Raw genomic sequence first — 57,671 nt, 5'->3', positions numbered from 1 at the left:
AACTCAGCGCCCACGTGCCCGGTGGCATCTACCAGTTCAAGATGGAATTCGACGGGCGCTTCAGCGTGATCTATGCCAGCGACGGCATTCGCGATATCTACGAGCTGGAACCCGACGTACTGCTGCTCAATGCCGAAGCGATCTTCACCCGGATCCACCCCCAGGACACTACCCGTGTCCGCGCCTCGATCCGTGCTTCGGCCGAAACCCTCAGCCCCTGGCGCGAGGAGTACCGCGTGCAACTGCCGCTACGGGGGGTGCGTTGGGTTCGCGGCGAAGCCACTCCGGAGGAGCTGCCCGGTGGCGGTGTGCTCTGGCACGGCTACATCTCGGACATTTCCGATATGAAACGGGTGGAAGAAGAATTGCGCGCGTTGTCGGTTACCGACTCGCTGACCGGCATCCATAACCGGCGTTATTTCCAGGAGCGCCTGACCACCGAAATGGCCCGGGTGGAGCGGGGCGGTGGGGATTTGTCGGTGATCATGCTCGACATCGACCATTTCAAGCGCATCAATGACCTGCATGGCCACGCCATCGGTGACCGGGTGTTGCAGGCCGTGTGCGAACGGATCGGCCACCGGCTGCGTCGCACCGATGTGTTCTGCCGCCTGGGCGGCGAGGAGTTCATGGTGCTGTGCCCGGATATCGGCGGCGAACATGCTTTTGTGCTGGCCCAGCAATTGTGGCACAGCCTGCGCAGTTCACCCATTGAAGGCGTCGGTACGGTCACCGCCAGTTTCGGGATTGCCAGTTGGCGCGCCGGGGAGGGCGCCGATGCCTTGCTGTTGCGCGCGGATTCGGGGGTTTATGCGGCGAAGCAGGCAGGGCGAGACCGGGTAGAAGAGGAGATGAATTAACCCGGGTTAACGCTGCCCCTGTAGGAGCGAGCTTGCTCGCGATGGTCGATAACGATAACGCGGACATACTGAATGTACGCGGCGCTCTCGAATCCATCGCGAGCAAGCTCGCTCCTACAGGGGGCAGAGCTTTGCCTTACAACACCGAAGCCGTCTGCGGCGCTTTCGGTTGGCGGTACAGGTCGAGCAGCACCTGATCGAGCACCGACGAGGCGCCGAAGGGGGCCTTGTCGTTGAGGATCGCCACCACCGCCCAGGTGTTGCCGTTGACGTCGCGACTGAAACCGGCTATCGCCCGTACGGTGTTCAGCGTGCCGGTCTTGACGTGGGCTTCACCGCGCATCGCCGTGGTCTTCAGGCGCTTGCGCATGGTGCCGTCGGTGCCGGCAATCGGCATCGAACTGATGTACTCGGCGGCATACGGGCTGTGCCACGCCGCTTCGAGCATCGAGGCCAATTCCCGGGCGCTGACGCGCTCGGAGCGGGACAGGCCGGAGCCGTTCTCCATCACCAGATGCGGCGCGGTGATGCCCTTTTTCGCCAGCCACTGACGCACGACACGCTGGGCAGCCTTGGCGTCATCACCATCGGCATCGGTGCGGAAACGTTGGCCCAGGCTCAGGAACAACTGCTGGGCCATGGTGTTGTTACTGTATTTGTTGATGTCGCGGATGATTTCCGCCAGGTCCGGCGAGAACGCCCGGGCCAGCACCTTGGCGTCTTTAGGGGTTGGCGCCAGCACATCCCTGCCCTGGATGCTGCCACCCAGTTCCTTCCAGATCGCGCGGACGGCGCCAGCGGTGTAGGTCGCGTGGTCGAGCAGCGACAGGTAGGTCTGCGAGCTGCAGCCTTCACCCAGTTGACCGCCGACGGTAACGGTCACGGTGCCATCGGCTTGCGCCGCCGGGTTGTAACGCACGCCACCGGTGCATTGCCTGGAGTTGAGGGCCTTGACCTGGTTGTCGATGCGGATGCTCGCAATCGGCGGCTCCACCGAGACCAGTACCTTGCCCGAGTCATTGCGCGCAACGAAGCGCAGCGCCTTGAGGTTGACCAGCAGCGAATCGGGTTTGACCAGGAACGGCTTGTTGTCATCGTTGCCGTCGTCATTGAACTCCGGCAGTTGCGGTTGCACGAAGAAGGTTTTATCCAGCACCAGGTCGCCGGTGACCTGGGTGACACCGTTGGCACGCAGGTCGCGCATCAGCAGCCAGAGTTTTTCCATGTTCAGCTTCGGATCGCCGCCACCCTTGAGGTAGAGGTTGCCGTTGAGGATGCCGCCACTGAGGGTGCCGTCGGTGTAGAACTCGGTTTTCCACTGGTGGTTCGGGCCGAGCATTTCCAGGGCTGCGTAGGTGGTGACCAGTTTCATGGTCGACGCCGGGTTGACCGACACGTCGGCGTTGAACACCGTCGGGGTGCCGGGGCCGGTGAGCGGGATCATCACCAGCGACAGGGCGTTGTCCTGCAACTTGCTGGCTTTCAGGGCTTTTTCAACGTTGGGCGACAGCGCAGTATTGACCGGAGCTGCAGAAACGGGGAGGGCCAGGGGGAGAAGAAAACCGGCCAACAGCAATGGACGCAAAGACTTGATCATCTGAAATAAAACCCTACAGCCGAGGGGAAAAAAGATGAGGGCATGAAGATAAATTCCCTCAATGGTCATGAAAGTGTCGGCATTATGCCCCAAGGTGCCACGACTTGTGCCGTGCGAGGGCTGTCCGATCGGCTATTTTTTTACCGACGGTAGGCGAGGTGGCCCAGAGAGTCAGGCAATCGGCGGCTTAAACTGCTAAAGTGCCGCCCGTTATTACTTAAGAGGATTGTTCCAATGGCGACTAACCGTTCCCAGCGTCTGCGCAAAAAACTGTGCGTCGATGAATTTCAAGAGCTGGGTTTCGAACTGAACCTGGATTTCAAAGAAGATTTGGCTGATGAAGCCATTGATGCTTTCCTCGACGCGTTCCTCAAAGAAGCCATGGAAGCCAACGGCCTGGGTTATGTTGGCGGCGACGACTACGGTCTGGTTTGCCTGCAGAAGCGTGGCTCGGTCAGCGCCGAACAGCGCGCTGCCGTTGAAGCCTGGCTCAAAGGCCGCACCGAGCTGACCAGCGTTGAAGTCAGCCCGCTGCTGGACGTCTGGTACCCGGAAAAGCCGATCAATCAGGCTTAAAAGCAGTTGCAAGCTTCAAGTTGCAAGCTTCAAGCTGCAAGCTGCACAGGCTTGCAGCTTGCAGCTTGCAGCTTAACGCTTGAAGCTGCTGTTCAAAATCAGCAGCGTCACCACCCCCGCGACAATCCCCCAGAACGCCGAACCGATGGAAAACAGCGTCAGCCCCGATGCCGTGACCATGAAGGTGATGAGCGCCGCTTCACGTTCCTTCACTTCGCTCATGGCGATGCTCAAACCGTTGATGATCGAGCCGAACAGCGCCAGTGCGGCAATCGACAGCACCAGTTCCTTGGGCAGCGCGGCAAACAATGCCGCGAGCGTCGCGCCGAACACGCCGGCGATCCCGTAGAAAATCCCGCACCAGACGGCGGCGGTGTAGCGTTTGTTGCGATCTTCATGGGCGTGCGGACCGGTGCAGATCGCCGCGCTGATCGCCGCCAGGTTGATCCCGTGAGAACCGAACGGTGCCAGCAGCAAACTGGCGATGCCGGTGGTGGTGATCAGCGGCGAGGCTGGCACGGTGTAGCCATCGGCACGCAATACGGCGATGCCGGGCATGTTTTGTGAAGTCATGGCGACGACAAACAGCGGAATGCCGATGCTGATGGTCGCAGCCAGGGAGAACTGCGGTGTGGTCCAGACCGGCGTGGCGACCTCCAGGTGAAAACCGCTGAAGTCCAGCAGCCCCATGAAGCCTGACAATGCCGTGCCGATCAGCAAGGCCGCCAGCACCGCATAGCGCGGCGACAGGCGCTTGACCAGCAGATAAGTGACGAACATCCCCAGTACCAAGGCCGTGCGGTGTTGCGCGGCGACGAAAATCTCGCTGCCGATCTTGAACAGGATCCCTGCCAGCAGGGCGGCGGCCAGGGACGCCGGAATCTTTTTCACCAGTCGTTCGAAGCTGCCGGTCAGCCCGCAAATCGTCACCAGCACCGCGCAGGTCATATAGGCGCCAATGGCTTCGCCGTAGCTCACGCCGCCCAGGCTGGTGATCAGCAGCGCGGCACCGGGGGTCGACCAGGCAATGGTGATCGGCGTGCGATAGCGCAGGGACAGGCCGATGGAGCACACCGCCATGCCGATGGAGATCGCCCAGATCCACGAAGAAATCTGCCCGCTGCTCAGGCCCGCCGCTTGCCCAGCCTGGAACATCAGCACCAGGGAACTGGTGTAGCCGGTCATCATGGCGATGAACCCGGCGACGATGGCCGAGGGCGAGGTGTCGGCCAGCGGGCGGATTTGCGTGTGGGTGGCGTCGTTCATGACGGTGGTGTTCCTTATACAAATGAAGATGTCCGCAGCAACACTGAACCTTGTGGGAGCGGGCTTGCTCGCGAAGGGGGCGTGTCAGTCGACATTGATATGGCAAACAGACCGCATTCGCGAGCAAGCCCGCTCCCACAGGGATCGTGCCAAAAAGGCGGATTCTGCGAACAAGCCTAAACTCAAAAGTAATCAGGTGTTGCGATACAGCCGAGGCAACATTCAGCCGTACAGTCGTGTTGCCACCATCCATTGTGTACAATCGCAGTGTTTTTTACGCGATACTTGCCAGCGACCCACTGTGCCGTATTACAGTCACGGTCAATTCGCCGCAGTTCTTCCGACTCGAGTGCCCATGAACGAACAGTTGCAACCCCTAAAGAAACAACCGCGAGCAGGCAAAGCCGGCCGCAGCGGTACCCAGGACGATATTGTCTACGCGCATATCTTCGAGGCCATCCTCGAGCAGCGTCTGGCGCCCGGCACCAAGTTGAGCGAAGAAGCGCTGGGGGAAATTTTCGGGGTCAGCCGCACCATCATTCGCCGCGCCCTGTCGCGCCTGGCCCATGAAGGCGTGGTGCTGTTGCGTCCGAATCGCGGCGCTGTGGTTGCCAGCCCGAGTGTCGAAGAGGCGCGCCAGGTGTTCATGGCCCGGCGTCTGGTCGAGCGCGCGATCACCGAGCTGGCGGTGCAGCACGCCACCGCCGAGCAGATCGCCGAATTGCGCCAGATGGTCAACGACGAACGCGACAGCTTCTCCCGTGGCGACCGGGGTGCCGGCATCCGCCTGTCGGGCGAATTCCACCTGAAACTGGCTGAAGCGGCGAAAAACGCCCCGCTGATCAGTTTCCAGCGCAGCCTGGTGTCCCAGACGTCGCTGATTATCGCCCAGTACGAAAGCGGCAACCGCTCCCACTGTTCCTACGACGAGCACACCCAGCTGATCGACGCCATCGAGAAGCGCGACGCTGAACTGGCGGTGAACCTGATGATGCATCACATGGATCACATCGACAGCAAGCTCAACCTCGACGAGGAAAGTGCTTCGGATGACCTGCATGCGGTGTTCTCGCATTTGCTGCAGACCAAGAAGCCGGGTCGATCGACCGCCAAGCTCTGATTATTGTAGGAGCGAGCTTGCTCGCGATGGTCGTGAACGATAACGCGGAAAACCTGACACCCCGTGGCGCTCTCTAATTCATCGCGAGCAAGCTCGCTCCTACAAAGGGCATAAAAATCCCCCGGAATCTGACGATTGCGGGGGATTTTTTTATGCCCGGAAAACCTTACCGCTGATGCACCAGATTGCCCGCCGCATACGTCTGCAGCACCGTCCGGTCATCCCCCAGCGTCATCAACACAAACAACGTCTCGGCGATGTTATTGGCCTGCTTCAGGCGATAGCCCAGCAGCGGCGTGGCGTTGTAGTCCAGTACCAGGAAGTCGGCGTCGGTGCCCGGTTGCAGGGTGCCGATCCTGTCTTCCAGACGCAGCGCACGGGCGCCGCCGAGGGTGGCCAGGTACAGCGACTTGAACGGGCTCAGGCGCGCACCTTGCAGCTGCATCACCTTGTACGCCTCGTTGAGCGTTTGCAGCAGCGAGAAACTGGTGCCGCCGCCGACATCGGTGCCGATGCCGACATTGAGCTTGTGCTTCTCGGCCATCGGCAGGTTGAACAGGCCGCTGCCGAGGAAGAAGTTCGAGGTCGGGCAGAACGAGATGGCCGAACCGGTTTCTGCCAGGCGCGCGCACTCGTCATCGCACAGGTGCACGCCGTGGGCGAACACCGAGCGCTCGCCGAGCAACTGGTAGTGGTCGTAGACGTCCAGGTAGCCTTTGCGCTCGGGGAACAGCGCCTTGACCCACTCGATTTCCTTGAGGTTTTCACTGATGTGGGTCTGCATGTACAGATCCGGGTATTCGGTCAGCAACTGGCCGGCCAGGGTCAACTGTTCCGGGGTGCTGGTCGGTGCGAAGCGTGGGGTGACGGCGTAGTGCAGGCGACCCTTGCCGTGCCAGCGTTCGATCAGTGCCTTGCTGTCGACGTAGCTGGACTCGGCGGTATCGGTCAGGTAGTCCGGGGCGTTGCGGTCCATCATCACCTTGCCGGCGATCATCCGCAGGTCGAGCTGTTGGGCCGCTTCGAAGAACGAGTTCACCGATTGCGGGTGCACGCTGCCGAACACCAGCGCGGTGGTGGTGCCGTTGCGCAGCAGTTCCTTGATGAAAATGTCCGCGACCTGGTCGGCGTGGGCCTTGTCGGCGAACTGGCTTTCGCACGGGAAGGTGTAGGTGTTGAGCCAGTCCAGCAATTGTTCGCCGTAGGCGCCGACCATGCCGGTTTGCGGCAGATGAATATGGGTGTCGATGAAGCCGGGGGTGATCAGTGCGTCCTGGTAGTGGGTGATCTCGATATCCGCCGGCAGGGTCGGCAGCAATTCGCTGGCGTGGCCCAGGGCGCTGATCTGGCCGTTATCCACAACCAGCAAGCCGTCTTCGAAATACTCGTAGGAGGCTTCGATACCGACTTCGGCTGGGTCGGCGATGCTGTGCAGGATGGCGGCGCGGTAAGCTTTGCGAGTCAGAGGCATGAGATTCTCAGTTCGAGGCTTTCAAGTTTGCGGTTTGGCTGCGGCGTGACGCGGGCAGCAGTTTGGCAATCGGTTCGGCGCTGGAGGTCTGCTGGCCGAAGTTCGCGTTATAGGTGGCGATGATTTCGCCGGCGATGGAGATGGCGATTTCCACAGGCAACTTGCCTTTGACTTCGCCGATGCCCATCGGGCAGCGCATGCGTTGCACGACGCTAGTGTCGAAACCGCGGTCGCGCAGGCGATGTTCGAACTTCACGCGTTTGGTTTTCGAGCCGATCAGGCCGAAGTAGGCGAAGTCGTTGCGCTTGAGGATCGCAGCGGTCAGTTCGAGGTCGAGCTGGTGGTTGTGGGTCATCACGATGCAATAGCTGCCGGCGGGCAGGTCATCGATTTCATCCACCGGTTCTTCGCTGACGATCTTGCGCACGCCGTGGGGGATCTGCTCGGGGAATTCCTCTTCCCGCGAATCGATCCAGCGTACCCGGCAAGGCAGACTGGCCAGCAGCGGCACCAGGGCGCGGCCGACGTGGCCGGCACCGAACACGGCGATCTGTGCCTGCACCTGGCCCATCGGTTCGAACAGCAGAACGGTGGCACCGCCGCAGCACTGGCCGAGGCTGGCGCCGAGGCTGAAACGCTCCAGATGGGTGTCCTGCTTGCCGCTGGCGAGCATCTCGCGGGCGATCTTCATGGCCTTGTATTCCAGGTGCCCGCCACCAATGGTGTCGAAGGCCTGGTTCGCGCTGATGACCATCTTCGAGCCAGCGTTGCGCGGCGTGGAGCCGAGCTCTTCGATGATGGTCACCAGCACGCAGGGCTCACCCCGGTTTTGCAGGTCGGCGAGGGCGTCGATCCAGTTGTACATGTTTCACCTCAACATCTCTGTTGTCTGTACCGGCCTCTTCGCGAGCAAGCCCGCTCCCACATTTGGAATGCATTTCAATGTGGGAGCGGGCTTGCTCGCGAAGGCCGCACCTCGGTCTTAGAGCGAAGCCAACTCGGTTTCAGCCTCGACAGCCTTCGCCGCCTTCAACTGGCGCATCTGCTCACAGCCCCACAACACCCGCTCCGGAGTCGCCGGTGCGTCGATTTTCGGTTGATGCCTGTAATCACCCAGGCTCGCCACGGCGTCCTTGATCGCACACCACGAAGCGATGCCGAGCATGAACGGCGGCTCGCCCACGGCCTTGGAATGGAACACCGTGTCTTCCGGGTTCTTGCGGTTTTCCACCAGCTTCACCCGCAGGTCCAGCGGCATGTCCGCCACGGCCGGGATCTTGTAGCTGGCCGGGCCGTTGGTCATCAGCTTGCCCTTGTTGTTCCACACCAGCTCTTCCATGGTCAGCCAACCCATGCCCTGGATGAACCCGCCCTCGACCTGACCGATGTCGATGGCCGGGTTCAACGAGGCGCCGACGTCGTGGAGGATGTCGGTGCGCAGCATCTTGTATTCGCCGGTCAGGGTATCGACCAGCACTTCGCAGCACGCCGCGCCAAAGGCGAAGTAGTAGAACGGCCGGCCACGGGCCTGGCTGCGGTCGTAGTAGATTTTCGGGGTCTTGTAGAACCCGGTGCTCGACAGCGAGACCTGGGCGAAGTACGCCTGCTGGATCAGTGCTTCGAAGGTCAGGATGTGATCGCGGACCCGCACGTGGCCGTTGTGAAACTCCACGTCTTCTTCGCTGACCTTGTACTGGCGCGCGGCGAATTCCACCAGACGCTGCTTGATGGTTTCGGCGGCGTTCTGCGCGGCCTTGCCGTTCAGGTCGGCACCGCTGGATGCGGCGGTCGGCGAGGTGTTCGGCACCTTGTCGGTGTTGGTCGCGGTGATCTGCACGCGGTCCATTTCCACCTGGAACACTTCGGCCACGACCTGCGCGACCTTGGTGTTCAGGCCCTGGCCCATTTCGGTGCCGCCGTGGTTGAGGTGGATGCTGCCGTCGGTGTAGACGTGCACCAGGGCGCCGGCCTGGTTGAGGAAGCTGGCGGTGAAGGAAATACCGAATTTCACCGGGGTCAGCGCCAGGCCTTTTTTCAGGATCGGGCTGTTGGCGTTGTAGCGACGGATCGCTTCGCGGCGCTCGGCGTACTGGCTGCTTTCTTCCAGTTCGGCGGTCATCTCCTCGAGCATGTTGTGCTCGACGGTCTGGTAGTAGTGGGTGACGTTACGCTCGGTCTTGCCGTAGTAGTTGGCCTTGCGCACAGCCAGCGGATCAAGGGCCAGATGGCGGGAGATGGCGTCCATCACTTCTTCGATGGCGACCATGCCTTGCGGGCCGCCGAAGCCACGATAAGCGGTGTTCGACGCGGTGTTGGTCTTGCAGCGGTGACCGTTGATGGTCGCATCGCCTAGATAGTACGAGTTGTCCGAGTGGAACATCGCGCGGTCGACGATCGACGCCGACAGGTCAGGCGAGCAACCGCAGTTGCCGGCCAGTTCCAGGTTGATGCCGTGCAGGCGGCCGGTGCTGTCGAAGCCGACGTCGTACTCGACATAGAAGGGGTGACGCTTGCCGGTCATCAGCATGTCTTCGACCCGCGGCAGACGCATCTTGGTCGGCTGGCCGGTGAGGTGGGCGATCACCGCGCACAGGCACGCGGGGCTCGCCGCCTGGGTTTCCTTGCCGCCGAAACCGCCGCCCATGCGGCGCATGTCGACGACGATCTTGTTCATCGACACGTCCAGTACTTCGGCCACCAGCTTCTGCACTTCGGTGGGGTTCTGCGTGGAGCAGTAGACGATCATGCCGCCGTCTTCGGTCGGCATCACCGAAGAGATCTGGGTTTCCAGGTAGAAGTGTTCCTGGCCGCCGATGTGCAGGGTGCCCTGGATGCGGTGCTCGGCAGTGGCCAGCGCCGTGGCCGAATCGCCGCGCTTGTGGGTGTGGCTGTCGAGTACGAAGTGGCGCTTGCGCAGGGCTTCGACCACGTCCAGCACAGGTTCCAGATCTTCATATTCGATGATCGCGGCCATGGCCGCCTTGCGCGCGGTTTCCAGGTCTTTCGCGGCAACGGCGACTACCGGTTGACCGACGAACTGCACGGTGTCGATCGCCAGCAGCGGATCGCCCGGCAGCAACGGACCGATGTCCTTCAGGCCCGGCACGTCTTCGTGGGTGATGGCGATGCGCACGCCTTCGAAGGCGTAGCAGGGCGAGGTGTCGATGCTGATGATACGGGCGTGGGCACGGTCCGACATACGCGCATAAACGTGCAACTGGTTGGGGAATTCCAGGCGATCGTCGATGTACTGCGCTTCACCGGCCACATGCTTGGCGGCGCTGTCGTGCTTGACGGCGCGGCCGACACCGGTGGTCAGGTCCTTGGCGAACAGTTCAGCCAATTCGGCTTGGGTCTTCTCTACGGCGTGATGATTAGACATAAGCGGTCACCCGAGTCTCGATGTGCGGTGTTTGCAGTTCGATGAAGTATTTGCGCAGCAGGTTCTGCGCGCTGAGCAGGCGATATTCCTTGCTGGCGCGGAAGTCCGAGAGCGGCGTGAAGTCTTCGCCCAGGGCCGCGCAGGCGCGTTCAACGGTGGCGTTATTGAATGGCGAGCCGAGCAACGCGGCTTCGCAGGCGGCAGCGCGTTTCGGGATCGCGGCCATGCCGCCAAAGGCGACGCGGGCTTCAGCGACCACGCCGTTTTCCAGGCGAATGTTGAAGGCCGCACAAACTGCCGAGATGTCATCGTCCAGGCGCTTGGAAACCTTGTAGGCGCGGAACAGTTTTTCGACGCTGGCGCGCGGCACGATGATCTTTTCGATGAACTCGCTTTCCTGGCGTGCCGTGACGCGGTAATCGATGAAGTAATCTTCCAGCGCCAGGGTGCGGCGGGTTTCGCCTTTGCACAGCACGATTTGCGCGCCGAGGGCGATCAGCAGGGGCGGCGAGTCACCAATCGGCGAGGCGTTGCCGATGTTGCCGCCCAGGGTGCCCTGGTTGCGGATCTGCAGGGACGCAAAGCGGTGCAGCAATTCACCGAAGTCCGGGTATTCGGCGTTCAGGGCTTCGTAGCAATCGGAAAGGGCGGTGGCGGCGCCGATTTCCAGGCGATCGTCAAAGCGCTCGATGCGTTTCATCTCGGCGACGTTGCCGACGTAGATCATCACCGGCAGTGTGCGGTGGAACTGCGTGACTTCCAGCGCCAGGTCGGTGCCGCCAGCCAGCAGGCGGGCCTGTGGATAAGCGTCGTAGAGGTCGGCCAGGTCGGCCACGGTCAGCGGCACCAGGCAGCGTTTGTCGCCGCTGTTGAGTTCGCCGATATCGGTTGGGGCAATGGCTTTGAGGCGCGCGATGGTGTCGGCCTCGCGGGCGTCGAACTGGTCCGGCTGCTTGCCGCAGCAGGACTGCTCGGCGGCTTCCAGGATCGGCCGGTAACCGGTGCAGCGGCAAAGATTGCCGGCCAGTGCTTCGTGGGCCTTGGCATGATCCGGTGCATCGCTGTTCTTTTGCAGGGCAAACAGCGACATCACGAAGCCGGGGGTGCAGAAGCCGCATTGCGAGCCGTGGCACTCGACCATGGCTTTCTGCACGCTGTGCAGTTCACCTTTGTGCTTGAGGTCTTCAACGCTGATCAGTTGTTTGCCGTGCAGGGACGATACGAATGTCAGGCATGAGTTGAGGCTGCGATAGCGAATGTGTTCGCGGCCTTCGTCATCGGTCTGCAATTCGCCGACGACCACGGTGCAGGCGCCGCAGTCACCGCTGGCGCAGCCTTCTTTGGTGCCGGGTTTGCCCACATGGTCGCGCAGATAATTGAGCACGGTCAGGTTCGGGTCCAGGGCGTGCTCGCTACGGAGTTCCTGGTTTAGTAAAAACTGGATCACGGAAGGCCTCGCAGACTCATTATTGTTGTTAACCGATAGGAACCGAATTTAGCAGGTCTGACTTTTCGGTCAATGATTTTCTGACTTAAAGGTCAGGAAATTGCATTTTGTCGATCAACCCCTTGTTCCTTAATTATTGTCGTTGGTTCGATAGCCTGCTTTTTTGCTTGAATCGTGCCAAAAACCTCCGGGCGGGCACTCTAATGCTGTTCAGTTAAGCGAATGTGGTCCTCTGTAGGAGCGAGCTTGCTCGCGATGGTCGTTAACGATAACGCGTATTTACTGGCTAAACGCGGCGCGCTTGAGTCCATCGTCGGAACGCCGCCCGGAGCAAGCTCGCTCCCACAAAGAATCACTTCGCTTAAGTGAACAACATTACGGGCGGGCACTCCGCCCTGACGCAGCAATTGCGCTACACTGCGCCGCTTGTACAGATCAAAGAGTTTGAAGGACAACCATGACGTTCAAGGCGCCGGACAGCCTCGCCGAGCAAATCGCTCACCACCTCGCCGAACGCATCATTCGCGGCGAAATGAAGCCCGGGGAGCGCATCCAGGAACAGAAGGTCACGCTGGCCCTCAATGTCAGCCGCGGTTCGGTCCGCGAGGCCTTGCTGATCCTCGAGCGTCGCCACCTGATCGCGATCCTGCCGCGACGTGGCGCCCACGTCACCGAGCTCACGCCGCACAAGGTGCAGAGCCTGTGCACGCTGATGAGCGAGATGTACATCCTGCTGGCCAACGCCGTGGCCAGCGGCTGGAAAGTCCAGGCCGACCTGGCGCCGTTCGTGCAGATCCAGCAGCGCCTGACCGCCAGCTACGAGCGCCAGGACATCCACACCTTCGTCGACGACAGTTTCAGCGTGATGCGCGCCACGTACGGGTTTGCCAACAACCCGTACCTGCAGGAAACCGTCGAGAATCTGCAGCCGGCCATGAGCCGTGCCTATTTCCTTGCCCTGGACCAGCGCAAGGCGTCGATGAGCGAATACCTGGAACTGTTCGAACGCCTGCTCGCGGCCGTGATCGCCCGTGACTTTGCGCAGATCCGCACCGTGCTGACCGCCTATGGCCAGCGCAGTTGCGATCTGGTGATCTCCGCCCTGACGGACGCCTGAGCGTGCGGCTCAAATGCATCAAGCTGGCGGGGTTCAAGTCCTTCGTCGACCCGACCACGGTGAACTTCCCGAGCAACATGGCGGCGGTGGTCGGGCCCAATGGCTGCGGCAAATCGAACATCATCGACGCCGTTCGCTGGGTAATGGGTGAGAGTTCGGCGAAGAACCTCCGTGGCGAATCGATGACCGACGTCATCTTCAACGGCTCCACCAGTCGCAAGCCGGTGAGCCAGGCGAGCATCGAACTGGTGTTCGATAACTCTGACGGCACTTTGCTCGGCGAATACGCCGCCTACGCGGAAATCTCCATTCGCCGCAAAGTGACGCGCGACAGCCAGACCACCTATTACCTCAACGGCACCAAGTGCCGGCGTCGTGACATCACCGACATCTTCCTCGGCACCGGCCTTGGCCCGCGCAGCTACTCGATCATCGAGCAGGGGATGATCTCCAAGCTGATCGAGTCCAAGCCCGAAGACCTGCGCAACTTCATCGAAGAAGCGGCGGGCATCTCCAAGTACAAGGAACGCCGGCGCGAGACCGAGAACCGCATTCGTCGTACCCACGAGAACCTGGAGCGCCTGACCGACCTGCGCGAGGAGTTGACGCGTCAGCTCGAGCGCTTGCATCGCCAGGCCGAGGCCGCCAAGAAGTACCAGGAATACAAGGGCGAGGAGCGCCAACTCAAGGCGCAACTGTCGGCCCTGCGCTGGCAGGCGTTGAACGATCAGGTCGGCCAGCGTGAAGCAATCATCGGCAACCAGGAAGTTTCCTTCGAGGCCCTGGTGGCCGAACAGCGCAATGCCGACGCGAGCATCGAGCGCCTGCGTGACGGGCACCACGACCTGTCGGAACGCTTCAATCTGGTGCAAGGGCGCTTCTACTCGGTCGGCGGTGACATTGCCCGGGTCGAGCAGAGCATCCAGCATGGCCAGCAACGCTTGCGGCAATTGCAGGACGACCTCAAGGAAGCCGAGCGCGCACGCCTGGAAACCGAATCCCACCTTGGCCATGACCGCACGCTGCTGCTGACCTTGGGCGAAGAGCTGGACATGCTGACCCCGGAACAGGAAGTCACCAGCGCTGCCGCCGAAGAGGCCGCCGCCGCGCTGGAAGACTCCGAAACCACCATGCATGGCTGGCAGGAACAGTGGGATACGTTCAACCTCACCGCCGCCGAACCGCGCCGTCAGGCTGAAGTACAGCAATCGCGGATCCAGCAGCTGGAAACCAGCCTGGAGCGTCTGGCCGATCGCCAGAAGCGTCTGGGCGAAGAGCGCGCCTTGCTCTCGGCGGACCCGGAAGACGCGGCGATCATGGAGCTCAGCGAGCAACTCGCCGAGTCCGAGGCGACCCTCGAAGATTTACAGACCAGTGAAGAGGCTCAGGTCGAAAAGCTCGAGCAACTGCGCCAGCAATTACAGCAAACGCTGACGGCGCAACAACAGGCCCAGGGCGATTTGCAGCGGCTCAACGGTCGACTGGCTTCGCTCGAAGCCTTGCAGCAGGCCGCGCTCGATCCGGGCACCGGCACCGCCGAATGGCTGCGCGAACAGCACCTGGCGGATCGCCCGCGCCTGGCCGAAGGCCTGAAGGTCGAGGCCGGTTGGGAGCTGGCGGTGGAAACCGTGCTCGGAGCCGACCTGCAGGCGGTGCTGGTGGATGATTTCAACGATTTCGATTTGTCGGGCTTTGCCCAGGGCGATTTGCGTTTGCTCAGCCCGGCCGGCGATGGCGTACGGGTGCCGGGCAGCTTGCTGGACAAGGTCGAGGCGCAGATCGATTTGTCGCCATGGCTGGGGCAGGTCAAGCCGGTCGACAGCCTTGAGCAGGCACTGGCCTTGCGCGGGCAATTGGCGGCCGGGCAGAGCCTGATCAGCCGTGACGGTTACTGGGTCGGTCGGCATTTCCTGCGCGTGCGTCGGGCCAGTGAAGCGGAAAGCGGCGTGCTCGCCCGTGGTCAGGAAATCCAGCAACTGGGCCTTGAGCGCGAAGAGCGCGAAGTCGCGGTCGAAACCCTGGAAACCCAACTGCAGAATCTCCGGGCGCAGCAGCGTCAGCAGGAGAACGGCCGCGAGCATTTGCGCCGCTTGCTGCAAGACGAAGCCCGCCAGCAAGGAGAATTGAAAGCCCAGTTGTCGGCCGGAAAAGCCAAGGCCGAGCAATTGACCCTGCGCCGAACCCGCCTCGACGAAGAACTCACCGAGCTGGATGAACAGCGCGCGCTGGAGCACGAAAACATCGGTGAGGCGCGTCTGCAACTGCAGGAAGCCCTCGACAGCATGGCGCTGGACACCGAGCAGCGCGAGTTGCTGCTGGCCCAGCGCGACAGTTTGCGCGAGCGCCTGGATCGGGTGCGGCAGGAAGCGCGGCAGCACAAGGATCATGCCCATCAGTTGGCGGTGCGCCTGGGTTCGCTCAAGGCACAGCACGATTCGACTCGCCAGGCGCTGGAGCGTCTGGAGATGCAGTCCGAGCGCCTGACCGAAAAGCGCGAACAACTGAGCCTCAATCTGGAGGAGGGCGAAGCGCCACTGGAAGAGCTGCGCCTGAAACTCGAGGAATTGCTCGACAAGCGCATGACCGTCGACGAGGAACTCAAGACCGCGCAGATCGCCCTCGAAGACGCCGACCGCGAATTGCGCGACGCCGAGAAGCGCCGCAGCCAGGCCGAACAGCAATCCCAGTTGATTCGCAGCCAGCTCGAAACCCAGCGCATGGAATGGCAAGCCCTGACCGTACGCCGCAAGACCTTGCAGGACCAGTTGCTGGAAGACGGCTACGATCTCCACGGCGTACTCGCGACATTGACCGCCGAGGCCAGCGAGAAGGAAGCCGAGGAAGAACTTGAGCGCATCGCCGCGAGGATTCAGCGTCTGGGCGCGATCAACCTGGCGGCCATCGATGAGTACCAGCAACAATCAGAGCGTAAACGTTATCTGGATGCCCAGGACGCCGATCTGGTGGAAGCGCTTGAAACCCTTGAGAACGTGATTCGCAAGATCGACAAGGAAACCCGCAACCGCTTCAAGGATACCTTTGATCAGATCAATGGCGGTTTACAGGCGCTTTTCCCAAAAGTTTTCGGTGGAGGCCGCGCGTATTTGGAACTGACGGGCGAAGATCTACTCGATACAGGGGTGACAATCATGGCGCAGCCGCCTGGAAAGAAGAACAGCACCATCCATTTGCTCTCCGGTGGCGAAAAAGCCCTGACCGCATTGGCCCTGGTTTTTGCGATCTTCAAGTTGAATCCGGCGCCGTTCTGCATGCTCGATGAAGTTGACGCGCCACTGGATGACGCTAACGTTGGACGCTACGCAAATTTGGTTAAAGAGATGTCGCAGTCAGTGCAGTTCATCTATATCACCCACAACAAGATCGCCATGGAAATGGCCGATCAACTGATGGGTGTGACGATGCACGAACCCGGTTGTTCACGTCTGGTGGCAGTGGATGTCGAGGAGGCGATGGCGATGGTGGACGCCTGAGTCATGGTTGCAGGAAGGCGTGTTCATGAGTTGTAGGACTCTTTTCCTCGCTTCGACTTGCTGGCCAATCGACATATTCGCGCTAGCCAAGGTAGTAGACGGTGTAAAGTTGCCTTTGGTCGTGCTAGTTTAATGTCAATTTTTCGTATACGTGGGCAAAACGCCTGTCAGAACATAGAGTTGGCGCCACGTTTTAAAGCGGTTTGCAGGTTGTAAACCCCTTATTTTTCAGCATTTTTTATAGAGGCACGGGATTACATGGAAATCGGTCTGCGCGAGTGGCTGATCGTCATCGGCATTATTGTCATTGCCGGTATTCTTTTTGATGGCTGGCGCCGTATGCGCGGCGGCAAGGGAAAACTGAAATTCCGCCTTGACCGAAGTCTGTCCAACCTGCCGGACGAGGACAGCAGCGCCGAGCTGCTGGGCCCGCCGCGCGTGCTGGACACGCATAAAGAGCCGCAACTGGACGAGCAGGACCTGCCGTCGGTGAGCATGCCGGCCCGCGAGCCTCGTGAATCGGGCTCCAAGCGCGGCAAGCGTGGCCACAGCGAGCCTTCCCAGGGCGATATGAACCTCAGTCTGGATCTGGATGGCGGCCCGAGCTTCAGCAGCCGCGACGACGATTTCCCGGATGACACCAAGTCCTCGCCAGCGCATGGCGAAAAGGATCAGCCGCAAGCTGAAGAAGTGCTGGTGATCAGCGTGATCTGCCGCGACGCTGCCGGCTTCAAGGGCCCGGCGCTGTTGCAGAACATTCTGGAAAGCGGCCTGCGTTTCGGCGAGATGGATATTTTCCACCGTCACGAAAGCATGGCGGGCAACGGCGAGGTGCTGTTCTCCATGGCCAACGCCGTCAAGCCGGGCGTATTCGACCTGGACGACATCGACCACTTCAGCACCCCGGCGGTGAGCTTCTTCCTGGGCCTGCCAGGCCCTCGCCATCCGAAGCAAGCTTTCGACGTGATGGTGGCCGCGGCGCGTAAGTTGTCCCAGGAGCTCAACGGCGAACTGAAGGACGACCAGCGCAGCGTACTGACTGCCCAGACGATCGAGCACTACCGTCAGCGCATCGTCGAATTCGAACGCCGCGCCCTGACCCAGAAACGCTGATCTAATGGCTGGGCAGGCTTCTGTGGCATAGGGGCTTGTTGTGGCGAGGGAGCTTGCTCCCGCTGGGCTGCGAAGCGGCCCCAAAACCAGCCGCCCCGGTGTGCAGGATTTACGGCGGCTTCGCCACCGAACGGGAGCAAGCTCCCTCGCCACAATGTCCATAGCCTTGAGCTACTGTATTTAGAAAATTGAGCAGCCTCGGCTGCTCTTTTGCTTTACGAGAGAACACCCATGACCGCCGCCAAGAACCGTATTTTAGAGCTGCGCGCTGAGCTGGATCAGCACAACTATCGCTATCACGTGCTCGACGAGCCGAGCATTCCGGACGTCGAATACGACCGCTTGTTCAACGAGCTCAAGGCGCTGGAAGCGGCCCATCCCGAGCTGATCACCAGCGACTCGCCCACCCAGCGAGTGGGCAGCGCGGCGCTGTCGGCGTTCACCCAGGTGCGTCACGAAGTGCCGATGCTCAGCCTCGGCAACGCCTTCGAAGAAACCGACATGCGCGAGTTCGACCGCCGGGTGACCGAAGGCCTGGATTTGCCGGCGGGCGACCTGTTCGGTGGCGGCGCAACCGTCGAATACAGCTGTGAGCCCAAGCTCGATGGCCTGGCCGTCAGCCTGCTGTACCAGGATGGCGTCCTGGTGCGCGGCGCCACGCGCGGCGATGGCACGACCGGTGAAGACATCAGCGTCAACGTGCGCACCGTGCGCAACATTCCGCTCAAGCTGCACGGTACTGGCTGGCCGGCGACCCTGGAAGTGCGCGGCGAAGTGTTCATGTCCAAGGCCGGTTTCGAACGGCTCAACGCCACGCAACTGGAAGTCGGCGGCAAGACTTTCGCCAACCCGCGCAACGCAGCGGCGGGCAGCTTGCGCCAGCTGGATTCGAAGATCACCGCCAACCGTCCGCTGGAATTCTGCTGCTACGGCATCGGCCAGGTGTCGGCGGACATTGCCGATACGCATATCGGCAATTTACAGCAACTCAAGGCCTGGGGCATGCCGATCAGCCATGAGCTGAAACTGGCGCAGGGAATCGCTGAATGCCTGGATTACTACCGCGACATCGGTGAGCGGCGCAGCGCGCTGCCCTATGAAATCGACGGTGTGGTGTTCAAGGTCAACAGCATCGCCTCCCAGCGTGAACTGGGCTTTCGCGCCCGTGAGCCGCGCTGGGCCATCGCCCACAAATTCCCGGCGATGGAAGAGCTCACCGAACTGCTCGATGTGGAATTCCAGGTCGGCCGCACCGGTGCGGTGACGCCGGTGGCGCGTCTGAAGCCGGTCAAGGTCGCGGGCGTCACGGTGGCCAACGCCACGCTGCATAACATGGACGAAGTGGCGCGCCTGGGCCTGATGATCGGCGACACGGTGATCATTCGCCGTGCCGGTGACGTGATTCCGCAAGTGGTGCAGGTGGTCATGGAACGTCGTCCGGAAAACGCCCGGCCGGTGCAGATCCCGGAGAAATGCCCGGTGTGTGGCTCCCATGTCGAGCGCACACAATTGATCAAGCGCAGCAAGGGCCGCGAGACGGTCAGCGAAGGCGCGGTGTACCGCTGCGTCGGCCGCCTGGCCTGTGGCGCGCAACTCAAGCAGGCCATCATTCACTTCGTCTCCCGTCGTGCCATGGACATCGAAGGCCTGGGCGAGAAAAGCGTCGAGCAACTGGTCGACGAAGGCCTGGTGAGTTCGCCGGCCGATCTGTACGCCCTGACGTTCGAGCAGATCGTCGATCTGGAAGGCTTTGCCGAGTTGTCGAGCAAGAACCTGCTCGGCGCCATTGAAGACAGCAAGAAGCCGGGCCTGGCGCGGTTCATCTACGCCCTCGGGATTCCCGATGTCGGCGAAGAGACGGCCAAGGTGCTGGCACGTTCCCTGGGTTCGCTGGAGCGGGTGCAGCAGGCTTTGCCGCAGGTGCTGACGTACTTGCCGGATGTCGGGCTGGAAGTCGCGCACGAGATCCACAGCTTCTTTGAAGACGCACATAACCAGCAGGTGATCGCTGAACTGCTCAAGCATGGCTTGCAGATTCAGGACCAGGGCGAGTTGGGTGCCGAGTTTTCGGCGAGCACCACGCTGGGCGGTTTTCTCGACAAACTGCATATTCCATCGGTCGGTCCGGGCGGGGCGCAGAAGCTGGCGGACAAGTTCGGCTCGCTGCAGGCGGTGATCGGTGCTGACTGGCTGGATATGCGTCAGGCGCTGCCGGAGAAACAGGCCAATTCGGTGCGCGAGTTCTTCGCGCTCGAAGAGAATCGCCAATTGGCCGAGGCGGCCGAGAAGCAACTGGTCGAATTCGGCATGCACTGGCAGAGCGAGAAAAAGGTCGTCGAAGGCTTGCCGCTGGCCGGCCAGACCTGGGTGCTGACCGGCTCGCTGGAGCTGATGAGCCGCGATGTGGCCAAGGACAAACTCGAAAGCCTGGGGGCCAAGGTCGCCGGCTCCGTGTCGGCCAAGACCCATTGCGTGGTCGCAGGACCGGGCGCCGGTTCGAAGTTGACCAAGGCCAATGAGCTGGGGTTGAAGGTGCTGGATGAAGAGGCGTTTGTCGAGTTTCTGCGCGAGCACGATATTTCGGTGTGAAGCCATTCGCGAGCAAGCCCGCTCCCACATTTAACCGAGTTCTTCCTGTAAGAATCCGATCGAATGTGGGAGCGGGCTTGCTCGCGAAGGCGATTTCAGCACCCCGGCAGAAAGCGGGAACAATCAACTCTCGGAAATGATCTAGTCTTGGCAAGCCCCAGGGAGAGATCGCCATGCACCCTTTCTTCGAGCAGCTCAGCTCGCGCATCGCCGCACCGTTCGTGGCCGAAAGCTCGCGCAACAGCAAGGTCTGGTCCTGTCGTTGCGGGCAATCGCTGTTTTTCCGCAACAGCCAGTGCCTGGCGTGTTCGGCGGCCCTTGGGTATCAACCTGAGCAAAGCCGTTTATCTTCCCTGCAACCGGGCGAGCGCCCCGAGACCTGGTGGCTCGACGCCGATCCGCAGGCGGGCGCGTTCCGCCGCTGCGCCAACCTCGATTCACCGGCTGCGTGCAACTGGCTGCTGGCGGCCAATCACCACGAAACCTTGTGCATGGCCTGCAGCTTGAATCGCACGATTCCCGACCTGTCGATCACCGAAAATCACGAGCGCTGGCGCAAGGTGGAAACCGCCAAGCGGCGTCTGGTCGCGCAACTGGTCAGCCTGGGGTTGCAGGTGATTCCCAGGACAGTCGATGAAGAGACTGGCCTTGCCTTCGATTTCATCGGTGTCGACCTTGAAGGCAAGCCGCCGACCACGGGCCACGCCAACGGCCTGATCACCCTCGATATCAAGGAAGCCGACGACGCGCACCGCGAGCAGGTGCGGGTGCAAATGCACGAACCCTATCGCACGTTGCTCGGGCATTTTCGTCACGAAGTCGGGCATTACTACTGGGACCGATTGATCGCCCGCAGCCATTGGCTTGAGCCGTTTCGCGGCGTGTTCGGCGATGAACGCGCGAGCTACGCCGATGCCCTCGAACGGCATTATCAGCAGGGCGCACCGCTCGACTGGCAGCAGCACTGCGTCAGCGCCTACGCGACCATGCACCCGTGGGAAGACTGGGCGGAAACCTGGGCGCATTACCTGCACATGATGGACGCCGTGGACACCGCGCTGGGATTTGGCATGAGCGCCCGGGAAATGGACTTCGACTATCAGCCGTTTCCACCCCAAACCCTCTACGATCCGCAGCATCCCGGCGGCGCGGCTTTCCTGTCGTTCGTCAACGCCTGGATCGAACTGGCCGGCATGCTCAACGAGCTGTCACGCAGCATGGGGCAGCCGGATTTCTACCCCTTCGTCCTGCCGCCTGCTGTCGTTACCAGGCTGCACTTCATTCACCTGGTGATTCAGCAGGCGGGTGGCAGGGCGGATGCGGTGCTTGAGGCGCAATAGCAAGTGCTTGAAGCCCCTCATGTTTTTTATCCGAAACCAACGGTTGTAACTTCGCCTCAGATAGGTACAATGGCGCGGCTCGCCGACAGGTGAGCATCGTTATGGTGACCCTATCGGTCCCCCCGCAACGATCAGCCGTGAACCCGGTCAGGCCTGGAAGGGAGCAGCCGCAGCGGTGACATTGTGTGCCGGGGTGTGGCTGGTAGGGTTACCACCTTAACGCCACGCGAGTGTTCTCTCGCGTTCTCTTCTTGAATACAGACTTTCGCTAGCTGCCAGGATCTTCTCCGGGGCGGTTTTTCGTCGTTTGCGCTTTATCCACAGCCGCCGGCTCGCCACCGATATACAGCCGAACAATTTCATCGATCTCCCCGGACATCTTCATCCGCGCCAGGGTGCGCAGAATGCTCTGCACCGGGACCTGTGGGTCGTTGCGAACGTAGCAACCGAGACGGTTTTCCTGCAGCACTGCCACGTTTTGCAGTTGCTGCTCCGGCAGCAGGCGGTGATTGAACCAGTCCAGGCTCCATTGATTGCTGACGGCATAGCGATTGCGGCCGGCCAGGAGTTTTTCCAGCACTTGTTCCTGATTGCGTGCGTCGTCGCGCTGCAGTTGGCCGCTGTCGAACAGCGGTTGCAGGGTCGGGTAGCTGTAGCCCAGCACGGTGCCTATGGGTTGTTGCGGCAAGTCGGCGGGTTTGACTGCGTCGGGCGTTGCATCCCGGGTGATCAACACGTCAGGTTGAGTGAAGAGCGGGATGCTCCAGAGATAATCGCCAGGCTGTTCAGGCAGCCACGATTGTGCGGCATAACAGCGGACATCGACCTCGCCTTGCTCCATGGCGCCTTGTATGCGCCGGCGGGGCAATACGTGGAATTCGGCTGGTACGCCGACCTGGGTCGCGAGGCTGAGCATCATGTCATAGAGGATGCCCTGTGTCGGTTTGCCCCGCTCAAGCTGCACCATGGGCATGCTCCAGCTGTCGGTTATCACGAAACGCAGCGGTGCTGGCGCCGCCGCGCCGTCCAGGCTGATCAACAGCAATGCCCCCAAGGCCAACCGCATAAACACTCCGTTAAATGCCTGTGATGTGCAGCTTAGCCACAATACACGAGCGCACCGGATGCAATTTGTGCCTTGCTCCGCTAGCATTAGCCGCTTCTGCTTCCTTCGCTGCGACGGTTTTCGATGAGTTATCAGGTTCTTGCACGTAAATGGCGTCCGCGCTCGTTCCGCGAAATGGTCGGCCAGACCCATGTGCTCAAGGCTCTGATCAATGCCTTGGACAGCCAGCGGCTGCACCACGCCTACCTCTTCACCGGTACCCGTGGGGTCGGCAAGACCACCATCGCGCGGATCATTGCCAAATGCCTTAACTGTGAGACAGGTATCACATCGACCCCCTGTGGCGAGTGTTCGGTGTGTCGCGAAATCGACGAGGGCCGCTTTGTCGACCTGATCGAGATCGACGCCGCGAGCCGCACCAAGGTCGAAGATACCCGCGAATTGCTCGACAACGTGCAGTACGCCCCGAGCCGCGGGCGCTTCAAGGTCTACCTGATCGACGAAGTGCACATGCTCTCCAGCCATTCCTTCAACGCGCTGCTCAAAACCCTCGAGGAGCCGCCACCCTACGTCAAGTTCATCCTGGCGACCACTGATCCGCAGAAACTTCCGGCAACGATTCTGTCGCGGTGCCTGCAGTTCTCCCTGAAGAACATGACGCCGGAACGGGTTGTCGAGCACTTGACCCACGTGCTGGGTGTCGAGAACGTGCCGTTCGAAGACGATGCACTGTGGTTGCTGGGCCGTGCTGCCGACGGTTCGATGCGTGATGCCATGAGCCTGACCGACCAGGCGATTGCCTTCGGTGAAGGCAAGGTCCTGGCCGCCGATGTGCGGGCGATGCTCGGGACCCTCGATCACGGGCAGGTCTACGACGTCCTGCATGCGCTGATCGAAGGCGATGCCAAGGCGTTGCTCGAAGCCGTCCGCCACCTGGCCGAACAAGGCCCGGACTGGAATGGCGTGCTCTCGGAGATTCTCAATGTGCTGCACCGCGTTGCCATTGCCCAGGCCTTGCCGGAAGGTGTCGATAACGGTCACGGCGACCGTGATCGCGTGCTGGCACTGGCCCAGGCCTTGCCGGCCGAAGACGTGCAGTTCTACTACCAGATGGGCCTGATCGGCCGCCGCGACTTGCCGCTGGCGCCGGATCCCCGGGGCGGTTTTGAAATGGTGTTGCTGCGGATGCTGGCGTTCCGGCCCGCAGACACCGCGGATGCCCCGAGGCAACCGCTAAAGCCAGTGGGGATCAGCCAGGCCACAGTTGATTCCGCAAACTCAGTGGCTGCCGCGCAGGTCGTTGCGCCGGTAGCCGCTGCGGCCGTTGCACCGATAGCGGCTGCGCCAGTGGCAGCTCCTGCGCCAGCACCGGAACCGGTCGTTGTGCCAGAACCTGCGCCTGTGCCTGTGGTTGAAGCGGTCGTGGTCGAAGAGGTGGTCGACCTGCCGTGGAATGACCCGGTCGAGCCTGCCCCTGTTCAGCAACCGGCGGTGGAGCCGGTGCTGGAAACCGCCAGCGAACAACCCGAATTACCGCCGATGCCGTTGCCGACGCCGGACAGCGTGGTGCCGGACGCCCCGGAGTGGGCCGCCGCGCCAATCCCGGAGCCTTCGGTGGCGGACGTCGATGCCGCAACGCCGGGCATGGACCTGGATGACGAGCCGCCGCTGGACGAGGATTACATCGAGCCGGACATGGATTCGGCCTACAGTTACCTCGACGAACTGGCCAGCGAGCATGCCGCTGACCCGGCGCCGGAGCCCGAGCCTGAGCCCGCGGCAATGCCGGCCACTGGCCTCGCCCTGCAATGGCTGGAGCTGTTCCCGAAATTGCCGATTTCCGGCATGACCGGCAGCATCGCCGCCAACTGCACGCTGATCGCGGTGGATGGCGACAATTGGCTGATGCACCTGGACCCGGCCCACAGTGCCTTGTTCAATGCCACTCAGCAGCGTCGCCTCAACGATGCGCTGAACCAGTATCACCAGCGCACGCTGACCCTGAGCATCGAGCTGATCAAGCCCGAGCAGGAAACCCCGGCACAAGCGGCTTCGCGCCGCCGCGCCAACCGTCAGCGCGAGGCGGAGGAATCGATCCACGGCGATCCGTTCATCCAGCAAATGATGCAGCAGTTCGGTGCGGTGGTCCGTAACGATACTATTGAACCTGTCGACGCCCTGGTCACTCAGGGCTAATAACTGAAGGCGCTCGGCTACATTCCGCCGGGCGCTGTTTTGATCCAAGTACTTTTGAGGTGATTACCATGATGAAAGGTGGCATGGCCGGCCTGATGAAGCAGGCGCAGCAGATGCAGGAAAAAATGGCCAAGATGCAGGAAGAACTGGCCAACGCCGAAGTCACCGGTAAGGCCGGTGGCGATATGGTCACCGTGGTGATGACCGGGCGTCATGACGTCAAGAGCGTGACCATCGACCCGAGCCTGGTCGAAGGCATGAGCGAAGACGACAAGGAAATGCTGGAAGCGGTCATCGCCTCCGCGGTCAACGATGCCGTACGCAAGATCGAAGCCAACAGCCAGGACAAGATGGGCAGCATGACTGCCGGCATGCAACTGCCGCCGGGCATGAAACTGCCATTCTGATTCGCCTTCAGGCGGCAGATGAGCTACAAAAAATGCCAGGCATTGCGCTTGGCATTTTTGTTTTTGTCTGTTGGATATGTGTCGTCCGTGATGGCGCCTTCGCGAGCAAGCCGGCTCCCACAGGGGGATGTACACAAATCCAGTGTGGGAGCGGGCTTGCTCGCGAAGAATTCACCCCGGTGCAACTGAAAACACATCGAACCCCATACCGCCACAAAGGTCTGCTCCCTATATCTCCCAACCCCATCGATCACAGGAGACGCTGCCATGTCCGACCCCATGACCCTCAATCAACGCATTGTCCTGGCTTCACGCCCGGTCGGCGCGCCAACACCGGAAAACTTCCGCATGGAGCGGGTGGCGTTGCCGGAGCTCGCCGACGGTCAGGTGCTGCTCAAGACCGTTTTCCTGTCGCTGGATCCCTACATGCGCGGGCGCATGAGCGACGCTCCGTCCTACGCCGCACCGGTGGAAATCGGCGAAGTCATGACCGGGGGCGCGGTCAGTCGGGTCGAGCGTTCGCTCAATCCGAAGTTTCAGGAAGGTGACCTGGTGGTTGGTGCCACCGGTTGGCAAAGCCACAGCATCAATGACGGGCGCAGCATCGTCCCGGTGCCGTCGGGATTGCCCAGTGCATCGATGGCCCTTGGGGTGCTGGGAATGCCGGGCATGACCGCGTACATGGGCCTGATGGACATCGGCCAGCCCCAGGCCGGCGAAACCCTGGTGGTTGCAGCGGCCTCAGGCGCTGTGGGTTCGGTGGTCGGCCAGGTGGCGAAGATCAAGGGGCTGCGTGTGGTCGGCGTGGCCGGCGGGGCGGACAAGTGCCGTTATGTGGTCGACGAGTTGGGCTTCGACGCCTGCATCGACCACAAGAGCCCGGACTTTGCCGATGAGCTGGCCAAGGCCTGCGGCAAGGGCATCGACATCTACTACGAAAACGTCGGCGGCAAGGTCTTCGACGCCGTGGTGCCGTTGCTCAATCCCAAGGCGCGGATTCCACTGTGCGGCCTGATTGCCTCCTATAACGCCCATGAAGCGCCGAGCGGGCCGGATCGCCTGCCCCTGTTGCAACGCACCCTGTTGACCAAGCGGGTGCGCATCCAGGGCTTCATCGTGTTCGATGACTATGGTGATCGTCAGCCGGAATTCCTCAGTGCCATGGCGCCCTGGGTACGTGATGGCAAGGTGAAGTTCCGCGAAGACGTGGTCGATGGTCTGGAGCAGGCTCCCGACGCGTTCATCGGCATGCTGGAGGGGCGCAACTTCGGCAAACTGGTGGTTCGGGTTTCCCGGGACTGAGTAATCGACGCTGCAATTTGACGCTCAACCGAGGCGCGGGTATAAACCGCGTCTCGTTGTTTTGTCGGACTTTTCCACCATGAGCTTCAGCCCTTTGATTCGCCAACTGATCGACGCCCTGCGAATTCTGCCTGGCGTGGGTCAGAAAACCGCCCAGCGCATGGCGTTGCAGTTGCTCGAGCGTGACCGCAGCGGCGGCTCGCGCCTGGCGCTGGCCTTGAGCCAGGCCATGGAAGGGGTCGGTCATTGCCGCTTGTGCCGTACGCTGACCGAAGATGATCTGTGCCCGCAATGCGCCGATACCCGTCGCGACGACACCTTGCTCTGCGTGGTGGAAGGCCCGATGGATGTCTATGCGGTGGAGCAGACCGGTTTCCGCGGGCGCTACTTCGTGCTCAAGGGGCATCTGTCGCCGCTCGACGGTCTGGGGCCGGAAGCCATCGGCATACCGCAATTGATGGCGCGGATCGAAGAGGCCGGCACCTTCGCCGAAGTCATCCTGGCGACCAACCCGACCGTGGAAGGTGAGGCCACAGCGCATTACATCGCCCAGTTGCTCAGCAGCAAAGGCCTGATCGCCTCGCGTATCGCCCATGGCGTGCCGCTCGGTGGTGAGCTGGAGCTGGTGGATGGCGGCACGCTGGCGCATTCGTTTGCCGGGCGTAAGCCGATTTCGCTCTGAGTTGTGCGGTGTCTTTACTGACGCCTTCGCGAGCAAGCCCGCTCCCACAGGGGATTGCATTCCAAATGTGGGAGCGGGCTTGCTCGCGAAGGGCGCACCTCGGTGTCGCTCATTCACACAATCCTGTTGAAAACCAAGCAAGCGCTCGGTTAACTTCACTGACCCCTTCAGTGGAGCTCGCCGATGTCTGCCTTTCAGGAATACTTCGACCCCAGCCACCAATTGGTCCGTGACAGCGTCAGACGTTTTGTCGAACGCGAGATTCTTCCTGATATCGAGCAGTGGGAAGAAGCCGAAAGCTTCCCTCGCGAGCTCTACCTCAAGGCCGGCGCGGCGGGGATTCTCGGCATCGGTTATCCGGAAACTTACGGAGGCAGCCACGAAGGGGATCTGTTCGCCAAGGTTGCCGCCAGTGAAGAGTTGATGCGCTGCGGCTCAGGCGGGCTGGTGGCCGGCCTGGGGTCGCTGGATATCGGCTTGCCGCCCATTCTCAAGTGGGCACACCCCGAAGTGCGGGATCGTGTGCTGCCCCAGGTGTTGTCGGGAGAGAAAATCAGCGCCCTGGCCATCACCGAGCCCGGCGGCGGCTCCGACGTCGCCAACCTGCAAACCCGCGCCGTGCGCGATGGCGATTTTTACCGGGTCAATGGCAGCAAAACCTTTATCACCAGTGGTGTGCGTGCGGACTTTTATACCGTCGCGGTGCGTACCGGTGAGCCGGGGTTCTCCGGCATCAGCCTGTTGCTGATCGAAAAGGACACGCCGGGTTTCACCGTAGGACGGCAATTGAAGAAAATGGGCTGGTGGACGTCAGACACGGCCGAACTGTTCTTCGATGATTGCCCGGTGCCCGCGAGAAATCTGATCGGCGCCGAGAACATGGGCTTTGCCTGCATCATGGGCAATTTCCAGAGCGAACGCCTGGCCCTGGCACTGATGGCCAACATGACCGCGCAGCTGGCGCTGGAGGAAAGCCTGAAATGGGCGCGCCAGCGCGAAGCCTTTGGCAAACCGATCGGCAAGTTTCAGGTGATCAAGCATCGCCTCGCCGAGATGGCGACCGGGCTGGAAGTGTCCCGGGAGTTCACTTACCGCCAGGCGGCAAAGATGGCGGCGGGGCAGAGCGTGATCAAGGAAATTTCCATGGCCAAGAATTTTGCGACGGATACCGCAGACCGGATCGTGACCGATGCGGTGCAGATACTCGGTGGACTGGGATACATGCGCGAGAGCCTGGTGGAGCGGCTGTACCGCGACAACCGGATTTTGTCGATTGGCGGCGGGACGCGGGAAGTGATGAACGAGATCATCAGCAAGCAGATGGGGCTCTGAGTTTTTTGCGGTGTAGCGACTGACGCCATTCGCGAGCAAGCCCGCTCCCACATTTGACTGCGTTCTGTCAGGAAGAATGTGGGAGCGGGCTTGCTCGCGAAGGCGTCAGTACCGGCGCCAGATTACTTATCGCTCAACGCAAACTGCGTCAGGCAGAACGTCGGAATGCCCATGTCTTCCAGGCGTTGCGAACCACCCAGCTCCGGCAGGTCGATGATCGCCGCCGCTTCATGCACCCGCGCGCCCATGCGGCGGATCAGGTTGGCGGCGGCAATCAGGGTGCCGCCGGTCGCGATCAAGTCATCGAACATCACCACCGAGTCACCTTCGCACAGGCTGTCGGCGTGCACTTCCAGGAAGGCTTCGCCGTATTCGGTCGCATAGCCCTCGGCCAGCACTTCAGCCGGCAGTTTGCCTTGCTTGCGAAACAGCACCAGCGGCTTGTTCAACTGATAGGCCAGTACCGAACCAATCAGGAAGCCACGGGCGTCCATCGCGCCGATGTGGGTGAAGTCAGCCTCGACGTAACGGTGGGCAAAGCTGTCCATCACCAGGCGCAGGGCCTTGGGCGACTGGAACAGCGGGGTGATGTCGCGAAAGATCACGCCCGGCTTCGGGAAGTCGATGACAGGGCGGATGAGGGATTTGATGTCGAAGGAGTCGAAGACCATCGTCTAGGTGTCCTGGCAGGGCTGCAAACAAGGCAGTATAACGGCGGCTGAACCCTTTCGCTCAGCCGCAACGTTTTGTTTCAGCCTTCCAGTGAGCCACCGGCCAGGGCGCACAGCTGGATCGGATCGATAATCCGGATTTCCTTGCCTTCTGCCGCAATCAGCTCGTTTTGCTGGAAGCGGGTAAAGACCCGGGACACGGTTTCCACCGCCAGGCCCAGGTAGTTGCCGATTTCGTTGCGCGACATGCTCAGGCGGAACTGATTGGCGGAAAAACCCCGGGCGCGGAAACGTGCCGACAGGTTGACCAGGAAGGTGGCGATGCGTTCGTCGGCGGTCTTTTTCGACAGCAGCAGCATCATCTGCTGGTCGTCACGGATTTCGCGGCTCATCACCCGCATCAACTGACGGCGCAACTGCGGCAGTTGCAGGGCCAGTTCGTCGAGGCGTTCGAAAGGAATTTCACACACCGAAGTGGTTTCCAGGGCTTGTGCCGACACCGGGTGCTTTTCGGTGTCCATACCCGACAGGCCGACCAGCTCGCTGGGCAGGTGGAAACCGGTGAGCTGTTCTTCACCGCTGTCGCTCAGGCTGAAGGTCTTGAGGGCGCCGGAACGGACAGCGTAGACAGAATCGAAGGTATCGCCCTGGCGAAACAGAAACTCGCCTTTTTTCAGCGGCCGGCCGCGCTTGACGATTTCGTCCAGCGCATCCATGTCTTCCAGATTCAGCGAAAGAGGCAGGCAAAGAGGGGCCAGGCTGCAATCCTTGCAATGGGCTTGACTATGAGCGCGCTGTTTTACTGGCTCGGACATTTCTTCAATCCTTGTGGGAATTCACACATAAGACGTAAGGGTAACTCACCATAGGAGATCGAGGCCAGTCCGGGACGCTAGCTTGCAGAATTAGATCACCCGCGAAAATCGCTGGCGACTGTGTTGTTCCAGGTACGCGTCGAACACCATGCACACCGAACGCACTAACAATCGCCCGGCGGGCAGGATGGTGATCCTGTCGCGATCGAGTTCGATCAGCCCGTCTTTGGCCATGTCTTGCAGTTGGGGCCAGAGTTCGCCGAAGTAGCCCTGGAAGTCGATGTTGAAAGCCTGTTCGATGTCGCAGAACTCCAGGCTGAAATTGCAGATCAATTGCGCAATGACCGCGCGCCGCAGCCGGTCATCGGCATTGCACAGCAGGCCGCGGCTGGTGGCCAGTTGCATTGAGGCCAGGGTGTTCTGATAGTGGTTCAGGTCGCTGCTGTTCTGGCAGTAGAGGTCGCCGATCTGGCTGATTGCCGAGACGCCGAGGCCGATCAGATCGCAATGACCGTGGGTGGTGTAGCCCTGGAAATTGCGTTGCAGGGTCGATTCTTCCTGGGCGATCGCCAGCTCGTCGTCGGGCAGGGCGAAGTGGTCCATGCCGATGTAGCGGTAACCGGCGCTGATCAGTTGCTCAATGGTGCGCTGCAGCATTTCCAGTTTCTGCGCGGGTGTCGGCAGTTCATTGCTGTTGATGCGCCGCTGGGGCATGAAGCGTTCCGGCAGGTGGGCGTAGTTGAATACCGATAACCTGTCCGGTTGCAGGTTGATGACCTCTTCGACGGTGCGGGCGAAGTTCTCCGGCGTCTGTCTCGGCAGGCCGTAGATCAGGTCGATATTGATCGAGCGAAACTGCAAGGTGCGGGCGGCGTCGATCACGGCGCGGGTTTCTTCCAGGCTTTGCAGGCGATTGACTGCTCGCTGCACCGCCGGGTCGAGGTCTTGCAGGCCGATGCTGACCCGATTGAAACCCAGTTCGCGCAGCAGTCCCATGGTCGACCAATCGGCCTCGCGGGGGTCGATCTCGATGCCGTAGTCGCCGGAATCGTCGTCCAGCAAGTTGAAGTGTTTGCGCAGGTGCGCCATCAACTGGCGCAGTTCGTCGTGGCTGAGAAAGGTCGGCGTGCCGCCACCGAAGTGCAGTTGCTCGACTTTCTGTGTGGGGTCGAGGTGGCAGGCGATCAACTGGATTTCCTGTTCCAGGCGCTGCAAATACGGCTGCGCCCGGCCGCGATCCTTGGTGATGACCTTGTTGCAGGCGCAGTAGTAGCAAATGTTCGCGCAGAACGGCACGTGCACGTACAGGGACAGTGGGCGTTGGGCCTTGCGGCTGTCGCGCAGGGCATGAAACAGGTCGAAGGTGCCGACCTGGCTGTTGAATTGCACGGCGGTCGGGTACGAGGTGTAGCGGGGTCCCGCCAGGTCATAACGGCGGATCAGATCAGTGTCCCAACGAATGGCGTCGAGCATCATGCGGGCATTCCCCGGATAGGCTGGCAGTGTCGGCCACTTTATGCGAGGGCGGGGTGGGGCATCTTGATTTGCATCAAGGTCAGAATCTTTGTCGTTTGTGAGGGCCTCATCGCGAGCAAGCTCGCTCCCACAGGGGGAGTCGCTGTGTACACAAAACCTGTGGGAGCGAGCTTGCTCGCGATGGGCGCGCCGCCGGTTTAATGCCCCATGAGCCAATGTTGATGCGGTCCCGGCAAGGTCCAGATGCCAAACAGCATCACCAGCATCCCACCCGCCATGCGCACGCTGCGCTTGCGCAACACCGCGGTGACGCGCTCGGCGGCCAGGCCGGTCGCCAGCAGCACCGGCCAGGTGCCAAGCCCGAACGCGAGCATCAACAATGCACTGTCCAGCGCGTTGCCCTGGCTGGCCGACCACAGCAGGGTGCTGTAAACCAGGCCGCACGGCAGCCAGCCCCAGAGCGCACCCAGCAGCAACGCACGCGGAACGCTCGATACCGGCAGCAACCGGTTGGCAACTGGCTGGATGTGCCGCCACAAGCCTCGACCGAGGCTTTCGATACGGGTCAGGCCACTCCACCAGCCGGCCAGGTACAGGCCCATGGCAATCAACAGCAAGCCGGCGAGGACTCGCAGGAACATCGCCGCCGGGCTGCTGGCCACGGCCCATCCGGCCAGGCCGATCAACAGTCCGGCGCAGGCGTAGCTCAGAATCCGCCCCAGGTTGTAGGCCAGCAGCAGGCGAAAGCGGCGGCTGCGTTGCTCCTTGGGAATCGCCAGGGTCAGCGCGCCCATCAAGCCGCCGCACATGCCCAGGCAATGACCGCCGCCGAGCAAGCCGAGGATCACCGCCGATACCAGCAGTGGCGCCAGTTCAAGCATGGGGCGGGGCCTTGTCTTGCGGTTTGGCCGGTTGGCCGCTGGCTTCGTCGACGGCGGCGGTGTGGTTCGGGTCCTGGTCGTCGAACAGGATGCTGTGGGCCGGGCCGTCGAGGTCGTCGTACTGCCCGCTGTCGACCGCCCAGAAGAAGATATAGACGGCGATGGCCACGATCAGCAGCGCAGCGGGAATCATCACGTAGAGAGCTGGCATCTGGACTCCATGCCCGCGCGGCTCAGGCCGGCAGCGGGCGGGTTTCTGGCGGGGTGTCGAGGGCGCGCTCGCTCGGCATCCGAGTCAGGCGCAGCGCGTTCAGCACCACGGTCAACGAACTGATCGACATGCCTACCGCCGCCCAGACCGGAGTGATCCAGCCGAGGGCAGCGAAGGGCAACATGAGGCCATTGTACAACCCGGCCCACAACAGGTTCTCGATAATGACCCGACGGGTGCGCCGCGCCAGGCTGAAGGCTTGCACCAGCGTGTCGAGGCGGTTGGACAGCAGCACCGCATCGGCACTGGTTTTCGCCAGGTCAGTGGCCGAGCCCATGGCGACGCTGATATCCGCAGCTGCCAGCACCGGCACGTCATTGACGCCGTCCCCCAGCATCAACACCTTGCGACCTTCCTTGTGCAGTTGTTGCAGGACTTGCAGTTTGTCGTCCGGGCGCAGGCCGCCGCGCGCTTCATCGATGCCCAATTCCGCAGCCACGCTGGCGACCATCGGCGAGCTGTCGCCGGACAACAACAGCGTGCGCCAGCCCCGTGCCTTGCACGCGGCCAGCAAGGCCGGCGCATCGGCGCGCAAGCGATCATCGAGGACGAGCCAGGCCAGCGGCCCTTCGCTGTCGCCGAGCAGCAGCCATTGGCCGGCTTCTTCGGGCATCGGCGGCACCAGGGCGCCACTGAGTTCGCAGACGAATCCCGGTTGACCGATGCGCAGGCGCCGCCCTTCAACCAGCCCCTCCAGGCCAAGACCCGGTGTGCTGTGGACTTCTTCGGCCGCCATCGGCGCACGACCGAAAGCACGGGCGATGGGGTGTTCTGAGCGGTTTTCCAGGGCGGCGGCCAAGCCCAGGCATTGGTCGCTGTCGAGGGCGCCGAGGGGGCGGATCGAGCGTAGCGCCAGCCGGCCTTCGGTGAGGGTGCCGGTCTTGTCGAAAATCACCGTGTCGATCTGGTTCAGGCCTTCCAGCACATGACCGCGGGTCAGTAGCAGGCCGAGTTTGTGCAAGGTGCCGGTGGCCGCGGTGAGGGCGGTCGGCGTCGCCAGCGACAAGGCGCACGGGCAGGTCGCCACGAGCATCGCCAGCACGATCCAGAAGGCTCGCGATGAGTCCAGTTCCCACCACAACAGGCCAATGGCCGCAGCCGCGATCAGCGACAACAGCAGGAACCATTGTGCGGCGCGGTCGGCGATTTCCGCCAGGCGCGGCTTTTCGGCCTGGGCACGATCGAGCAGGCGAACGATGGCCGAGAGACGCGTGTCCTGGCCCAGGGCCTGGACCTCGACGGTCAGTGCGCCTTCGACGTTCAGGGTGCCGGCGGTGACCGCATCGCCGAGGGTGCGAGGGTGCGGCAGGTATTCGCCGGTCAGCAGCGATTCGTCGATACTCGATTGGCCGTCGAGGATCTTGCCGTCAGCCGGGAGAATGGCGCCTGGATGAACCAGTACCTGATCACCGATTCGCAGTTCGCTGAGCAGAATGCGTTCGCTCTGGCCTTCAGGCGTCAAGCGCAGGCACGAGGCGGGCAACAGATTCACCAGCTGCGCGGTGGCGGCGGCCGTGCGCTCGCGGGCGCGCCGTTCCAGATAACGCCCGGCCAGCAAGAACAGGGCAAACATGCCGACGGCATCGAAATACAGCTCGCCCACCCCGGTGATCGAAGTCCAGATCCCGGCAACGTAGGCGCTGCCGATGGCCAGCGACACGGAAACGTCCATGGTCAGGTGGCGGGTGCGCAGATCGCGCATGGCGCCTTTGAAAAACGGCGCGCAGCTGTAGAACACGATCGGGGTGGTGAGGAACAGCGCGACCCAGCGCAGGATGGTATGCAGTTCGGGACTGAGGTCGATATTGAACTCAGGCCAGGTGGCCATGGTTGCCATCATCGCCTGGAACCACAGCAACCCGGCCACACCAAGCTGGCGCAGGGCCAGGCGGTTTTCGCTGGCCAGTTGTTCGCTGGCGCGATCGGCCTGATAGGGGTGTGCGGCGTACCCGATGTGGCGCAGTTCGCTGAGGACACGGCTCAGGGGTAATTGCGCGTCGCTCCAGCGCACGTGCAGGCGGTGGTTGGACAGGTTCAGGCGCGCTTCGGCCACCGCCGGCAAGGTGCGCAGGTGTTTCTCGATCAACCAGCCGCAGGCGGCGCAACTGATGCCTTCCATCAGCAGCGTGGTTTCGGCCATTTCGCCTTCGTGGCGGACAAAGGGTTGCTGCACATCGGCGCGGTCGTAAAGCGCCAGTTCGTCGACCAGTTGTACCGGCAGCGCCTCGGGGTTGGCCGAGGCTTCGCTGCGGTGCTGGTAATAGCTATCCAGGCCGCCGGCGACGATGGCCTCGGCCACGGCCTGGCAACCCGGGCAGCAGAACTCGCGGGTTTGCCCCAGGACCGCAGCGGTGAAGCGGCTGCCGGCCGGGACGGGCAGGGCGCAGTGGTAGCAGGGGAGTGGGGTGGTCATGGGATTTTCATTAATGCCGCAGGATCTCTGTTGTCAAGCAGGGCCTCTTCGCGGGCAAGCCCGCTCCCACAGTTGATCAATGTCGTGCACTGAATGTGTGTACACCAGTGATCCCTGTGGGAGCGGGCTTGCTCGCGAATGCGCGGAGCGCAGCTTTTACTTTTTCAGGTCTTCGGCACCTTGCAACGGTTCGTCACCGAGCAGCAGATCCTTGTCATGGTTGACCAGTTCCTCTTCGAACATGCGCCAGATGTGCTCGTCCTGGGTGCCAAGCAATTCGACAAAACGCCGGCCTTCGATCTTGTCGCTCAGTTGGCCAATGTAGCGACCCTGTTCGGTTTCGCTGCGGGTCAGGGTGATCTTGCGATCCTTCTCCGGCTGGGTCGGCGAGATCAGGTTCAGCTCCAGGGTTTTCGGATGGCTGTCGCCGCTCAGGCGCAGGTCAACTTCGCCGGTCACGTCATCGAGATGAATACTGGCGCGCATTTTCAGGTTCAGGGCCAGCAGCTCACGGTCGAGGGAGCGGTTGATGCCTTTGCCAGCCTCGTAGTAGTTGTCGTTGACCAGGTTGTCCGGGTTCTTCACCGCGATGGTCACCATGGACAAGGTCAGGGCAACCGAGCAGGCCAGGATCCCGATGATGATCCACGGCCAGAGGTGCTTGTACCAGGGGCTTGCGGCAGTTGCTGCGGGCATGTTCAGTTCTCTCAACGAATTTGTGGGCCGATGAACCGGCTCTTGGCTTCAATGTGGACGCTGTCGTCATCGGCATCCTTGAGGATGAATTTCACCTCGTTGGTGCTCGACGGCAGTTTTTCCGGCGCGACCGACAGCTCGGCAGGCTGGCTGACGATCTCGCCGGCCGCGACCTTGATCTCGCGCCGGCCCTGCAATTTGAGATCCGGCAGGCCGGAGGCTTCGAGCAGGTAGGTATGGTCGCGCTGGTCCTTGTTCATGATTTTCAGGCTGTAGACGTTTTCGATCCGGCCTTCGGCGTTCTCGCGGTACAGCACGCGGTCCTTGCTGACATCGAAACCCACCAGCGCACGCATGAAAAACGCGGTCACCAGCAAGCTGATCATCGCCAGCAGTACCACGGCATAGCCGATCAGGCGTGGACGCAGTTTATGGGTTTTCTGCCCGGACAGGTTGTGCTCGGTGGTGTAGCTGATCAGCCCGCGCGGGTAATCCATCTTGTCCATGATGGCGTCGCAGGCATCGATGCAGGCAGCGCAGCCAATGCATTCGATTTGCAGGCCGTCGCGGATGTCGATACCGGTCGGGCAGACCTGGACGCACATGGTGCAGTCGATGCAGTCACCCAGGCCCTGGGCCTTGTAATCGATGCCTTTCTTGCGCGGGCCACGGCCTTCGCCGCGGCGCGGGTCGTAGGAAACGATCAGGGTGTCCTTGTCGAACATCACGCTCTGGAAGCGCGCGTACGGGCACATGTAGATGCACACCTGTTCGCGCAACCAGCCAGCGTTGCCGTAAGTGGCGAGGGTGAAGAAACCGACCCAGAAGTAAGACCAGCCATCGGCCTGACCGGTGAAGAAGTCGAACACCAGTTCGCGGATTGGCGAGAAGTAACCGACGAAGGTCATGCCGGTGACGAAACCGATCAACAGCCACAGGCTGTGCTTGCTGAACTTGCGCAAGAACTTGTTGGCGCTCATCGGCGCCTTGTCGAGCTTGATGCGCTGGTTGCGATCACCTTCGGTGACTTTTTCGCACCACATGAAGATCCAGGTCCACACGCTTTGCGGACAGGTATAACCGCACCAGACCCGTCCGGCGTACACCGTGATGAAGAACAGGCCGAACGCGGCGATGATCAGCATGCCGGACAGCAGGATGAAGTCCTGGGGCCAGAAGGTGGCGCCGAAAATGAAAAACTTGCGCTCCGGCAGGTTCCACCAGACCGCCTGATGACCGCCCCAGTCCAGCCACACCGTACCGAAATACAGCAGGAACAACAGGGCGCCGCCGGTCATCCGCAGATTACGGAACAGGCCGGTGAAGGCGCGGGTGTAGATTTTTTCCCTGGCGGCGTAGAGGTCGACGCTGTTGTTCGCGTTCTTGGCAGGTGGAGTGACGTCGTGTACCGGAATCTGGTTGCTCATCATTGCATCCCACGGCAGTGGAAAAGTGCCTCGGTCAGTACGTGCCGACCGCGGTCAAAAAGGGGTGTTGCAGTGGCGCAATGATACGCCTGTCGCTCTAGCCTGCGGGTGCGACCTTTGGTCACGTTTGGCAAAATCAATTGATGGTGTAATGACTTGAATCAATTGACTTGTAAATTATGGACGGTTTTCAGGTGCGGGCGGAATCAATTCTCAACGCAACAACCTGTAGGAGCCAGCCTGCTGGCGATGGAGTCAAGGGCGCCGCGTTGAACCAGAGAGCACGCGTGCCAGCAGGCTGGCTCCTACAGTTTCCCGGGAATGCGTGAAGAACCATAAAAAAGGCCCCGCCAATTCTGATTGGCGGGGCCGTTTTTTATTGCATCAAGCGTTTGCCTTACTCGGCGTCCGCTGCCTTCTCACCGTGAGACAGGCTGTAGACGTAAGCGGCCAGCAGGTGAACCTTGTCGTTACCTTGCAGCTGCTCTTGCGCAGGCATCTGGCCCTGGCGGCCGTAACGGATGGTCTGCTGCAGTTGAGCGAAGCTCGAGCCGTAGATGAACGCTGCCGGGTGAGTCAGGTCGGGTGCGCCCATCGCTGGCGTACCTTTGCCTTCCGGACCGTGGCACGCCACGCAGTTGGCGGCGAACAGTTTCTGCCCGGCAACCGGGTCGGCCTTGGCGCCTTCCGGCAGCTTGCGGCCGTCGAGGTTGGTCAGGACAAACGCGGCCACGTCGGCCACGCCTTGCTCACCGATCACTTCAGCCCACGCCGGCATCACCGCATGACGGCCGCCCATGATGCTGGTCTTGATGGTTTGCGGCTCGCCGCCCCAGCGCCAGTCGGCGTCGGTCAGGTTAGGGAAGCCATAGGCGCCCTTGGCGTCGGAACCGTGGCAGACCGAGCAGTTGGAGGCGAACAGTCGGCCACCCATCTTCAGGGCTTGCGGGTCCTTGGCCACTTCTTCGATTGGCATGGCCGCGAACTTGGCAAAGATCGGACCGAACTTGGCGTCCGACTTGGCCATTTCCTTTTCCCACTCGTGGACGCCGGTCCAGCCGGTCTGGCCGTTGGCGAAGGGGGTCTGCTTCTCGTTGTCGAGGTAGCCGTAACCCGGCAGCAGGCCTTTCCAGTTACCCAGGCCCGGATACAGCGCCAGGTAGCCCAGTGCGAAGATGATGGTGCCCACGAACAGCATGAACCACCATTTCGGCAGCGGGTTGTCGTACTCCTCGATCCCGTCGAAGGAGTGCCCGACCGTCTCGTCTGTCTGCTCGGTGCGCTGGCCCTTGCGGGTCGACAGCAGCAGCCAGGTCAGGGAAAAGATCGTACCGAGACTGAGGACTGTGACATACAGACTCCAGAATGTAGTCATTCTTTGTTACTCCTAGAAGCTTGCTCGACGTGCTTGATGGCTTCGGGATCATCCGCGAAAGGCAGCAAGGTCGCGTCTTCAAACTCCGACTTGCGCTTGGGACTGAACACCCACAGTGCCAGTCCGATGAAGGCCACCATCACGACAACGGTGCCCAGGCCACGAATCATCCCGATATCCATCTAATTCACCGTTTGCTTTTGATGATGGTGCCCAGGCCTTGCAGATAGGCCACCAGCGCGTCCATTTCGGTTTTGCCCTTCACGGCATCCTTGGCACCGGCGATGTCTTCGTCGGTGTAAGGGACGCCGAGCGTGCGCAACACTTCCATTTTTTTGGCGGTGTCTTTGCCGTCGAGCTTGTTTTCCACGAGGAACGGGTAGGCCGGCATTTTCGATTCGGGCACGACGTTGCGCGGGTTGTACAAGTGCGCACGCTGCCAGTCATCGGAGTAACGACCGCCGACACGGGCCAGGTCCGGACCGGTACGCTTGGAACCCCACAGGAACGGGTGGTCCCAGACGCTTTCACCGGCGACCGAGTAGTGGCCATAACGTTCGGTTTCAGCACGGAACGGACGGATCATCTGCGAGTGGCAGCCGACACAACCGTTGGCGATATAAACGTCCCGGCCTTCCAGTTCAAGGGCGGTGCGGGGCTTCATGCCCTCGACCGGCTTGTTGGTGACGTCCTGGAAAAACAGCGGAACGATCTGGGTCAGGCCGCCGACGCTGACGGCGATGACCATGAAGAAGGCCAGCAGGCCAATGTTCTTCTCGACTGCTTCATGCTTCATCAGTGAGCTCCAACTACGGCAATCTGTTCGGCGGCTTTGGCTTCAGCCGGGTTCGAGGCGCGTACGGTACGGAATACGTTGTAGGCCATGAACAGCATGCCGGTGGCGAAGAACGCACCGCCCAGGGCGCGAACGATGAAACCCGGGTGGCTGGCTTGCAGCGCTTCGACGAACGAGTAGGTGAGGGTGCCGTCGTCGTTGATTGCACGCCACATCAGGCCCTGGGTGATGCCGTTGACCCACATCGAAGCGATGTAGAGCACGGTACCGATGGTCGCGAGCCAGAAGTGCGTGTTGATCAGGCCGGTGCTGTGCATCTGCGCACGACCGAACAGTTTCGGAATCATGTGGTAGATGGCGCCGATCGAGATCATCGCTACCCAGCCCAGAGCGCCGGCGTGTACGTGGCCGATGGTCCAGTCGGTGTAGTGCGACAGCGAGTTGACGGTCTTGATGGCCATCATCGGGCCTTCGAAGGTCGACATGCCGTAGAACGCCAGCGACACCACGAGGAAACGCAGGATCGGGTCGGTGCGCAGCTTATGCCAGGCGCCCGACAGGGTCATCATGCCGTTGATCATGCCGCCCCAGCTCGGTGCCAGCAGGATGATCGACATCGCCATGCCCAGCGACTGCGCCCAGTCCGGCAGTGCGGTGTAGTGCAGGTGGTGGGGGCCGGCCCAGATGTACAGGGTGATCAGCGCCCAGAAGTGCACGATCGACAGGCGATAGGAGTAGATCGGACGCTCGGCCTGTTTCGGCACGAAGTAGTACATCATGCCCAGGAAGCCGGTGGTCAGGAAGAAGCCCACGGCGTTGTGGCCGTACCACCACTGGATCATTGCGTCCGTCGCACCCGAGTAGGCCGAGTAGGACTTGAACAGGCTGACCGGCAGCGACATGTGGTTGACGATGTGCAGCATCGCGGTCACGACGATGAAGGCGCCGTAGAACCAGTTACCCACATAGATGTGCTTGGTCTTGCGCTTGACGATGGTGCCAAAGAACACCAGACCGTAGGTGACCCAGACAATGGCCAGCAGAATAGCCAGGGGCCATTCCAGTTCCGCGTATTCCTTGGTGGTGGTGAAACCCATCGGCAAGGTAATGATCGCGCCGACGATCACCGCTTGCCATCCCCAGAAGGTGAAGGCGGCGAGGCTGTCGGAAATCAGTCGCGTTTGGCAGGTTCGCTGCACGACGTAATAGGAAGTGGCAAACAGTGCACATCCACCGAAGGCGAAAATCACCAGGTTGGTGTGCAGCGGGCGCAGGCGTCCAAAGCTCGTCCATGCCAGACCGAAGTTCAACTCCGGCCAGACCAGTTGCGAGGCGATGAAGACACCGAGCCCCATGCCAAGGATCCCCCAGACCACCGTCATGATGGCGAACTGGCGGACTACCTTATAGTTATAAGCAGTCGGACTGATTGCTGTGCTCATTCTAAGGTTCCACGGTTTGGGTGTTTTATTAGGATTAAAAATCGGCCGCAAGTATGGAGAAAGCAGGGGGTCATTGCAACGCGCCATGACCTGGGTCAATGCTTTCAAATGCTGATTCTGCGGCCTTTCCATGCGCCGCGTAGGGACAAAATTGCCCGCGGGCAAAACGTCCCGGCGGAATGATCAGGCAAGGGGGTCAGGTCGGATGTAACGGGGTGTGTTCAAACGCAACGTTTGGCTGACCGAAGGCAACTGGCGCGACAGCCGGTATCTACCAGCCTTTGCGGCCTGTCATCGGGCAGATTCGTCGAACACATCGTTCAGGGTCGACCTGGAACCGGCACCGGCCAGTCCGCATCGGGGGAAGCTTAGACCTGAATCCGGGGAACCGAAAGGAAGAGTCAGAGAGGGGGTGTGACAAAAGGAAGCAGCTGAAAGTTGTAAGCTGCAAGCTACAAGTTGAAAACTCGTCGCTTGCAGCTTTTGTTTTTGCCTTTACTTGCCGCTTGTAGCTTGAAGCTTGCCGCTCAACTGCTCATCACCTCTGGAAAGGCTGTACACGTAAGCCGCGAGCAGTTGCACCTTATCGTTGCCGAGCAGTTCGTTCTGCGCCGGCATATGGCCCTGGCGGCCATGACGAATCGTCTGTTCAAGCTGCGTCAGGCTGGTGCCGTAAATGAAGCCGGCCGGGTGCGTCAGGTTCGGCGCGCCCATGGCTTCGGTGCCCTGGCCATTTGCTCCATGGCAAGCGACGCAGGTGGTGCTGAAGGCTTGCTGTCCGGCTTGCAGGTCCGCCTTGCTGCCTTCCGGCAACGGCAGGCCGGCCAGATCATGGCGCACATAAGCGGCGACGTTTTTCACACCTTCTTCCCCCAGGACTTCGCCCCAGGCCGGCATCATCGCCATCCGGCCACCCATGATGGTGGTCTTGATGGTTTCTGCGCTGGCACCCCAGCGCCAGTCGCTGTCGCTCAGGTTGGGGAAACCGAATGCACCCTTGGCGTCCGAGCCGTGGCACACCGAGCAGTTGGAAGCAAACAGGCGGCCACCCATTTTCAGCGCTTGCGGGTCTTTGGCGACTTCTTCCAGTGGCATGGCCGCGAATTTAGCGAAGATCGGTCCGAACTTCGCGTCAGCCCTGGCCATTTCCTTTTCCCACTCGTGGGCCCCGGTCCAGCCGTTTTCATAGCCGGGGAGGACGCCTTTCCAGTTGCCCAGGCCCGGATAAAGGATCAGGTAGCCGACGGCGAACACCAGCGTGCCGGCGAACAGCATGAACCACCATTGCGGTAGCGGGTTGTCGTACTCCTCGATGCCATCGAAGCTATGGCCCATGGTCTGGTCGACGCTGCCCTTGGTCTCGCCCTTGCGGGTGCCGATCAGCAGCCAGGTCAGGCCGATCAGGCTGCCGATGGTCAGTACGCAGATCCACGTACTCCAGAAGGTGGTCATGGCCGGGTACTCCTTGTTGCTGAATCTTCGGTGAGGTCGGGTTGTGGCTCGTCGGCGAACGGCAGCAGGCGCGCTTCGGCGAATTCCGGATTGCGCTTGCCGTTGAACACCCACAGGGTCAGGCCGACGAAGGCGATGAAGACAACGACGGTGCCCAGGCCGCGGATCATTCCAGTGCTCATCTCAACAACCATGGCTCACCTCTTGCTCTTGATCGCAGTGCCGAGCACTTGCAGGTAGGCGACCAGCGCATCCATCTCGCTCTTGCCCTTGAGCGAAGCGACGGCACCGGTGATGTCCTCGTCGGTGTATGGCACGCCCAGGGTGCGCATGGCGCGCAGCTTGGTTTCGGTGTGGCTGCTGTCGAGCTGATTGGCCACCAGCCACGGGTAGGCCGGCATCTTCGACTCCGGCACGACGTTGCGCGGGTTGTACAAGTGCGCGCGGTGCCAGTCATCCGAGTAACGCGCGCCGACCCGCGCCAGGTCCGGCCCGGTGCGTTTCGAGCCCCACAGGAACGGGTGATCCCAGACGCTTTCGCCGGCCACCGAGTAGTGGCCGTAGCGTTCGGTTTCGGCACGGAACGGACGGATCATCTGCGAGTGGCAACCGACACAGCCTTCGCGGATGTAGAGGTCGCGACCTTCCAGTTGCAACGCGGTGTAGGGCTTCATGCCTTCCACCGGTTTATTGGTCACGTCCTGGAAGAACAGCGGGACGATCTGGGTCAGGCCGCCGATGCTCACGGCCAGGATCATCAGCAGCAGCAACAGGCCGACGTTTTTCTCGATAGTTTCGTGTTTCATGGCGGACTCCTCAGGCCATCTGCGCGGCAGCGGCGACGGCGGCAGGCTGCGAGGCCCGCACGGTGCGCCAGGTGTTGTAGGCCATCAGCAACATGCCCGTGAGGAAGATCGCGCCACCCACCAGCCGCACGACGAAGCCAGGGTGGCTGGCCACCAGGGTCTCGACGAAGGAGTAAGTCAACGTGCCGTCCTCGTTCACCGCACGCCACATCAGGCCCTGGGCGATACCGTTGACCCACATCGAGGCGATGTACAAAACGGTGCCGATGGTGGCGAGCCAGAAGTGCGCGTTGATCAGGCCGATGCTGTGCATCTGCTCGCGTCCGAAGACTTTCGGGATCATGTGGTACAGCGCGCCGATGGAAATCATCGCCACCCAGCCGAGCGCGCCGGCGTGGACGTGGCCGATGGTCCAGTCGGTGTAGTGGGAAAGGGCGTTGACTGTCTTGATCGCCATCATCGGACCTTCGAAGGTCGACATGCCGTAGAACGCCAGGGACACCACGAGGAAGCGCAGGATCGGGTCGCTGCGCAACTTATGCCAGGCGCCCGACAGGGTCATCATCCCGTTGATCATCCCGCCCCAGCTCGGTGCCAGCAGGATCAGCGACATCACCATGCCCAGCGACTGCGCCCAGTCGGGCAACGCGGTGTAGTGCAAGTGGTGCGGGCCGGCCCAGATGTACAGGGTGATCAGCGCCCAGAAGTGCACGATCGACAGGCGATAGGAATATACCGGGCGCTCGGCCTGTTTCGGCACGAAGTAGTACATCATCCCGAGGAAACCGGCGGTGAGGAAAAAGCCCACGGCGTTGTGCCCGTACCACCATTGCACCATCGCGTCGGTGGCACCGGCGTACAGCGAGTAGGACTTGGTGAAGCTGACCGGCAATTCCAGGTTGTTGACGATGTGCAGGATCGCCACGGTAATGATGAACGCACCGAAGAACCAGTTACCGACATAGATGTGTTTGGTCTTGCGCTGCATGATCGTGCCGAAGAACACGACGGCGTAGGCGACCCAGACAATGGTGATCAGAATGTCGATCGGCCATTCCAGCTCGGCGTATTCCTTGGAGCTGGTGTAGCCCAGCGGCAGGCTGATGGCCGCGAGCAGAATCACCAGTTGCCAGCCCCAGAAGCAGAACGCGGCGATTTTCGGCGCAAACAATGGCGTCTGGCAGGTGCGTTGCACCGAATAGAACGAGCTGGCGAACAGGGCGCAGCCGCCGAAGGCGAAGATCACTGCGTTGGTGTGTAGCGGGCGCAGGCGGCCGAAGCTGGTCCACGGCAAATTGAAGTTGAGTTCGGGCCAGACCAACTGGGCCGCGAGAAAAACCCCGAGCCCCATGCCGACGATGCCCCACACCACCGTCATAATGGCGAATTGGCGGACCACCTTGTAGTTGTAGGCGGTACTGATAGAAGTGTTCATGGTTCCCCATCCACGGTTCAGCCGAAGTGAGCGCACTCGCGCAAGGCAGCACACCCTTCGGCCGGAGTTATAGGCAGACTGAAAGCGAGGCAAGCATGGACAAAGGGCACAAGGCCGGTATTGACGGGGATCAATGGGCGCAGTGTGTGCGGGATCATGGATGGTTGTGGAATGCCGCTGCCGGCAAGGCGGCGGCGACGCTGATCCTTGCCCACGGCGCCGGCGCACCGATGGACAGCGGCTGGATGAGCGACATGGCTGCACGCCTCGCCGCACAAGGCGTCAACGTGTTGCGCTTCGAGTTTCCGTACATGGCGCAGCGGCGCCTCGACGGTGGCAAGCGCCCACCGAATCCGGCGCCGAAACTGCTCGAATGCTGGCGTGAGGTGTATGCCCAGGTGCGACGCCATGTCACTGGGCCGCTGGCCATCGGCGGCAAGTCCATGGGCGGGCGCATGGCCAGTTTGCTGGCCGATGAGTTGGGGGCGGATGCGCTGGTGTGCCTGGGGTATCCGTTTTATGCGGTGGGCAAGCCGGAGAAGCCACGGGTCGAGCATTTGGCTTCTTTGAAAACCCGAACCCTGATTGTGCAGGGCGAGCGGGATGCGCTGGGCAATCGCGAGGCGGTTGAGGGTTATGCGCTATCGCCGGTTATCGAGGTGTTCTGGCTGGTGGCGGGGGATCATGACTTGAAGCCGCTGAAAGCTTCGGGCTTTAGCCATGAGCAGCATTTGGCGGCTGCGGCTGAGAGGGTGGCTTCATTCCTTCAGTGAAAGGTGTGGTGTTGCAAATGGCCTCTTCGCGGGCAAGCCCGCTCCCACAGTGATCTGTGGTGTGGCTTGATCGTGTGATCAATGCAAAACCCTGTGGGAGCGGGCTTGCTCGCGAAAGCGGTCTGCCATACAGCAGTAAACTTAAATTGATAATAAAAAAACCCGGAAGCTTCCACTGTCCGGGTTTTTTATGAATCAACAACAATCAGCGGTTAAACCGCTCCACCAACGAATACTGGGTATTCGCGGTTTTGGTCAGCTCTTCACTCAACAACGCCGAGTTCTGTGCCTGTTCCGAGGTCTGGTCCGCCAGCGCCGAGATGTTGCTGATGTTGCGGCTGATTTCTTCGGCCACGGCACTTTGCTCTTCGGTCGCGGCGGCGATCTGGGTGGTCATGTCGGTGATGTTGGCCACCGCCTCGCTGATCCCCACCAGTGCCTGGTCCGCTTCCAGCACCCGCGCTACGCCTTCTTCGGCCTGACGATGCCCGGCTTCCATGGTTTGCACCGCAGTACCGGCGGTTTGCTGGAGCTTGGCGATCAGCGCATGAATCTGCCCGGTGGACTCGCTGGTGCGTTGCGCCAGCTGACGGACTTCGTCGGCCACCACCGCAAAACCACGACCCATCTCACCGGCACGGGCCGCTTCGATGGCGGCGTTCAGGGCCAGCAGGTTGGTCTGGTCGGCGATGCCTTTGATCACGTCGACCACGCCACCGATTTCGTTGCTGTCCTTGGCCAGTTGGGTCACGGTGACGCCGGTTTCACCCACCACCACCGACAGGCGCTGGATGGCTTCGCGGGTTTCCCCGGCGATGTCACGACCGCGACCGGTCAGCCGATTGGCTTCCTGGGTGGCATCGGCGGTGCGTTGCACGTGGCTGGCGACTTCCTGGGTGGTCGCGGCCATCTGGTTGACCGCCGTGGCCACTTGCTCGGTCTCGACCCGTTGACGTTCCAGGCCACTGGAGCTGTTGTGCGCCAGGGCATCGGACTGCCTGGCCTGATCGGTCAAGTGCTCGGCCGTATCCTGCAGTCGCGTCAGACAGGTTTTCAAGCGTGCTTCCTGGCTGAGGATGGACATCTCCAGCCGCGCCTGGGCGCCGCGACTGTCGGTGTACATCTGTGCGATCAACGGATCGGAGGTGGTCTGCTCGGCCAGGCGCAGCAAACGCTTGAGACCGCGCTGTTGCCACTGCAGGCCCATCAGGCCCAGCGGCACCGAGAGACCGGCGGCCAGGGCAAAACCCCAATGGGAGTTCAGCGATGCACCGATCATGAAGCTCAACTGGCTGACCAGGATGAACGGCAGCCAGTCCTGCAGGATCGGCAACCATTTATCCGAAGAGGGAATGGCTGACTTGCCCTGGTTGATGCGTTGGTAGAGCGCTTCGGCACGGCGGATCTGTTCGGCGGTGGGCTTGACCCGCACCGACTCGAAACCGGTCACCTGATTGCCTTCGAAGATTGGTGTCACATAGGCGTTCACCCAGTAGTGATCACCGCTCTTGCAGCGATTCTTCACAATGCCCATCCATGGCAAGCCTTGTTTCAGCGTGCCCCACATGTGGGCGAACACCGCGGCCGGGACGTCGGGGTGACGAACCAGGTTGTGCGGTGCACGGATCAGCTCCTCCCGGGAGAACCCGCTGATTTCGACAAAGGCGTCGTTGCAGTAGGTGATCATGCCCTTGGCATCGGTGGTGGAAATCAACCGTTGCTGAGCAGGAAAGGTCCGTTCGCGTTGTGTAATAGGCTGGTTGTTACGCATGGCGTTTTCAATCCGTGAGGCTTTGACAGGGTGTCGGCGGGGGAGGGGATTTGTTGAGTTTATTTTTCAACAGCCGATGTCGCGCCAAGGGATATACACAAAACCCCCTGTGGGAGCGGGCTTGCTCGCGAAGGCGTAGTGTCAGACTACATCGAGTCAACTGAACGAACACCGTCGTAGCGCCGCCCGGAGCAAGCCCGCTCCTACAGTAGGTCGGGTCGGCTGGCGCTTTACGACGCCAGCGCCGACGCCTTTTTGAGCTTCGTATACCGATACCCGCGCCACGCCAGAATCACCAGCATGCCGCACGTCACGCCGGTGGCATTGGCCACCATATCGCCCCATGACGCACTGCGCAGCGGCATTAAGCTCTGCTCCAGCTCAATCACCATCGAACCCACCAACGGCCAGAACAACAACCAGATCAATCGCGTGCCGGGGAACGCCAGCCAGGCACTCACCGTCAGGCAGGCAAAACCTGCCCAGTGATGCAGCTTGTCCTGGTTCTCGAACACCTGAGGCACCGGCTCACCGCGCATTCCGGCGAAAACCAGCACCAGCAAGATCACGAAAAACGCGAGCTTGGGCAGGGCACGCAGGATTCGCTGCTTCATTCGGTGACCTTGTAGAAGTTGTTGTGGAACAGGTCGATGTTGCGACGCTCCGTCAGGGAATACAGCGAGTAGCTGCGCGCCAGTGCGGCACCACCGTCACGGGTCAGCGGCGTCCACGCCAGGGTGGCACGGCGGGTGGTGGAGCTGGCCATCAATTCGTCGAACGGAATCGAGAAGTAGATACCTTTGCCGAAACTACCTTCGCCGTACTCTTCCTTGGTCGCGTTGGTCACCGTCACCCAGCCACCGAAACGCACGCCATTGTTGAATTCACGGGACAAGTCCAGGGTAACCCCGTAGTCCTTGGCCAGATAACGCCCAACGCTGACCGCACCGAGAATGTCCTGGAAGGCACTGCGATAGTAAAGCGTGGCATTGCCGGTGATGGTGTCGTAGTCACGCAGACCAAAGCCCTGATCGAAATCACGCTGCTTGACCCAGTTCATGTCCACGCCCACGGCCCAGCGTTCGCCCATCGGACGATACAGCGCTTCGCCACCGACACCGGCGAACATCGACTCCAGATAACCGCCATACAGCATGCCGTAAAGGTCCTCATCCAGCTGTTTGACCTTGTTCATCTGGAAGGTCGGCATGGTGACTTCCGACGTCGTCATGTACTGGCGCAGGTCGGTACGTACACGCGGCAAGCCGCTAGGTGCGTCGTACTTGAACTTGTCGAAGTTGTTCGCCAGGTTCGCGCTCAGGGTACCGCTCCACCACAGGTCAGGCTTGAAGCGATACTCGCCGTTCAAGTCCGCACTGAACTGGTACAACAGGAACCCGTCGGGGCCGCCGACGTTTTGCTTGTAGCCCAGGCCCAAGCCATAGCTGAGCGGGTCAGGCTTTTGCTCGAACAGGGTCTTTTCGTGATGCGGTACCGGGACGTTCATCTCGGTGACCCGACGCAGGTCTTCCAGCGGACGATCCTCTTGCACCACTTCGCGGAAGGTATCCCGCGGCAAGCTGACTTCCTCGACCGGCAAGCTGTAGCGCGTGTCGACCATGGTGAACCAGTCGATTTCGTCGTTGACGCTGTTGTCCAGAATGCGCGAAGCGCGGCCGACGGCTTTCGGCGTATGGAAATAGCGGCCTTGCTCGCCATAAACAATGACTTCGGAATCCCGCTGGGTAATGCGCGAAACCGTGTAGCCCGCGTTGTTTTTCAGGCGCTTGGCGACACCGGCCCACTGCACATCCTGCGGCGCAACCATGGGTTTGGTGTCGGACACAGGTTCAGGCTTGGGGTCGAAGCTCTTGGTCGGCGCCTTGCGGGTGGCGAAGTTGGTGTGCATGGTGATGCCGAACATCGCGGTGTTGCCGCGTTCCCAGGCAGCGTGCAGATCGATCCAGTCGTTGGCTTTGAAGACTAAGCCGAGGTTGATTGGCGAGTCCTGGACCTGGTTGTTGTTCTGCGGCTCGTGCTGGTAGTCGTTGCCTTCGTATTCGAGCTTCAGAGACAGAGGGTCCCAAGGTGTTTGGTAGTTCACGCCGCCGAAGAAGGAGGGTGAACCGCGGAAGTACTGGTTGCCGTTGAAGTCACCCGCCTGACTATTGTTGGTAGTGGGGCGTTCATCGAACTTGTCGTCGAGCCAACCCAACGGATTGTCCATGTCACCACGATTGCCGATGTAACCCCATGCCAGGCCCAGGCTCAGGTCAAAATCGCCAAAGCGTTTGTTGCCGACAAAATATTCGCTGGAGAACAAGCCAGTACCACCAATGTCACGCGCACCCAGCGCAACTTCGGGCATCCAATGGGTTTCTTCGAGCAGGCGCACTTTGGCGTCGATTGCCTTGTCCTTATAGCTCTGGTCGCCACTCAATTCTTCTGAACCGTAATCGCGGTTAGAGATAGCGGTGTACCGAAACGACCCCTCCAACCAATCAAATGGCTGAAACGACACGCTGTAACGACTGTAAGGGTCGGTACGGTTAGCGTTCAAAGACAACTCACCCGCTGGCGCCATACGCGCAGTAGGCGTTTGCAGCAGCCCTACGCCACCAAAGTCATTCTGGGTATAACGCGGCTCTGCCACCGCCCACGTGCTGCAACCCAGCAGCAAGCAAGGGATCAAGTGATACTTCATGGCTTCACCTCCAGCAATGGCTGGGTGGCAATGAAGGCAGCCAGTTCGGTATTCAGATCAGGCGTGGGAACGCCTTGTTTGCTGTTGTGCACCGGCACATAAATGCGTGCGCCCGGGGCAGGCGGTACGGATGTGGTTTCGTTCCACAGCGCCACGCCGTCTTTGAATACTCGGCCGTCAGGCTGAATCACGAACAGCCAGTCTGCGTCAGCGTTTGGATCGAGCGGGCAAGCCTTGAGATATTCAATCGCTGCTTGCAACGGCTGGAACGGCAATTCGCACTCACCCAGCACCGCGCCTTCGACCCGCACCGTGGTTGGGCGAGGCGGGTAAAGCAGCACATCGCCATCACTCAGAACGCGGTTATTGATGCGGTCCAATTCAACCTGCACCGGGTCAAGTTGGGCGACCTTGCGCCCGGTCACCGGCATGGCCTGCACCTTGTCGCGCAGGCGCGCGGCAAGTGTTGCCAACCCAGCCTGATTGTCCACCAATGCATTACTGTGCAAGGTCGACAGATCGAAAAGAACACCCACCTTCAGACGCTCTTGCGCATCACGCAGAGGGGTATGCAACCAGGCTGCGCCGAGCAGATAAGCCTTGGGGCTTACCTGAGCCTCCAGCAGCACGTCATGCAGGCGCGTGCCGTCCACAATCGAGTAACGCCCGGGCTTGGCGGCATCGCCTTGCAGCGTGACCAGCGAGTCGGCATTTACGGCAAAAGTCATGAACAGGCTGCAGCAAAGCAGCCAGGAAGAGCGAAAAATCATTGCACTACCGGCTTATTCGGGCGCACTTGAACAATGCGTAGGGGCAATTCGGGGGTGAGGTGTTGCTCGCTGGCCATGATGAAACCGTCGGCCGGATCGACCCAATATCGGTTCTGCGCGGTGAAGCCCAGGCCGTCCATTGAGATCTCTTCGTCCACGCGCAATAACTCGACGTCGCGGTCGAGGATGTGCACGGTCTCCAGGCCCTTCCTGTTGAAAACGCTGGTCACGCTGACACCCATTCGATAGCCGTCGGTAAAGTCCACCTGACGTCGGGTTTGCAAGCCATCGGGGATGCGGTGCAGTCCGGTCTTGAACGGGGACATGCCTTCAAAACGGGTGCCATCCAGATTGTCGTTGAAGCCGACACTGCGAATGGCCAGGCCGTCTTCAAGCATCAGGATCTGGCGGGTCGAAGCCATCCAGAAGCCGACGCCATCCTGCAGACGCACCAGTGCCATCACGGCTTCACCCGTAGGGGCCGCGATGGTGATCTGGTAGTAAGGCGTTGCATCAACTTGCTGGCGGGTCAGCTCCAAGGGCTCAGGCCCTTCGAACGCGGCCTTCAGCGTGTCCATGGAAGCGGTCATCAACGGATTGCAGGCGCTCACCAGCAAGGAGGCCACCCCCAGGGTGGCCAGTCGCAGAAATTTCACAAGAATTCCAAATCTTAGTTTTCGTCGCCCATGTCATCTTGAATAGCAACACCCGTACGCAGCAGGTTGGCTGTTGGGAAGACCTGGCTGATAAAGCGGTTCCAGCGGGTGACATCGGCCGGGCCGACATAAACCACATCTTGCGGCTTCAGCTTGAACTGCTGGGCAAGGGCAAACGCAGACGGCGACTTCAAGTCGATCTGGAACACCTTGACGGGTTCGTCTGCCAGATTCTCAACTCCACGGATTACATAAACTTCCTTGCCGCTGGAGGTTTCCTGACGCAGGCCGCCAACACTGCCAAGGGCATCGGTGAGATTCATGTTGCTGCCCTTGAAAACAAGCGGACGAGCTGCAGTGACTTCACCCAACAAATAGACCTTTTTCTGGTCGATGTAGGGCAGGTGCAATTGATCGCCGTCTTTCAGGTAGAGATTGTGCAGGTTCGAGTTCTTGCGATTGAGCGCGTCGAGATCGATCAGGTATTCACGGCCGTCGCGCTTGAGCACCAGTCCTGAAATATCGGCAGCGCCGATTTGTACTGAGCCTTGGCCAACAGCGTCCAGCAGGTTCAAAGGCGTGTTGGTGATTGGCAACTGGCCAGTTTTACCAAAGGCCCCCGAGAGAATCACTTTCTGACTGACAAAGCGCAGGATGCTGACATCCACTTGAGGTTCGGCAACAACCTTGGACAGTCGCGAGGCAATGATCGAACGCAGTTCGTCAATGGTTTTGCCAGCCGCGTCGATGGTACCTACATAGGGATAGAAGAGCGTGCCATCAGGGCGAATCAGGCGTCCGTTTGCTTCAATTTGCTGCTGTGGACCGGACGGAGCGGTCAGCTCGGGGTGATCCCAAACGGTGATGTAGATCAGGTCGCCAGCACCAATCCGGTACTCGGTCGGTTGATAGCGCAGCAGCTCCGGGGCTACCACGTTCGAATGGTCTGCCGCCGCTTCAATAGCGACCAGCTTCGGTGTAATCGGTACCAGCTCAATGCGGCTGCTTTCCGGTGAACCTTCACGTACCAGATTGCCCGTGTCCATGTGCTGACCAGGGGAGAAAATGCAGCCTTGCAGGGTCAGGCCAACCAGCATGGCCAGGGGAAGCGCGCGATTCATTGTAGAAATTGCTCGAAGAGAATAGGCAAAACAAAACCTCCCAGCAGGGCTGGGAGGTTAGCGTATCGAACTTTAAGCGGGGGTCTGTTACCGAGTGGTACCAGTAGTGCCGGTAGTACCAGTGGTGCCGGTAGTACCTGGGGTACCGTCGTTACCGCCGCCGCCACCGCTGTTGGAAGCAGCGACGCCAGCAGCGATTACGCCAGCGCCGATTGCCAGACCAGTGCCGACGGTTACACCGCCAGCGATTGGAGTGGACAGGGACAGGCCGGAGTTTGCAGCAGGGGTTTTAGCAGCGGTGCCAGGGGCTTTTGCTGGGGCGGTTTCAGCAGCCATCAATGGCAGGCTGATGGAGGTAGCGAGGGCGATTGCCAGTAGTTTTTTCATGTTCATGCTCCTTGAAAGGATAATCCTTTGGGGTTATTGGGTTAAGGGTATTTCAGTAGGTGTCTGAAATGCAAGTTAGAGCTGTTTAAATGAAGGCTTTTTTCCGCTTTATTTATGCAGTTACATGAGTGAAGCATGTTTCTCAAGCGACTTCCGATTGCGCCAATTCAGATATGACATCGGAAAGCTCCAGGCGCCAGTCCGGTTGCGAAATACCTAGCTGTTCCCGCAATTTCGAGCAATCCATTACAGACCAAACTGGCCGCTTCGCCGGCGTAGGATACTCAGCCGAATCGATGCCCCGTACCTGCGGCATTTTGGTTATTAATCCATGCTGATGCCCTTGGCGGAAAATCTCCAGGGCAAATTCATGCCAGGTACAGGCCGGGGTACCGCTGAAGTGATAGGTGCCCCAGTGTAGCGAACCCAAATCACGGTACTGCATTGTCAGTGTCCACAAAGCGCGGGCGATGCTCGCAGCTGAAGTCGGGCAACCCTGCTGATCGGCCACGACGCCCAACTGATCCCGCTCACGACCCAGTCGCAGCATGGTCTTGACGAAGTTACTGCCTTGGGCTGCGAACACCCAGCTGGTACGCAGGATCATGTAGCGACTGCATTTTGCAGCCAGCTCCAACTCCCCCCCCAGCTTGCTTGCTCCGTATATCCCGGTAGGACCTGTAGGATCGCACTCCCGATAAGGTTCGCGGGCATCACCGGCAAACACATAATCGGTGGATATATGCAGCAGTGGGATACTCAGTCGTTCGGCGGCAACTGCGAGTTGGGCGACACCATCGCGGTTAACCGCCCAGGCGCGCTCCATTTCGCTCTCGGCCTTGTCTACTGCTGTGTAGGCTGCAGCATTGATGATCAGCTGTGGCTGTAGCTCGGCAACCAACACGGCCACCCGCTCGGCATCGCTGATATCAAGTTCTGCCGATCCCATTCCAACGGTTTCAAAACCTTGTGGGGCCAAGCGCATCAGTTCGTGGCCAAGCTGACCATGGGCACCCGTAATCAATACGCGCATGCTCAATCCTCATTGCCCAGCAGTTGGCGCAGTGTGGGGTTGCACTGATCCTTGCCTGAAAGATTCGGGTTTTCGATAGGCCAGGGAATATTGACTTCAGGGTCATTCCAGATGAGCCCGCCCTCGTCTTCGGGATAGTACAGGTCGGTGCACTTGTACTGAAAATCCGCAACCTCGCTGAGCACGCAGAAACCATGAGCGTAGCCCGGTGGTATCCAGAGCTGACGATGATTTTCATCGTTCAACTCGACGCCAACGAACTGACCACAGGTCGGTGAGTCGGGGTTGATATCCACCGCCACGTCATAGACTGAGCCACGACTGACGCTGACCAACTTGCCTTGCGGGCGGGTACGCTGAAAGTGTAAACCGCGCAGCACACCGCGCTGCGAGCGTGAGTGATTATCCTGTACGAAGGGCAACTCAATACCCAACTCGTGATAACGCTCGGTTTGAAAGCTTTCGAGAAAGAAGCCGCGCTGATCGCCAAACACCTTCGGCTCGATGATCAAGACGCCCGCCAACGCTGTTTCAATGACCTTCACTACGCAAGCTCCTGCACCAGCAGGCCCTGCAGATATTTTCCGTATCCGGTCTTGCTCAGCGCCTCGGCTTGGCTAGCCAACTGTTCGGCTGGCAGCCAGCCCTGATGATAGGCAATCTCTTCCAGACAGGCGACTTTCAAGCCCTGTCGCGCCTCAACGGTGTGAACGAAGTGACTGGCTTCCATTAGTGAGTCATGGGTGCCTGTATCCAGCCACGCAAAACCACGCCCTAACAAACTCACATGCAAATCACCACGCTGCAGGTAAGCATTGTTTACATCGGTGATTTCCAGTTCGCCACGAACAGAGGGCTTTACCTGCTTGGCAATTTCCACCACCGAGTTGTCGTAAAAATACAAGCCGGTGACTGCATAGTTGGATTTCGGCGTCTTGGGCTTCTCCTCGATGGAAATCGCCTTATTACCCGCATCAAACTCCACGACCCCGAAACGCTCCGGGTCATTGACGTGATAGCCGAACACGGTCGCACCGGTTCCACGACTGGCCGCCTCTTGGAGCATCGCGCTGAAACCGTGGCCATAAAAGATGTTGTCGCCGAGGATCAAGCATACGTTGCTGTCACCAATAAAGGCTTCACCGATCAAAAAGGCTTGGGCCAACCCGTCTGGCGAAGGCTGCTCGGCATAGCTGAGTTCAATACCAAACTCCGAACCATCACCCAGCAACTTGCGAAAGTTAGGCAAATCTTCAGGAGTAGAGATAATCAGCACTTCGCGGATGCCCGCGAGCATCAGCACCGACAATGGGTAATAGATCATCGGTTTGTCGTAAACCGGCAGCAGTTGCTTGGATACGCCACGGGTGATGGGATGCAGGCGGGTACCGGAGCCACCGGCCAGGATGATGCCTTTCATATGAATTGTCCTTTGAAAAATCTGAATTAAATCTGAATCCAGGGGCGCACCGCTCCGCAGGAACGCCACCCCCGATGCGTAAATGTTGAGCTAAAGATCACTACCCAAACGGCCCAACTGATAGTCCCCACTCAACACGCGTTGCCACCACTGGCGATTATCCAGATACCACTGCACGGTCTTGCGCAGACCGGTCTCAAATGTTTCCTGAGGCACCCAGCCCAGTTCACGTTCGATTTTCGACGCATCAATGGCATAGCGCCGATCATGTCCCGGCCGATCCTTCACGAAAGTGATCAACTCCTTGTAGGAGCGAGCTTGCTCGCGATCCGCACTTAGCGGCACCAATTCATCCAGCAACTCGCAAATGGCCTCGACCACCTCCAGGTTGCGCTTCTCGTTATGCCCACCAATATTATAGGTTTCACCTACTATGCCTTTGCTCACCACCTCGACCAGCGCCCGAGCATGGTCTTCCACATACAACCAGTCGCGAATCTGCGAGCCATCGCCATACACCGGCAACGGTTTGCCCGCCAAGGCGTTAAGGATTACATGCGGCACCAGCTTTTCCGGGAAGTGGTACGGCCCGTAGTTGTTCGAGCAGTTAGTGACCAGAACCGGCAGCCCATAGGTACGCTGCCAAGCGCGTACCAGATGATCCGAACTGGCCTTGGAGGCGGAATACGGCGAACTAGGCGAGTAGGGCGTTGTTTCGGTGAACAGGTCATCCGTACCTTCCAGGTCGCCATACACCTCATCGGTAGATATATGGTGAAAGCGGAATGCGCTCTTCTCCGTCACCGACAAGCCACTCCAATAACGGCGGGTCGCTTCGAGCAAGCTGTAGGTGCCAACTATATTGGTTTGGATAAAATCAGACGGGCCGTCGATGGAGCGATCAACATGAGATTCAGCTGCGAGATGCATTACTGCTGTCGGTTGAAACTCGGCAAACACAATATCGAGTGCAGAGCTATCGCATATGTCTACCCGATAGAAGCGATAATGTGGTGATTGATCCGCCGAAGTCAGCGACTCTATATTGCCCGCGTAAGTAAGCTTGTCGAGATTGGCGACCTCATAAGATGTATCTTCTATTAAATGCCGAACGACGGCAGAGCCAATGAAGCCAGCGCCGCCGGTTACAAGAATGCGAGATGTCATAAGGTACTCTAATTTATTTTGCGGGGTGCCATTTAAGTAGTAGCGTTTCACATTCACGAAGTACCTGGTCCCACGTGAATCGCTCATGAAAGCGAGCACGACTTGTCTCTTTCATTCGCGCAAGCCAAAATGCCGGCAGCGCAATATCATCGAGCGCATGTTTGGCTGGCTGAAGGAGAAAGGTATCCGTTACGACAAGCCGGCGAAACGTTTTGGGGGCAATGGTCTCTCTGGCTTGCACCATGCGGTGTTTACGACATTACTTTTCGTACACTGCCAAGACAGCTCCTTATTAGCTGCTGACGCTTGTAATCAAGGCTAGGTGATTTTTTGGGAGGGTAGCTTAGCCTAGTCCAATAGCCTAGTTATAAATTTATTCTTTACGGTTGAACTGTTTCAATGTAAATGGCTTCTGTCTTGGATGCTATTGATTTCCAAGTAAAGTCAACGACAGTTGAAAAGCCATTTTTCTGGATGCTATGAAGCATTTCTCTACTTTGGAACAGGAGTGTTATTTTTTCATGTATTTCTTCAGGGGATTTTGGTGGTATAAGTAGGCCATTCTCCTGATGCTTGATAAGTTCCGGCATCCCACCAACGTTCGTTGAAATAACCACTGCGCCACAAGCCATTGCTTCTATTGCCGAAAGTGAAACCGCTTCCATGAGTGATGGAATAATTACTACATCCGCAATGCTATAAGCTTCGACCATTTTCGGTATTGATAAGTTGCCTAGTAATTTAACACTTGCCTGTTGGTTGCTGTTTTCAAGTATGGACATCAATTTTGTTCGGTATTTTTCATACCCGTCATAGTCGCTACCGGCAAATAGAAACTTAATTTTTTGGTCATAGTTCTTGGATACTATTGACTCTATCAGGTACAGCACGCCTTTTGTAGGAGCCCATCGTCTAGGGCACAACACGATAAAGTCTTCATCCTTCAGTTGCAGAGCGGTGCGGATAGATTTCTTTTGAACTTCTGAAGAAGATTTAAAAAGACTTAAATCTGCGCCGTTGTAAATGGTTGTTGAGTTGTGATGTTCGGAAGGAGTTAGCTCTTTGCTTGGGCCGATTACAGCACGATAATGCACCAGTATTAGTTTTAAAATTATTCTTCCAAAGAAAGATTTTTTAAAGAATAAGTACTCCCCGGTGTGATTTGTTAAGATGCAAGGAGTTCCTCGCTTGTTCAAGCGCTTGGTGGTTAGTACATTGGATATAAAATCATGTTGATGGATTAGATCGCAGTTGTATGACTCAATAATATTTGCTACTTGTCTGTAGTGCAGTAGGTATTTTGCCTTGTTCAAGAAGCCTGTTAGAAAGCCTAGCGAGCCTGCACCGTTGTATCTATTCAGGAAGTTTGCCAATGAATTTGGCTTGATGGGGATTTTAACAATCGTAACATTGTCGTCTTTACTGATGGAGGGCTCGTTGGTAGCCAAGTTCTCATATGGCTGAAAGATAATAACGTCGTGGCCCAGGGCGCTGAGTTCTTGAGAAATAAAATATATATGGTTCTCTACGCCGCCAATGCTAGAGCCATAGTTAAAGAC

Annotated in this window: 49 protein-coding genes, 1 other RNA gene and 1 pseudogene (1 of these 51 running past the window's edge); 16 read left to right on the top strand and 35 right to left on the bottom strand. The window is 60.1% G+C overall.

The genetic code is table 11. The features are described 5' to 3' along the window. Positions 1 to 860 carry the 3' portion of a sensor domain-containing diguanylate cyclase gene (locus AC3WN7_RS00255; RefSeq protein WP_102673254.1) on the top strand. It extends 1,540 nt beyond the left edge of the window, so only the last 860 of its 2,400 coding nucleotides appear in the window; its start codon lies off the left edge, out of view; the stop codon is at positions 858 to 860. Between the two features lie 136 nt (positions 861 to 996). Here AC3WN7_RS00255 and dacB read toward each other — a convergent pair whose 3' ends face one another. Beyond that, on the bottom strand, positions 997 to 2,457 hold the full coding sequence (gene dacB / locus AC3WN7_RS00250; RefSeq protein ID WP_102673253.1) for a D-alanyl-D-alanine carboxypeptidase/D-alanyl-D-alanine endopeptidase: 1,461 nt from the start codon (positions 2,455 to 2,457) through the stop codon (positions 997 to 999). A 234-nt stretch (positions 2,458 to 2,691) separates the two neighbouring features. Between dacB and AC3WN7_RS00245 the strand changes: the two genes are divergently transcribed. Further along, complete coding sequence (locus AC3WN7_RS00245; protein ID WP_046042876.1) at positions 2,692 to 3,033, top strand: YggL family protein; 342 nt, start codon at positions 2,692 to 2,694, stop codon at positions 3,031 to 3,033. Positions 3,034 to 3,105: 72 nt separating this feature from the next. On the opposite strand, the gene AC3WN7_RS00240 is transcribed toward AC3WN7_RS00245, so the two are convergent. Then, a complete protein-coding gene (locus AC3WN7_RS00240) occupies positions 3,106 to 4,299 on the bottom strand; it encodes a benzoate/H(+) symporter BenE family transporter (RefSeq protein ID WP_102673252.1) in 1,194 nt (397 codons plus the stop codon). Positions 4,300 to 4,654: 355 nt separating this feature from the next. On the opposite strand from AC3WN7_RS00240, the gene AC3WN7_RS00235 reads away from it, so the two are divergent. Next, entirely contained in the window at positions 4,655 to 5,419 is a 765-nt protein-coding gene (locus AC3WN7_RS00235; protein ID WP_008050187.1) for a GntR family transcriptional regulator, read from the top strand. A gap of 166 nt (positions 5,420 to 5,585) precedes the next feature. Here the strand turns inward: AC3WN7_RS00235 and guaD are convergent, their stop codons facing one another. The 4 genes from guaD to xdhA all read right to left on the bottom strand — a co-directional run bounded on the left by guaD (position 5,586) and on the right by xdhA (position 11,719). After that, on the bottom strand, positions 5,586 to 6,890 hold the full coding sequence (gene guaD / locus AC3WN7_RS00230; protein ID WP_102673251.1) for a guanine deaminase: 1,305 nt from the start codon (positions 6,888 to 6,890) through the stop codon (positions 5,586 to 5,588). Positions 6,891 to 6,897: 7 nt separating this feature from the next. After that, entirely contained in the window at positions 6,898 to 7,755 is an 858-nt protein-coding gene (xdhC, locus tag AC3WN7_RS00225; RefSeq protein WP_095965184.1) for a xanthine dehydrogenase accessory protein XdhC, read from the bottom strand. A gap of 117 nt (positions 7,756 to 7,872) precedes the next feature. Continuing rightward, a complete protein-coding gene (xdhB, locus tag AC3WN7_RS00220; RefSeq protein WP_015096022.1) occupies positions 7,873 to 10,272 on the bottom strand; it encodes a xanthine dehydrogenase molybdopterin binding subunit in 2,400 nt (799 codons plus the stop codon). Continuing rightward, positions 10,265 to 11,719 (bottom strand): xanthine dehydrogenase small subunit, encoded by a 1,455-nt coding sequence (gene xdhA, locus AC3WN7_RS00215; protein WP_095965186.1) that lies wholly within the window; start codon positions 11,717 to 11,719, stop codon positions 10,265 to 10,267. The genes xdhB and xdhA overlap by 8 nt, the downstream gene beginning before the upstream one ends. A 457-nt stretch (positions 11,720 to 12,176) precedes the next feature. Here xdhA and AC3WN7_RS00210 point away from each other — a divergent pair, with 457 nt between their 5' ends. The 6 genes from AC3WN7_RS00210 (at position 12,177) to ffs (ending at position 21,577) form a co-directional block, all read left to right on the top strand. Continuing rightward, entirely contained in the window at positions 12,177 to 12,836 is a 660-nt protein-coding gene (locus tag AC3WN7_RS00210; RefSeq protein WP_095965188.1) for a GntR family transcriptional regulator, read from the top strand. 2 nt (positions 12,837 to 12,838) lie between these two features. Beyond that, the gene (smc, locus tag AC3WN7_RS00205) at positions 12,839 to 16,327 is read left to right on the top strand and encodes a chromosome segregation protein SMC (protein WP_102673250.1); all 3,489 of its coding nucleotides are present in this window, start codon (positions 12,839 to 12,841) and stop codon (positions 16,325 to 16,327) included. A 258-nt stretch (positions 16,328 to 16,585) separates the two neighbouring features. Continuing rightward, positions 16,586 to 17,440 carry a cell division protein ZipA gene (gene zipA, locus AC3WN7_RS00200; RefSeq protein WP_102673249.1) on the top strand — a complete coding sequence of 285 codons (855 nt, stop codon included), beginning with the start codon at positions 16,586 to 16,588 and terminating at the stop codon, positions 17,438 to 17,440. 231 nt (positions 17,441 to 17,671) lie between these two features. Continuing rightward, entirely contained in the window at positions 17,672 to 20,029 is a 2,358-nt protein-coding gene (ligA, locus tag AC3WN7_RS00195; RefSeq protein ID WP_102673248.1) for an NAD-dependent DNA ligase LigA, read from the top strand. A 173-nt stretch (positions 20,030 to 20,202) separates the two neighbouring features. After that, positions 20,203 to 21,369, top strand: coding sequence for a zinc-binding metallopeptidase family protein (locus AC3WN7_RS00190; protein ID WP_102673247.1), 1,167 nt, complete (start codon positions 20,203 to 20,205; stop codon positions 21,367 to 21,369). Between the two features lie 111 nt (positions 21,370 to 21,480). Continuing rightward, positions 21,481 to 21,577, top strand: an RNA gene (gene ffs / locus AC3WN7_RS00185) — signal recognition particle sRNA small type. Positions 21,578 to 21,637: 60 nt separating this feature from the next. On the opposite strand, the gene AC3WN7_RS00180 is transcribed toward ffs, so the two are convergent. Continuing rightward, a complete protein-coding gene (locus AC3WN7_RS00180) occupies positions 21,638 to 22,435 on the bottom strand; it encodes a substrate-binding periplasmic protein (RefSeq protein ID WP_102673246.1) in 798 nt (265 codons plus the stop codon). A gap of 123 nt (positions 22,436 to 22,558) precedes the next feature. On the opposite strand from AC3WN7_RS00180, the gene dnaX reads away from it, so the two are divergent. From dnaX to AC3WN7_RS00155, 5 genes are all read left to right on the top strand, one after another. After that, entirely contained in the window at positions 22,559 to 24,631 is a 2,073-nt protein-coding gene (gene dnaX / locus AC3WN7_RS00175; RefSeq protein WP_102673245.1) for a DNA polymerase III subunit gamma/tau, read from the top strand. 68 nt (positions 24,632 to 24,699) lie between these two features. Beyond that, the gene (locus tag AC3WN7_RS00170) at positions 24,700 to 25,038 is read left to right on the top strand and encodes a YbaB/EbfC family nucleoid-associated protein (protein ID WP_007971455.1); all 339 of its coding nucleotides are present in this window, start codon (positions 24,700 to 24,702) and stop codon (positions 25,036 to 25,038) included. 267 nt (positions 25,039 to 25,305) lie between these two features. Then, entirely contained in the window at positions 25,306 to 26,340 is a 1,035-nt protein-coding gene (gene curA, locus AC3WN7_RS00165; RefSeq protein WP_095965194.1) for an NADPH-dependent curcumin/dihydrocurcumin reductase, read from the top strand. Between the two features lie 79 nt (positions 26,341 to 26,419). Then, positions 26,420 to 27,022 carry a recombination mediator RecR gene (recR, locus tag AC3WN7_RS00160; RefSeq protein WP_008050204.1) on the top strand — a complete coding sequence of 201 codons (603 nt, stop codon included), beginning with the start codon at positions 26,420 to 26,422 and terminating at the stop codon, positions 27,020 to 27,022. Positions 27,023 to 27,205: 183 nt separating this feature from the next. Beyond that, positions 27,206 to 28,354: an acyl-CoA dehydrogenase family protein gene (locus tag AC3WN7_RS00155; protein WP_102673243.1), complete on the top strand. Its 1,149-nt coding sequence runs from the start codon at positions 27,206 to 27,208 to the stop codon at positions 28,352 to 28,354. Between the two features lie 122 nt (positions 28,355 to 28,476). Here the strand turns inward: AC3WN7_RS00155 and AC3WN7_RS00150 are convergent, their stop codons facing one another. From AC3WN7_RS00150 to ccoN (AC3WN7_RS00075), 16 genes are all read right to left on the bottom strand, one after another. Next, positions 28,477 to 29,025, bottom strand: a complete 549-nt coding sequence (locus tag AC3WN7_RS00150; protein WP_095965196.1) for an adenine phosphoribosyltransferase — start codon at positions 29,023 to 29,025, stop codon at positions 28,477 to 28,479. 80 nt (positions 29,026 to 29,105) lie between these two features. Further along, on the bottom strand, positions 29,106 to 29,840 hold the full coding sequence (fnr, locus tag AC3WN7_RS00145) for a fumarate/nitrate reduction transcriptional regulator Fnr (RefSeq protein ID WP_095965197.1): 735 nt from the start codon (positions 29,838 to 29,840) through the stop codon (positions 29,106 to 29,108). A gap of 90 nt (positions 29,841 to 29,930) precedes the next feature. Continuing rightward, a complete protein-coding gene (gene hemN, locus AC3WN7_RS00140; RefSeq protein WP_102673338.1) occupies positions 29,931 to 31,313 on the bottom strand; it encodes an oxygen-independent coproporphyrinogen III oxidase in 1,383 nt (460 codons plus the stop codon). Between the two features lie 200 nt (positions 31,314 to 31,513). Further along, positions 31,514 to 32,197 (bottom strand): sulfite exporter TauE/SafE family protein, encoded by a 684-nt coding sequence (locus AC3WN7_RS00135; protein ID WP_095965198.1) that lies wholly within the window; start codon positions 32,195 to 32,197, stop codon positions 31,514 to 31,516. Continuing rightward, positions 32,190 to 32,408, bottom strand: coding sequence for a cbb3-type cytochrome oxidase assembly protein CcoS (gene ccoS / locus AC3WN7_RS00130; RefSeq protein WP_007971444.1), 219 nt, complete (start codon positions 32,406 to 32,408; stop codon positions 32,190 to 32,192). Before ccoS ends, AC3WN7_RS00135 begins: the two co-directional genes overlap by 8 nt. Before the next feature lie 22 nt (positions 32,409 to 32,430). After that, positions 32,431 to 34,881 carry a heavy metal translocating P-type ATPase gene (locus AC3WN7_RS00125; protein WP_102673242.1) on the bottom strand — a complete coding sequence of 817 codons (2,451 nt, stop codon included), beginning with the start codon at positions 34,879 to 34,881 and terminating at the stop codon, positions 32,431 to 32,433. Positions 34,882 to 35,037: 156 nt separating this feature from the next. After that, entirely contained in the window at positions 35,038 to 35,577 is a 540-nt protein-coding gene (locus AC3WN7_RS00120; protein WP_095965200.1) for a FixH family protein, read from the bottom strand. 11 nt (positions 35,578 to 35,588) lie between these two features. Continuing rightward, the gene (ccoG, locus tag AC3WN7_RS00115; RefSeq protein ID WP_102673241.1) at positions 35,589 to 37,004 is read right to left on the bottom strand and encodes a cytochrome c oxidase accessory protein CcoG; all 1,416 of its coding nucleotides are present in this window, start codon (positions 37,002 to 37,004) and stop codon (positions 35,589 to 35,591) included. A gap of 397 nt (positions 37,005 to 37,401) precedes the next feature. Further along, positions 37,402 to 38,379, bottom strand: coding sequence for a cytochrome-c oxidase, cbb3-type subunit III (ccoP, locus tag AC3WN7_RS00110; RefSeq protein WP_015095991.1), 978 nt, complete (start codon positions 38,377 to 38,379; stop codon positions 37,402 to 37,404). Then, complete coding sequence (locus tag AC3WN7_RS00105) at positions 38,376 to 38,561, bottom strand: CcoQ/FixQ family Cbb3-type cytochrome c oxidase assembly chaperone (protein WP_003175465.1); 186 nt, start codon at positions 38,559 to 38,561, stop codon at positions 38,376 to 38,378. The genes ccoP (AC3WN7_RS00110) and AC3WN7_RS00105 overlap by 4 nt, the downstream gene beginning before the upstream one ends. Positions 38,562 to 38,566: 5 nt before the next feature. After that, positions 38,567 to 39,175: a cytochrome-c oxidase, cbb3-type subunit II gene (ccoO, locus tag AC3WN7_RS00100; RefSeq protein WP_007905434.1), complete on the bottom strand. Its 609-nt coding sequence runs from the start codon at positions 39,173 to 39,175 to the stop codon at positions 38,567 to 38,569. Next, the gene (gene ccoN, locus AC3WN7_RS00095) at positions 39,175 to 40,617 is read right to left on the bottom strand and encodes a cytochrome-c oxidase, cbb3-type subunit I (protein ID WP_008050393.1); all 1,443 of its coding nucleotides are present in this window, start codon (positions 40,615 to 40,617) and stop codon (positions 39,175 to 39,177) included. Before ccoN (AC3WN7_RS00095) ends, ccoO (AC3WN7_RS00100) begins: the two co-directional genes overlap by 1 nt. A 495-nt stretch (positions 40,618 to 41,112) precedes the next feature. After that, positions 41,113 to 42,069, bottom strand: coding sequence for a cytochrome-c oxidase, cbb3-type subunit III (gene ccoP, locus AC3WN7_RS00090; RefSeq protein WP_102673240.1), 957 nt, complete (start codon positions 42,067 to 42,069; stop codon positions 41,113 to 41,115). Continuing rightward, on the bottom strand, positions 42,066 to 42,263 hold the full coding sequence (locus tag AC3WN7_RS00085; RefSeq protein WP_102673239.1) for a cbb3-type cytochrome oxidase subunit 3: 198 nt from the start codon (positions 42,261 to 42,263) through the stop codon (positions 42,066 to 42,068). The genes ccoP (AC3WN7_RS00090) and AC3WN7_RS00085 overlap by 4 nt, the downstream gene beginning before the upstream one ends. Before the next feature lie 3 nt (positions 42,264 to 42,266). After that, the gene (ccoO, locus tag AC3WN7_RS00080; protein WP_007987243.1) at positions 42,267 to 42,875 is read right to left on the bottom strand and encodes a cytochrome-c oxidase, cbb3-type subunit II; all 609 of its coding nucleotides are present in this window, start codon (positions 42,873 to 42,875) and stop codon (positions 42,267 to 42,269) included. Positions 42,876 to 42,885: 10 nt separating this feature from the next. Next, positions 42,886 to 44,310 (bottom strand): cytochrome-c oxidase, cbb3-type subunit I, encoded by a 1,425-nt coding sequence (ccoN, locus tag AC3WN7_RS00075; RefSeq protein ID WP_102673238.1) that lies wholly within the window; start codon positions 44,308 to 44,310, stop codon positions 42,886 to 42,888. A 95-nt stretch (positions 44,311 to 44,405) separates the two neighbouring features. On the opposite strand from ccoN (AC3WN7_RS00075), the gene AC3WN7_RS00070 reads away from it, so the two are divergent. Next, entirely contained in the window at positions 44,406 to 45,083 is a 678-nt protein-coding gene (locus tag AC3WN7_RS00070; protein WP_102673237.1) for an alpha/beta family hydrolase, read from the top strand. A gap of 205 nt (positions 45,084 to 45,288) precedes the next feature. Here AC3WN7_RS00070 and AC3WN7_RS00065 read toward each other — a convergent pair whose 3' ends face one another. The 11 genes from AC3WN7_RS00065 to rfbB all read right to left on the bottom strand — a co-directional run bounded on the left by AC3WN7_RS00065 (position 45,289) and on the right by rfbB (position 56,112). Next, positions 45,289 to 46,854, bottom strand: coding sequence for a methyl-accepting chemotaxis protein (locus AC3WN7_RS00065; protein WP_102673235.1), 1,566 nt, complete (start codon positions 46,852 to 46,854; stop codon positions 45,289 to 45,291). 230 nt (positions 46,855 to 47,084) lie between these two features. After that, entirely contained in the window at positions 47,085 to 47,468 is a 384-nt protein-coding gene (locus AC3WN7_RS00060; RefSeq protein WP_015095985.1) for a VanZ family protein, read from the bottom strand. After that, positions 47,465 to 49,558, bottom strand: a complete 2,094-nt coding sequence (locus AC3WN7_RS00055; protein ID WP_102673234.1) for a YjbH domain-containing protein — start codon at positions 49,556 to 49,558, stop codon at positions 47,465 to 47,467. The genes AC3WN7_RS00060 and AC3WN7_RS00055 overlap by 4 nt, the downstream gene beginning before the upstream one ends. Continuing rightward, the gene (locus AC3WN7_RS00050) at positions 49,555 to 50,286 is read right to left on the bottom strand and encodes a capsule biosynthesis GfcC family protein (RefSeq protein WP_223517919.1); all 732 of its coding nucleotides are present in this window, start codon (positions 50,284 to 50,286) and stop codon (positions 49,555 to 49,557) included. The genes AC3WN7_RS00055 and AC3WN7_RS00050 overlap by 4 nt, the downstream gene beginning before the upstream one ends. A 38-nt stretch (positions 50,287 to 50,324) precedes the next feature. Continuing rightward, positions 50,325 to 50,984: a YjbF family lipoprotein gene (locus AC3WN7_RS00045; RefSeq protein ID WP_095965209.1), complete on the bottom strand. Its 660-nt coding sequence runs from the start codon at positions 50,982 to 50,984 to the stop codon at positions 50,325 to 50,327. Positions 50,985 to 50,998: 14 nt separating this feature from the next. Then, positions 50,999 to 52,105, bottom strand: a complete 1,107-nt coding sequence (locus AC3WN7_RS00040; protein WP_102673232.1) for a polysaccharide biosynthesis/export family protein — start codon at positions 52,103 to 52,105, stop codon at positions 50,999 to 51,001. Between the two features lie 87 nt (positions 52,106 to 52,192). Beyond that, the gene (locus AC3WN7_RS00035) at positions 52,193 to 52,492 is read right to left on the bottom strand and encodes a hypothetical protein (protein ID WP_102673231.1); all 300 of its coding nucleotides are present in this window, start codon (positions 52,490 to 52,492) and stop codon (positions 52,193 to 52,195) included. Positions 52,493 to 52,634: 142 nt separating this feature from the next. After that, positions 52,635 to 53,525: a dTDP-4-dehydrorhamnose reductase gene (gene rfbD, locus AC3WN7_RS00030; protein WP_102673230.1), complete on the bottom strand. Its 891-nt coding sequence runs from the start codon at positions 53,523 to 53,525 to the stop codon at positions 52,635 to 52,637. Between the two features lie 2 nt (positions 53,526 to 53,527). Then, complete coding sequence (gene rfbC, locus AC3WN7_RS00025) at positions 53,528 to 54,070, bottom strand: dTDP-4-dehydrorhamnose 3,5-epimerase (RefSeq protein WP_095965212.1); 543 nt, start codon at positions 54,068 to 54,070, stop codon at positions 53,528 to 53,530. Further along, positions 54,070 to 54,945 (bottom strand): glucose-1-phosphate thymidylyltransferase RfbA, encoded by an 876-nt coding sequence (gene rfbA, locus AC3WN7_RS00020; protein ID WP_102673229.1) that lies wholly within the window; start codon positions 54,943 to 54,945, stop codon positions 54,070 to 54,072. Before rfbA ends, rfbC begins: the two co-directional genes overlap by 1 nt. A gap of 90 nt (positions 54,946 to 55,035) precedes the next feature. Then, positions 55,036 to 56,112 carry a dTDP-glucose 4,6-dehydratase gene (gene rfbB / locus AC3WN7_RS00015; protein ID WP_102673337.1) on the bottom strand — a complete coding sequence of 359 codons (1,077 nt, stop codon included), beginning with the start codon at positions 56,110 to 56,112 and terminating at the stop codon, positions 55,036 to 55,038. Between the two features lie 121 nt (positions 56,113 to 56,233). Between rfbB and AC3WN7_RS00010 the strand changes: the two are divergent. Next, a pseudogene (locus AC3WN7_RS00010) lies at positions 56,234 to 56,408 on the top strand (IS5/IS1182 family transposase); the annotation flags it as partial. 84 nt (positions 56,409 to 56,492) lie between these two features. Here the strand turns inward: AC3WN7_RS00010 and AC3WN7_RS00005 are convergent. Beyond that, positions 56,493 to 57,671 (bottom strand): glycosyltransferase family 4 protein (locus tag AC3WN7_RS00005; protein ID WP_102673228.1); only part of this gene is annotated, 1,179 nt, incomplete at its 5' end.

The sequence above is a fragment of the Pseudomonas sp. FW305-70 genome, assembly GCF_058783925.1.
This window is presented reverse-complemented; position numbering and strand designations above follow the sequence as displayed.

Bases quoted from the DNA above. Each gene is read 5' to 3' on its own strand.
- dacB (WP_102673253.1), bottom strand. From the start codon at position 2,457: ATGATCAAGTCTTTGCGTCCATTGCTGTTGGCCGGTTTTCTTCTCCCC.
- AC3WN7_RS00065 (WP_102673235.1), bottom strand. From the start codon at position 46,854: ATGCGTAACAACCAGCCTATTACACAACGCGAACGGACCTTTCCTGCT.
- AC3WN7_RS00035 (WP_102673231.1), bottom strand. From the start codon at position 52,492: ATGAAAAAACTACTGGCAATCGCCCTCGCTACCTCCATCAGCCTGCCA.
- rfbA (WP_102673229.1), bottom strand. From the start codon at position 54,945: ATGAAAGGCATCATCCTGGCCGGTGGCTCCGGTACCCGCCTGCATCCC.
- ccoP (WP_015095991.1), bottom strand. From the start codon at position 38,379: ATGACTACATTCTGGAGTCTGTATGTCACAGTCCTCAGTCTCGGTACG.
- dnaX (WP_102673245.1), top strand. From the start codon at position 22,559: ATGAGTTATCAGGTTCTTGCACGTAAATGGCGTCCGCGCTCGTTCCGC.
- AC3WN7_RS00155 (WP_102673243.1), top strand. From the start codon at position 27,206: ATGTCTGCCTTTCAGGAATACTTCGACCCCAGCCACCAATTGGTCCGT.
- ligA (WP_102673248.1), top strand. From the start codon at position 17,672: ATGACCGCCGCCAAGAACCGTATTTTAGAGCTGCGCGCTGAGCTGGAT.
- ccoO (WP_007987243.1), bottom strand. From the start codon at position 42,875: ATGAAACACGAAACTATCGAGAAAAACGTCGGCCTGTTGCTGCTGCTG.
- AC3WN7_RS00070 (WP_102673237.1), top strand. From the start codon at position 44,406: ATGGACAAAGGGCACAAGGCCGGTATTGACGGGGATCAATGGGCGCAG.
- ccoO (WP_007905434.1), bottom strand. From the start codon at position 39,175: ATGAAGCATGAAGCAGTCGAGAAGAACATTGGCCTGCTGGCCTTCTTC.
- AC3WN7_RS00180 (WP_102673246.1), bottom strand. From the start codon at position 22,435: ATGCGGTTGGCCTTGGGGGCATTGCTGTTGATCAGCCTGGACGGCGCG.
- rfbD (WP_102673230.1), bottom strand. From the start codon at position 53,525: ATGCGCGTATTGATTACGGGTGCCCATGGTCAGCTTGGCCACGAACTG.
- AC3WN7_RS00170 (WP_007971455.1), top strand. From the start codon at position 24,700: ATGATGAAAGGTGGCATGGCCGGCCTGATGAAGCAGGCGCAGCAGATG.
- recR (WP_008050204.1), top strand. From the start codon at position 26,420: ATGAGCTTCAGCCCTTTGATTCGCCAACTGATCGACGCCCTGCGAATT.
- zipA (WP_102673249.1), top strand. From the start codon at position 16,586: ATGGAAATCGGTCTGCGCGAGTGGCTGATCGTCATCGGCATTATTGTC.
- ccoN (WP_102673238.1), bottom strand. From the start codon at position 44,310: ATGAACACTTCTATCAGTACCGCCTACAACTACAAGGTGGTCCGCCAA.
- xdhC (WP_095965184.1), bottom strand. From the start codon at position 7,755: ATGTACAACTGGATCGACGCCCTCGCCGACCTGCAAAACCGGGGTGAG.
- AC3WN7_RS00050 (WP_223517919.1), bottom strand. From the start codon at position 50,286: ATGACTTTTGCCGTAAATGCCGACTCGCTGGTCACGCTGCAAGGCGAT.
- AC3WN7_RS00040 (WP_102673232.1), bottom strand. From the start codon at position 52,105: ATGAATCGCGCGCTTCCCCTGGCCATGCTGGTTGGCCTGACCCTGCAA.
- AC3WN7_RS00190 (WP_102673247.1), top strand. From the start codon at position 20,203: ATGCACCCTTTCTTCGAGCAGCTCAGCTCGCGCATCGCCGCACCGTTC.
- guaD (WP_102673251.1), bottom strand. From the start codon at position 6,890: ATGCCTCTGACTCGCAAAGCTTACCGCGCCGCCATCCTGCACAGCATC.
- ccoG (WP_102673241.1), bottom strand. From the start codon at position 37,004: ATGAGCAACCAGATTCCGGTACACGACGTCACTCCACCTGCCAAGAAC.
- ccoP (WP_102673240.1), bottom strand. From the start codon at position 42,069: ATGACCACCTTCTGGAGTACGTGGATCTGCGTACTGACCATCGGCAGC.
- AC3WN7_RS00055 (WP_102673234.1), bottom strand. From the start codon at position 49,558: ATGAAGTATCACTTGATCCCTTGCTTGCTGCTGGGTTGCAGCACGTGG.
- curA (WP_095965194.1), top strand. From the start codon at position 25,306: ATGTCCGACCCCATGACCCTCAATCAACGCATTGTCCTGGCTTCACGC.
- AC3WN7_RS00060 (WP_015095985.1), bottom strand. From the start codon at position 47,468: ATGAAGCAGCGAATCCTGCGTGCCCTGCCCAAGCTCGCGTTTTTCGTG.
- AC3WN7_RS00150 (WP_095965196.1), bottom strand. From the start codon at position 29,025: ATGGTCTTCGACTCCTTCGACATCAAATCCCTCATCCGCCCTGTCATC.
- AC3WN7_RS00235 (WP_008050187.1), top strand. From the start codon at position 4,655: ATGAACGAACAGTTGCAACCCCTAAAGAAACAACCGCGAGCAGGCAAA.
- fnr (WP_095965197.1), bottom strand. From the start codon at position 29,840: ATGTCCGAGCCAGTAAAACAGCGCGCTCATAGTCAAGCCCATTGCAAG.
- AC3WN7_RS00120 (WP_095965200.1), bottom strand. From the start codon at position 35,577: ATGCCCGCAGCAACTGCCGCAAGCCCCTGGTACAAGCACCTCTGGCCG.
- AC3WN7_RS00210 (WP_095965188.1), top strand. From the start codon at position 12,177: ATGACGTTCAAGGCGCCGGACAGCCTCGCCGAGCAAATCGCTCACCAC.
- ccoN (WP_008050393.1), bottom strand. From the start codon at position 40,617: ATGAGCACAGCAATCAGTCCGACTGCTTATAACTATAAGGTAGTCCGC.
- AC3WN7_RS00105 (WP_003175465.1), bottom strand. From the start codon at position 38,561: ATGGATATCGGGATGATTCGTGGCCTGGGCACCGTTGTCGTGATGGTG.
- AC3WN7_RS00125 (WP_102673242.1), bottom strand. From the start codon at position 34,881: ATGACCACCCCACTCCCCTGCTACCACTGCGCCCTGCCCGTCCCGGCC.
- AC3WN7_RS00245 (WP_046042876.1), top strand. From the start codon at position 2,692: ATGGCGACTAACCGTTCCCAGCGTCTGCGCAAAAAACTGTGCGTCGAT.
- AC3WN7_RS00135 (WP_095965198.1), bottom strand. From the start codon at position 32,197: ATGCTTGAACTGGCGCCACTGCTGGTATCGGCGGTGATCCTCGGCTTG.
- ccoS (WP_007971444.1), bottom strand. From the start codon at position 32,408: ATGCCAGCTCTCTACGTGATGATTCCCGCTGCGCTGCTGATCGTGGCC.
- AC3WN7_RS00240 (WP_102673252.1), bottom strand. From the start codon at position 4,299: ATGAACGACGCCACCCACACGCAAATCCGCCCGCTGGCCGACACCTCG.
- AC3WN7_RS00085 (WP_102673239.1), bottom strand. From the start codon at position 42,263: ATGGTTGTTGAGATGAGCACTGGAATGATCCGCGGCCTGGGCACCGTC.
- hemN (WP_102673338.1), bottom strand. From the start codon at position 31,313: ATGCTCGACGCCATTCGTTGGGACACTGATCTGATCCGCCGTTATGAC.
- xdhB (WP_015096022.1), bottom strand. From the start codon at position 10,272: ATGTCTAATCATCACGCCGTAGAGAAGACCCAAGCCGAATTGGCTGAA.
- rfbB (WP_102673337.1), bottom strand. From the start codon at position 56,112: ATGACATCTCGCATTCTTGTAACCGGCGGCGCTGGCTTCATTGGCTCT.